This window comes from Kibdelosporangium persicum (assembly GCF_013280595.1).
GTDB classification, from domain to species: Bacteria; Actinomycetota; Actinomycetes; order Mycobacteriales; family Pseudonocardiaceae; genus Kibdelosporangium; species Kibdelosporangium persicum.
Genome location: NZ_JAAATY010000046.1, coordinates 1 through 57,671 on the forward strand (window position 1 = coordinate 1; position 57,671 = coordinate 57,671).

General features: G+C 68.7%; 40 protein-coding genes. 21 read left to right on the forward strand and 19 right to left on the reverse strand.

The window, feature by feature from the left end; translation table 11 throughout:
• Positions 1–162: 162 nt before the first annotated feature.
• Genes GC106_RS43240 through GC106_RS43260 form a run of 5 tightly spaced genes read right to left on the reverse strand, consistent with a single transcriptional unit; the run spans position 163 to position 7,331 of the window.
• Entirely contained in the window at positions 163–1,215 is a 1,053-nt protein-coding gene (locus tag GC106_RS43240) for an acyl-CoA dehydrogenase family protein (protein WP_173142015.1), read from the reverse strand.
• Positions 1,206–2,372, reverse strand: a complete 1,167-nt coding sequence (locus GC106_RS43245) for an acyl-CoA dehydrogenase family protein (RefSeq protein WP_173142016.1) — start codon at positions 2,370–2,372, stop codon at positions 1,206–1,208. Before GC106_RS43245 ends, GC106_RS43240 begins: the two co-directional genes overlap by 10 nt.
• Positions 2,372–5,671: a non-ribosomal peptide synthetase gene (locus GC106_RS43250; protein WP_173142017.1), complete on the reverse strand. Its 3,300-nt coding sequence runs from the start codon at positions 5,669–5,671 to the stop codon at positions 2,372–2,374. Before GC106_RS43250 ends, GC106_RS43245 begins: the two co-directional genes overlap by 1 nt.
• A complete protein-coding gene (locus GC106_RS43255; RefSeq protein WP_173142018.1) occupies positions 5,668–6,714 on the reverse strand; it encodes a BtrH N-terminal domain-containing protein in 1,047 nt (348 codons plus the stop codon). The genes GC106_RS43250 and GC106_RS43255 overlap by 4 nt, the downstream gene beginning before the upstream one ends.
• Positions 6,711–7,331, reverse strand: coding sequence for a beta-sandwich domain-containing protein (locus GC106_RS43260; protein WP_173142019.1), 621 nt, complete (start codon positions 7,329–7,331; stop codon positions 6,711–6,713). Before GC106_RS43260 ends, GC106_RS43255 begins: the two co-directional genes overlap by 4 nt.
• Positions 7,332–7,399: 68 nt before the next feature.
• On the opposite strand from GC106_RS43260, the gene GC106_RS43265 reads away from it, so the two are divergent.
• Entirely contained in the window at positions 7,400–8,716 is a 1,317-nt protein-coding gene (locus tag GC106_RS43265) for an acyl-CoA thioesterase/bile acid-CoA:amino acid N-acyltransferase family protein (protein WP_173142020.1), read from the forward strand.
• 6 nt (positions 8,717–8,722) lie between these two features.
• Here GC106_RS43265 and GC106_RS43270 read toward each other — a convergent pair whose 3' ends face one another.
• A complete protein-coding gene (locus GC106_RS43270) occupies positions 8,723–14,380 on the reverse strand; it encodes a non-ribosomal peptide synthetase (RefSeq protein ID WP_173142021.1) in 5,658 nt (1,885 codons plus the stop codon).
• Between the two features lie 182 nt (positions 14,381–14,562).
• Between GC106_RS43270 and GC106_RS43275 the strand changes: the two genes are divergently transcribed.
• From GC106_RS43275 to GC106_RS43305, 7 genes are read left to right on the forward strand one after another with little or no spacing between them, the layout of a single operon-like run.
• Positions 14,563–16,083, forward strand: coding sequence for an aldehyde dehydrogenase family protein (locus GC106_RS43275; protein ID WP_173142022.1), 1,521 nt, complete (start codon positions 14,563–14,565; stop codon positions 16,081–16,083).
• A gap of 45 nt (positions 16,084–16,128) precedes the next feature.
• Positions 16,129–17,457, forward strand: a complete 1,329-nt coding sequence (locus GC106_RS43280; RefSeq protein WP_312873358.1) for a cation:proton antiporter — start codon at positions 16,129–16,131, stop codon at positions 17,455–17,457.
• 34 nt (positions 17,458–17,491) lie between these two features.
• Positions 17,492–19,087, forward strand: a complete 1,596-nt coding sequence (locus GC106_RS43285) for a tryptophan halogenase family protein (RefSeq protein WP_173142023.1) — start codon at positions 17,492–17,494, stop codon at positions 19,085–19,087.
• Positions 19,084–19,656, forward strand: coding sequence for a flavin reductase family protein (locus GC106_RS43290; RefSeq protein WP_217281677.1), 573 nt, complete (start codon positions 19,084–19,086; stop codon positions 19,654–19,656). Before GC106_RS43285 ends, GC106_RS43290 begins: the two co-directional genes overlap by 4 nt.
• Before the next feature lie 13 nt (positions 19,657–19,669).
• Complete coding sequence (locus GC106_RS43295) at positions 19,670–20,977, forward strand: aminotransferase-like domain-containing protein (protein ID WP_246368153.1); 1,308 nt, start codon at positions 19,670–19,672, stop codon at positions 20,975–20,977.
• Entirely contained in the window at positions 20,974–21,978 is a 1,005-nt protein-coding gene (locus tag GC106_RS43300) for an aldo/keto reductase (RefSeq protein WP_312873359.1), read from the forward strand. The genes GC106_RS43295 and GC106_RS43300 overlap by 4 nt, the downstream gene beginning before the upstream one ends.
• A 26-nt stretch (positions 21,979–22,004) precedes the next feature.
• Positions 22,005–23,195, forward strand: a complete 1,191-nt coding sequence (locus GC106_RS43305; RefSeq protein WP_173142024.1) for a DUF711 family protein — start codon at positions 22,005–22,007, stop codon at positions 23,193–23,195.
• A gap of 87 nt (positions 23,196–23,282) precedes the next feature.
• On the opposite strand, the gene GC106_RS43310 is transcribed toward GC106_RS43305, so the two are convergent.
• Together GC106_RS43310 and GC106_RS47255 are read right to left on the reverse strand one after the other, a co-directional pair.
• Complete coding sequence (locus tag GC106_RS43310) at positions 23,283–24,497, reverse strand: FAD-dependent monooxygenase (protein ID WP_173142025.1); 1,215 nt, start codon at positions 24,495–24,497, stop codon at positions 23,283–23,285.
• 65 nt (positions 24,498–24,562) lie between these two features.
• The gene (locus tag GC106_RS47255) at positions 24,563–25,522 is read right to left on the reverse strand and encodes a quinone oxidoreductase family protein (protein ID WP_217281678.1); all 960 of its coding nucleotides are present in this window, start codon (positions 25,520–25,522) and stop codon (positions 24,563–24,565) included.
• A 64-nt stretch (positions 25,523–25,586) separates the two neighbouring features.
• On the opposite strand from GC106_RS47255, the gene GC106_RS43325 reads away from it, so the two are divergent.
• Positions 25,587–26,225, forward strand: coding sequence for a TetR/AcrR family transcriptional regulator C-terminal domain-containing protein (locus GC106_RS43325; RefSeq protein WP_173142027.1), 639 nt, complete (start codon positions 25,587–25,589; stop codon positions 26,223–26,225).
• Positions 26,226–26,339: 114 nt separating this feature from the next.
• On the opposite strand, the gene GC106_RS43330 is transcribed toward GC106_RS43325, so the two are convergent.
• The 4 genes from GC106_RS43330 to GC106_RS43345 are packed head-to-tail and all read right to left on the reverse strand — an operon-like array spanning position 26,340 to position 32,185.
• Complete coding sequence (locus GC106_RS43330) at positions 26,340–28,679, reverse strand: penicillin acylase family protein (protein WP_173142028.1); 2,340 nt, start codon at positions 28,677–28,679, stop codon at positions 26,340–26,342.
• The gene (gene rfbA / locus GC106_RS43335) at positions 28,676–29,551 is read right to left on the reverse strand and encodes a glucose-1-phosphate thymidylyltransferase RfbA (RefSeq protein ID WP_173142029.1); all 876 of its coding nucleotides are present in this window, start codon (positions 29,549–29,551) and stop codon (positions 28,676–28,678) included. The genes GC106_RS43330 and rfbA overlap by 4 nt, the downstream gene beginning before the upstream one ends.
• Positions 29,548–30,996 carry an NDP-hexose 2,3-dehydratase family protein gene (locus GC106_RS43340; RefSeq protein WP_173142030.1) on the reverse strand — a complete coding sequence of 483 codons (1,449 nt, stop codon included), beginning with the start codon at positions 30,994–30,996 and terminating at the stop codon, positions 29,548–29,550. Before GC106_RS43340 ends, rfbA begins: the two co-directional genes overlap by 4 nt.
• Positions 30,997–31,012: 16 nt before the next feature.
• Positions 31,013–32,185 (reverse strand): DegT/DnrJ/EryC1/StrS family aminotransferase, encoded by a 1,173-nt coding sequence (locus tag GC106_RS43345; RefSeq protein ID WP_173142031.1) that lies wholly within the window; start codon positions 32,183–32,185, stop codon positions 31,013–31,015.
• Positions 32,186–32,377: 192 nt separating this feature from the next.
• Between GC106_RS43345 and GC106_RS43350 the strand changes: the two genes are divergently transcribed.
• Entirely contained in the window at positions 32,378–33,277 is a 900-nt protein-coding gene (locus GC106_RS43350) for an aldo/keto reductase (protein ID WP_173142032.1), read from the forward strand.
• 31 nt (positions 33,278–33,308) lie between these two features.
• Here GC106_RS43350 and GC106_RS43355 read toward each other — a convergent pair whose 3' ends face one another.
• The gene (locus tag GC106_RS43355; RefSeq protein WP_173142033.1) at positions 33,309–34,571 is read right to left on the reverse strand and encodes an activator-dependent family glycosyltransferase; all 1,263 of its coding nucleotides are present in this window, start codon (positions 34,569–34,571) and stop codon (positions 33,309–33,311) included.
• 262 nt (positions 34,572–34,833) lie between these two features.
• Here GC106_RS43355 and GC106_RS43360 point away from each other — a divergent pair, with 262 nt between their 5' ends.
• Genes GC106_RS43360 through GC106_RS43370 form a run of 3 tightly spaced genes read left to right on the forward strand, consistent with a single transcriptional unit; the run spans position 34,834 to position 39,433 of the window.
• Positions 34,834–35,874: a methyltransferase gene (locus tag GC106_RS43360; RefSeq protein WP_312873361.1), complete on the forward strand. Its 1,041-nt coding sequence runs from the start codon at positions 34,834–34,836 to the stop codon at positions 35,872–35,874.
• Entirely contained in the window at positions 35,871–36,395 is a 525-nt protein-coding gene (locus tag GC106_RS43365) for a pyridoxamine 5'-phosphate oxidase family protein (RefSeq protein ID WP_173142034.1), read from the forward strand. Before GC106_RS43360 ends, GC106_RS43365 begins: the two co-directional genes overlap by 4 nt.
• Positions 36,392–39,433, forward strand: coding sequence for an amino acid adenylation domain-containing protein (locus GC106_RS43370; protein ID WP_217281680.1), 3,042 nt, complete (start codon positions 36,392–36,394; stop codon positions 39,431–39,433). The genes GC106_RS43365 and GC106_RS43370 overlap by 4 nt, the downstream gene beginning before the upstream one ends.
• 48 nt (positions 39,434–39,481) lie before the next feature.
• Here GC106_RS43370 and GC106_RS43375 read toward each other — a convergent pair whose 3' ends face one another.
• The 3 genes from GC106_RS43375 to GC106_RS49600 are packed head-to-tail and all read right to left on the reverse strand — an operon-like array spanning position 39,482 to position 42,526.
• Positions 39,482–40,312, reverse strand: coding sequence for an ABC transporter permease (locus GC106_RS43375; protein WP_173142035.1), 831 nt, complete (start codon positions 40,310–40,312; stop codon positions 39,482–39,484).
• Positions 40,309–41,328, reverse strand: coding sequence for an ATP-binding cassette domain-containing protein (locus GC106_RS43380; protein ID WP_173142036.1), 1,020 nt, complete (start codon positions 41,326–41,328; stop codon positions 40,309–40,311). The genes GC106_RS43375 and GC106_RS43380 overlap by 4 nt, the downstream gene beginning before the upstream one ends.
• 40 nt (positions 41,329–41,368) lie before the next feature.
• Positions 41,369–42,526 (reverse strand): DUF418 domain-containing protein, encoded by a 1,158-nt coding sequence (locus GC106_RS49600; RefSeq protein WP_173142037.1) that lies wholly within the window; start codon positions 42,524–42,526, stop codon positions 41,369–41,371.
• 83 nt (positions 42,527–42,609) lie between these two features.
• On the opposite strand from GC106_RS49600, the gene GC106_RS43390 reads away from it, so the two are divergent.
• Positions 42,610–43,227, forward strand: a complete 618-nt coding sequence (locus GC106_RS43390; protein ID WP_173142038.1) for a TetR/AcrR family transcriptional regulator — start codon at positions 42,610–42,612, stop codon at positions 43,225–43,227.
• A 169-nt stretch (positions 43,228–43,396) separates the two neighbouring features.
• Here GC106_RS43390 and GC106_RS43395 read toward each other — a convergent pair whose 3' ends face one another.
• Positions 43,397–44,245 carry an AfsR/SARP family transcriptional regulator gene (locus GC106_RS43395; protein ID WP_173142039.1) on the reverse strand — a complete coding sequence of 283 codons (849 nt, stop codon included), beginning with the start codon at positions 44,243–44,245 and terminating at the stop codon, positions 43,397–43,399.
• A gap of 508 nt (positions 44,246–44,753) precedes the next feature.
• Here GC106_RS43395 and GC106_RS43400 point away from each other — a divergent pair.
• Genes GC106_RS43400 through GC106_RS43415 form a run of 4 tightly spaced genes read left to right on the forward strand, consistent with a single transcriptional unit; the run spans position 44,754 to position 49,581 of the window.
• On the forward strand, positions 44,754–45,767 hold the full coding sequence (locus tag GC106_RS43400) for a Gfo/Idh/MocA family protein (protein WP_173142040.1): 1,014 nt from the start codon (positions 44,754–44,756) through the stop codon (positions 45,765–45,767).
• Positions 45,764–47,080, forward strand: coding sequence for a lipopolysaccharide biosynthesis protein RfbH (gene rfbH, locus GC106_RS43405; RefSeq protein WP_173142041.1), 1,317 nt, complete (start codon positions 45,764–45,766; stop codon positions 47,078–47,080). The genes GC106_RS43400 and rfbH overlap by 4 nt, the downstream gene beginning before the upstream one ends.
• A gap of 1 nt (position 47,081) precedes the next feature.
• Positions 47,082–48,290, forward strand: a complete 1,209-nt coding sequence (locus GC106_RS43410) for a DegT/DnrJ/EryC1/StrS family aminotransferase (protein ID WP_173142042.1) — start codon at positions 47,082–47,084, stop codon at positions 48,288–48,290.
• Between the two features lie 19 nt (positions 48,291–48,309).
• Positions 48,310–49,581 carry an activator-dependent family glycosyltransferase gene (locus tag GC106_RS43415; protein WP_173142043.1) on the forward strand — a complete coding sequence of 424 codons (1,272 nt, stop codon included), beginning with the start codon at positions 48,310–48,312 and terminating at the stop codon, positions 49,579–49,581.
• Here the strand turns inward: GC106_RS43415 and GC106_RS43420 are convergent.
• A complete protein-coding gene (locus tag GC106_RS43420; RefSeq protein ID WP_173142044.1) occupies positions 49,574–50,773 on the reverse strand; it encodes a cytochrome P450 family protein in 1,200 nt (399 codons plus the stop codon). The two genes, GC106_RS43415 and GC106_RS43420, sit on opposite strands and share 8 nt — an antisense overlap.
• Positions 50,774–50,897: 124 nt before the next feature.
• Between GC106_RS43420 and GC106_RS43425 the strand changes: the two genes are divergently transcribed.
• The 3 genes from GC106_RS43425 to GC106_RS43435 are packed head-to-tail and all read left to right on the forward strand — an operon-like array spanning position 50,898 to position 55,517.
• The gene (locus GC106_RS43425; RefSeq protein WP_173142045.1) at positions 50,898–53,276 is read left to right on the forward strand and encodes a helix-turn-helix transcriptional regulator; all 2,379 of its coding nucleotides are present in this window, start codon (positions 50,898–50,900) and stop codon (positions 53,274–53,276) included.
• Between the two features lie 32 nt (positions 53,277–53,308).
• The gene (locus tag GC106_RS43430) at positions 53,309–54,562 is read left to right on the forward strand and encodes an activator-dependent family glycosyltransferase (RefSeq protein ID WP_173142046.1); all 1,254 of its coding nucleotides are present in this window, start codon (positions 53,309–53,311) and stop codon (positions 54,560–54,562) included.
• A gap of 46 nt (positions 54,563–54,608) precedes the next feature.
• A complete protein-coding gene (locus GC106_RS43435) occupies positions 54,609–55,517 on the forward strand; it encodes a COX15/CtaA family protein (protein ID WP_173142047.1) in 909 nt (302 codons plus the stop codon).
• An 84-nt stretch (positions 55,518–55,601) separates the two neighbouring features.
• On the opposite strand, the gene GC106_RS43440 is transcribed toward GC106_RS43435, so the two are convergent.
• Positions 55,602–57,530 (reverse strand): rhamnogalacturonan lyase family protein, encoded by a 1,929-nt coding sequence (locus GC106_RS43440; RefSeq protein WP_173142048.1) that lies wholly within the window; start codon positions 57,528–57,530, stop codon positions 55,602–55,604.
• Positions 57,531–57,671 lie beyond the last annotated feature (141 nt).

Here is a 57,671-nt window from a genome sequence, read left to right on the forward strand (position 1 = left end):
AGGTCGTGTTTCGAATGTCCCGGTCGATGAGAGTCGGGATCGGGGCGGTTCCTGGCGTCGCCGCGGGATCGCCGCGAATACTGGTTGTCTTTGGGCGGTCCCGCGGTGGCGTCAGGGGCCGCATCCGGCCCGGCTATCGCGATCGGGCATTTGAAACACGACCTAGGTCGTGGTGAGACGTCGGGCCCCTGCTTCGCACCACAACCGGGCCGGGGACGCCCAGCTGGTCGTGTGCCGCCGGGCTGCCAGGTAGTAGCGGTGCATCGCGGACGTGCGGGTCAGCCCGGCCGCGCCGTGGATCTGGGTGGCCGCCCTGATCACCGTCATCGCGGTCTCCGCGCTGAACGCCAGTGCCTGAACGGCGGCCAGCGGATCAGGTGCGCCGGTGTCGGCGAGCCACGCCGCCCGTTCGATCGACAGGTGCACCGCGCGCAGGTCGATGGCCGACCGGGCCAGGGTGAACCCGATGCTCTGGAACTCGATCACCGGGCGGCCGAACTGGCGGCGCCCGCTCGCGTGCCCGACCGCCAGCGCCTGCGCGCCGGCCGCCAGTCCGAGCAGGTACGCGGCCTGCCTGATGCGGGCCCTGCTCAGGATGCCGTCCGGATCCGACAGGGGGACACCGGTCCCGAGTGAGCCGACGATCTCGTCGTCGCCGATGGTCACCCCGTCCAGCTGGACCATCGGCAAGCCGGTCGGGCCGGTGGAGACCACGGGGGCGAGTGCTTCCGGCGTGAGCATCACCAGCAGGACCGAGTCGTCCGCGGCGACCGGGAAACAGCACCCGGCCATGGCGGGGACGGTCGAGTCCACCGGCACCTTGCCGGCCAGTTCGTAACCACCGGCGACGGGCCGGGCGGTGAGTCGTGGCGTGGGTAAGGCGTCCATGCCCGCGAGGACCACGGGGCACTTGCCGCCGACCAGTGAGGCGGCCATCCCCCGGGGGTCGCCGGACGAACTGATCGCGTCCACGGCCATGGCGGTGCCGGTGTACAGGTCGGGCAACGCCCGGCAACCCAGTTCGCGGCTGACCACCACGCCGGTGGTCACTCCCAGCCCGTAGCCGCCCGCCGAGGAGGGCGCCTCGAAGGCCAGTGCCTCGTAGTCCAGCAACACCGGCCAGAGCTGTTCGGGGTCGTCGTCCGCGACGGGCGTCAAGCCGCTGACGAGCACCCGCCGGAGTCGTTCGGCCAGCGGGTCGGCGGTCAGGTCCATGGCCAGGCCTCCTGACTGGATCCAGCGGCCGCGATCGAACCGCTGACGATCTCGAGCATGATCTGCGACGTGCCCGCGGCGAGCGTGACGCCCGCCGCCTCTCGGTAGCCCGCCTCGAGCACCGCGGCGTCATCGGGCGACAGCGAGCGCAGGCCGTATCCGAACCCGTGCACCTCGGTGGCCCATACGGCGACCTGTTGTGCCGTCTCGCTGGTGATGTACTTGGCCATCGCGGCCATCACCTCGTCGGTGACCTGCCGGTCCATCCGGCTGAGCACCGCGGAGGTCATCAGCGACGCCGCGTCGACGTGGGCGCCGCACCTGCCGACGCCGGCCAGCAGCGCGCTGTCGGTCTCATCCGGGTCGAGGCCGGCCAGCGCGGTCTCGTACCAGCGACGGGCTCGCAGCGAGTAGTCCAGGCCGGTGCGCTCCAGGGCGAGACACTGGACCAGCAACGGCCAGCCGTCGCCCTCCGCGCCGACGATCGCGCCGGGCCCGACCCGGACCCGGTCCAGCTCCACCCGGTCGAACTGCTCGTCGGCCATGGTGGGCAGGTTCGACCGGGTGACACCGTCGGCCGTCAGGTCGATCAGGAACAGCGTGATGCCGTCGTACCTGCTCGTCCCGGTGCCGGTGCGGACGGCACACAGCGCGAGGTCCGACATCCGGCTCTTGAGCCCGTAGACCTTCACGCCGGACAGCAGGAAGTCCTCCCCGTCACGTTCGGCCGTCGCCTCGATCGACGCCAGGTCCGACCCGACGCCGGGTTCGGTGTAGAGCACGGTCGCGAACCGTTCCCCCGCGGCCATCGCGGGCAGGAAGCGCTGCTTCTGCTCGTCTGATCCCGCGGCGAGCAGGAACGCGCCCACGATCTGGACGCTCAGTACCTGCTGCATGTCCGGGACGCCCGCGGCGACGAGCTCGGTGATGACCGTGGCCGCCTCGGTGTGTGACGCGCCGAGCCCGCCGTACTCGACCGGCCAGTGCGACGCGAGCAACCGGTGACGGCCCAGTTCCCTGTACAGGGCACGGACATCCGGTTCCGGCCGCGGGTCGGCCAGCACCGCGGCGAGCGCGTCGCGGACTCGCGGGTCGACGAGTGCGTCGGCCACCAGCGTGCGGAGTTTCTCGTCCCGTTCCGTCCTGCCGAAGTCCATCAGCCTGCCTCCTCCATGTGCTCGACCCGCATGATCCGGTCGGCCTCGTCGTCCGACATGCCCTCGAGGAACTCGAGCAGGCTCTCGTCGTCCAGCTGGGCGGCGCGCTGCCGGTCGACCACCGCGGCGAGACCGGCGACCGTGGGGTCGCGGAAGAAGTGGGCGACGCTCACCTCGACGTCGAACGAGCGCCGGATGCCGAAGATCACCTGGGCGGCCTGCAAGCTGCTGCCGCCGAGTTCGAAGAAGCTGGTGTGCGAGTCCACCGTCTCGACGCCCAGCGCCCGGCCGAACAGCTCGTCGGCGATGATCCGCTCGGTCTCCGACCGGTCGGCGCCGTCCGTCCGCGCGACGACCACCTCGGGTGCCGGCAGTGCCGCCCGGTCGACCTTGCCGCTGGAGGTCAGCGGCAGCTCCGAGACGATCACCACCCGGTCCGGCACCACCGGCGGGGGCAGCATCGTGATCAGGTGGGCACGCAGGTCCGGCGGGGTGGTCCTGGCGCCCGCGGCCAAGCTGACGTACGCGACGAGGTGCGGCTCGCCCTGCGGGTCGGTCCACACGTCGGCGAACACCTGCCGGACGTCCGCGTGGCCCGACAGGGCCGCCTCGATCTCGGCCGGCTCGATGCGCATGCCGCGGATCTTGAGCTGCCTGTCGATCCGGCCGAGGAACACCAACGCGCCGTCCCGGCGTCGTTTCACCAGGTCCCCGGTGCGGTACAGGCGCCCGCCCGGTGCCGTGCCGAACGGGTCGGCGATGAACTTCCGTTCGGTCAGCCCCGGCTCGTTGAGGTAGCCCTTGGCCAGCCCAAGACCACCGATCACCAGCTCACCGGGAACACCGTACGGAACCGGCTCCAGGTTCTCGTCGAGCACGTGGGCGACGTGGTTGGCGATGGGCAGGCCGATCGGCGGCGAGGAGTCCCATGTGCCCACGCACTCGTGCACGATCATCGTGACGGTGCACTCGGTCGGGCCGTAGCCGTTGAAGAACCGGCGACCGGGGTTCCACCGGTTGACCAGTTCGCCGGGGAACGCCTCGCCACCGACGAAGACGATCCGCAACCGCTCCAGCCGTTCCGGCTCCAGCATGGCCATCACCGACGGCGGCAGGTCCGTGACCGTGATCCCCTCCTGCTCGAGCAACCGTTGCAGGCGCTCGATGTCCAGGCGGTCGCTGTCCAGCGCGAGGCACAGCCGCCCGCCGGTGAGCAGGGCGCCGAACATCTCGAAGACCGACACGTCGAACGTGGTGGCGGCGTAGCCGAGCATCCGGTCGGCCGGCGTGAGGACGAACAGGTCCCGCATCGCCTCGACGAAGTTCACCACCGCCCGGTGACTGATCAGCACGCCCTTCGGCGTGCCGGTGCTGCCCGAGGTGTAGAGCACGTAGGCGAGGTCGTCGGGACCGGCATCGCCGCCACCGGGCGTGGCGCCCTCGGGGGCTTGGTCGGCCGTGGTCAGCGTGTGCCAGGCGGTGCCGGACAGCACGCCGGTCAACTCGCTCGTGGTCAGGACCACGGCCGGCGCCGCGTCGCCGAGCAGAGCCAGGAGCCTGCTGGCCGGGTGCGACGGGTCCAGCGGCAGGAATCCCGCGCCGGCCTTGAGCACCGCGAGGACCGACACGAGGTACTCGGCGCCTCGCGGCAGGCAGATCGCCACGATCCGCCCTGGCCGTGCACCGGAAGCACGCAGCACTTCGGCCAGTGCGTCGGCTTTGGCGTTCAGTTCCCGGTAGGTGAGCCGTTCGTCGCCCGCGACCACGGCGCACGCTTCTGGGGAACGGGCCGCCTGGTCAGCGAACCAGCCATGGATCGTCACGGGCGGCGAGGACCGGTAGAGCCCGTCCCATCGCCTCAGTAGCTCGTCGCGCTCGGCGGGAGCCAGCAACTCGGCCCGCGCGATCGGCGCACCGGGGTCGCCTGCCAGCGACGCCGTCAGCCTCAGGTAGCGATCGAGCAGGTCGCCGATCGTGCCGGCGTCGAACAGATCCGTGCGGTACACGGCGGCCACGTGTGGTCGCGGTCCTGCCTCGACCAGGTGGACCGCCAAGTCGAACGGGGCGATCGACGGATCGGGCAGGTCGACGCCGGTCCGTAGCCCGGCGAACTCAGGGGCCTCGACCGGGTCACGTAACGCGAACACGATCTGCACCAGTTGGGACATCAGGACTTCGCCGGCGGAGACGAGGGCACGCACCACGTCGTGGAACGACAGCCCGGCGTTGGCCTTGGCGCCGTCCACGACCAGCTGCACGCGACGGACGACGTCACGGAACGTCGGCGCCCCGGCGAGGTCGACCCGCAGTGCGAGCAGGTCGGTGAAGTTCCCGATCAGGCCGGCCAGCTCGGGGCGGTCGCGCCCGGAAATCGGCATTCCCACGATCTGGCCGTCCTGGCGGCTGTAGCGCCTCAGCAGCACGAACAGCGCCGAGAGGTAGACGGTCGACGACGGCACCGCCAGCTCCGCCGCCAGTTCGTGCACCTGTCCGACCAACTCGTGGTCGACAGGCAGGCGGGTGCTCGCGCCGGTGACCGTGGATCCGGTCGGCCGTGGCCGGTCCGTGGGCAGGTCGACCACCGGCGGGCTCTGCAGTTGCTGACGCCAGTACTCCATCAGCCGGGCCTGTTTGTTCCCGGCCGTCGCGCCGTGCTGCCAGTGCGTGTAGTCGATGTAGCCGATCGGGAGCGCGGGCAGTTCCGGCGCTGTGCCGGCCACTTCGGCCCGGTACAGCTCGGCGAGATCGTTCAGCAGCACCTGGACCGAGGCGTCGTCGAAGATCAGCCGGGACGCGGCGAACACGAGCAGGTGACCGCCGGGCCCGCCGGTCACCAGACAGGCCCGCCACAACGGCCCGGTGGCCAGGTCGAAGGGTTTCGCCGCAACGGTTCTGGCGGTGGCGACGACGTGGCCGGGCTCGGCCGTGATCACCGGAAGTTCGGCCGCCGATCCCGTGACGACTCGCTGGACCGGGCCAGAGCCGTTGTCCGGCAACGATATCCGCAGAGCGTCATGCCGTGCCGCGAGCGCGCCCAGAGCGCGCCGGAGCGCCTCGGGTTCGACGTCGCCGTCCACAGTGAACAGAATCGTGACGTTGTCCGCGCTGAGCACGGCGGGCCGCTCGTCAAGCGACCACAACGTGTTCTGCGGGTGGGCCAACGGGGCACTGTCCGCCCCGGAACGGCGGATCGGCGCCGCGGGCGGCCGGTCGCCGTCGGCACACTGCAACAGCGCGAGAAACCTGTCCCGCCGGTCCTGGGCAAGCAGGTCAAGCCGGTCTCGCAGCACGCTCGTCATCCGATCTCACCGCTCCCGTCGTTCAGCGTCGCCATGGCTTGTTCGATCGCCGCCAATGCCTCTTCATGGGCCCGCCGCAGCCGGGCGGTCCGGTGCGCGAGGTCACCGGCCCACGCGCGTGGATCGGCTCGTCCGTACGCGGCGCAGACGCGCACCGGCGTCCAGGCGTGCGCCACCTGTTCGACCCGCCGCCCGGCCTCCGCCAGCACCGGGTTACGCCACTGGACGCCGCGGTCGCGCAACAGTTCCCCGTGCAGCGCGGCCTGCGCCTGCATGCCCCAGCCGAACGGGTAGGCCTCCTCGACCGTCGCCCGGTCCCCGTTCCGGGCCGCGGCCACCAGTTCCGTGCCGAACTCGGCCAGTCCGCGCAGGCCCGCCCGGTCCGGCCCGTCGCTGTCGAACCGGGCCAGGTTCGCCGCCATGGCCTCGCCGAGCCGGGCCGGGGTCAGTGGCGGGAACGGCGTGCCGAGGGTGACGTCGAGCCACCGCCCGTCGATGTGCACGCCGCTGAAGAACGCCTCCTGCTCGCGGGGATTCACCGATGTCCAGCTGCGCAACAGGTCCGCGATGGCCAGCGGGCCGTGGTAGGCGGGCGGCATCGCGTCGCTGACCAGTACCTCACCGGCCACCCGGTCGATGCCGTACACGATGATCAGGTGCGCTGAGTGCACGTCCTGATAGGCAGGACGGAACGGCAGGTGGTAGTTGTCCACGGCCACGATCGGCAGCCGGTTGCCGGCCAGTGCAGTCTCCAGCGCCACGAGCGGGTCGGTGTCCGGAGCGGTGCGCCACACCGAGCCGGCCCGGTGATACGGCAGCAGGCTGCCGACCAGGTCACCGTCACGCGCGCACGGCCAGTAGAACTCCTCCGGCCGGACGTCGCCGGGCAGGTGCCGGAACTCCCAGCTCAGCCCAAGCGCGCCGAGCGGGTCCTCTCCCTCCCGGATGAGCAGCGAGGCCAGCGTCGACTGCAGGCAGCTGACATGGTCGCGATACCAGTGCTGGATCACCCGGTCCGTCGGGGCCTGTTGTACGCCGGTCACCGGTGGTGTCCCTTCCGCAGAACGAATGTCGCGGCGAAGATGTGCACGGCGGGGTTCCGGGGCAGCCGCATGGCCGCGAGCGCGGCGCCCCGCACGAGCGGAACCCGCTGGCACCAGACCATCGCGGAGACGTTCGCCTGCACGTGGTACGGGTAGTGCATGGTCAGCGTGGTGAAGGCGGACGTCTCGCCGAACACCGCGGGTGCGGCCCAGAAGTCCGACACCCGCAGCGGTTCGAAGTCGACCGCGCCGTCCGCGTAGTGGAAGGCGATCTCGTCCTCGACCCGCCGCTCGGCCGCGGTGAGCAGGTACAGCCAGTCGTACTGGCCGGGCTCCACGGTGATGTGCTGGCCCGCGCACCGGACGTTGTCCGGCCTGCCCCCGCCGGTGGCCGGGAAGGTGAACGGCACGTCCTCCACCTGGATGGCCCGGCCGGACGGGAGCTCTTCGGCGGGCAGCGAGTTCCCCCAGACGTTGAACGCGCCGTAGCCGGTCGCCGAGGACGACGTCACCCCCACGTTGTCGCGATGGAGGTCCAGATCGACCAGGTGAAAGCGCGAACCGTGATCGTCCCGCACCGCCGTGGCACGGGGCGCCGGGGACACGTGGTTTACCATGGACACTCCACAACTTGACTGTTGTAAACAAGCCGATATTACTGAAGTCATCGGAACGGAAGCAAGAGATGCCGGACGATCACGCCCCTCACTCCCCCACACCGGCGCGCATCCTGGTCGAGCCGGCGGACCCGCTCGTCGACACCCCGCTGGACATCCGGCTGGCCGGCTTCGCCCCCGCCGACGAGGTGGTCGTGCGCTGCCAGATGATCGATCCGCGTGGCCGGCGCTGGGAGTCGGCCGTGACCGTCCACACCGGCGAGGACGGCGGGCTGGACCTTGCCGCGGCCACGCCGGCCGCGGGTACCTACGACGAACCGGACGCCATGGGCCTGGTGTGGTCGATGAAGGCCAAAGGCAAGCCGGACAAGTCGTTGCGCGACCGCCGGATCCTTCCCCCGGCACAAATCAGCCTGACGGCCGAAAAGGACGGGCAACTGCTGGCCAGGGCAACGGTCGACCGGCTGCGCCTGCCGGTTGACGTCCAGCGCGTCCCCGTGCGCAGCGACGGCTTGGTCGGAACCCTGTTCTGGCCAAGGGAAGGCGGACCGTACCCCGGTGTGCTGCTGCTCGGTGGCTCCGAAGGCGGCCTGCACGAACTGGACGCCGCGCTGCTGGCGGCACGCGGGTACGCGGTGCTCGCCCTCGCCTACTTCGGGATGCGTGGCGTGCCGTCGGATCTGGTGAGCATTCCGCTCGAATACTTCGGGAAAGCCATGTCGTTCCTGCGTGGCAGGCGCAAGGTCCAGGGCGACCGGCTCGGCGTGATCGGCGGATCGCGGGGCGGGGAGGCGGCCTTGCTGCTCGCCGCCACCTACCCCGACATCGCGGTCGCGGTCAGCCTGGTCGGCGCGGGCGTGATCACCCAGGGCATCAGCCGCAAGCGCCGGCTGTTGGACACGCTGCACGAGCAAGTGCCTGCCTGGACGTATCGCGGCAAGGCGTTGCCGTTCCTGCCCAACCAGGTCCCGGCGGAGCTGACCGAGCAGGTCGCGGCGAAGGTGCCGGTCGAACTCGGGCTGGCCTTCACACCCAGCCTGGCCGACCGGGACGCGGTGACCGCCGCCGCGATCCCCGTCGAACAGATCCGCGGCGCGGTGCTGGCGATCACCGCGGGCGACGACCGCATGTGGCCGTGCACCGAACTGAGCGAGCTCGCCATCCAACGGTTGGCCGCCGCGGGCCATAACGCCGCCAAGCACGTCCACTACCCCGACGCGGGGCACCTGATCGCGGCGCCGCCGTACGGGCCGACCACCGAGATCCTCACCCCCGGTCCGGGTGTGCGGTTCCGCACCGGGGGTTCGGCGAAGGCCAATGCCGCGGCCCGTGTCGGGGCCTGGCACGCGCTGACGGAGTTCCTCGAAGAGCACCTGGCGTCCTGAGCAGGTTCAGGCCTCGGCCGGGGCGGCCGCCGCGAGACTGCGTTCCAGCTCGGCGGCGACGTCGGCGACGGTGGGCAGGTCGAAGATCTTGCGCAGCGAGATCCGGATGCCCAGCCGCTCGCTGAGCCGCCGTGCCACCAGCGCACCGGCCATCGAGTTGCCGCCGAGAGCCAGGAACGTGTCGGTACGGGTCACGTTGTCGACGTCGAGCACGGCCTGCCACATCTCGACGACCAAGAGCTCCATCTCAGTGAGCTCCGCGCGCGTGTCGGCCACCACAGGCTCGGGAACGGCAGCCGGCCGCTCGGCAAGCGCCTTGCGGTCGACCTTTCCGTTGGGCGACAACGGGAACGTCTCATGCACGAGCACCGACGAAGGCACCATTGGAGCCGGCAGCAGCCCGGCGACGTGGGCGAGCAGTCGATCGGTGTCGGCCTCCTCGCCCGGCTTGGCGCGGATATGGGCGACGAGATGACGGCCTGCCTCCCGGCCCACCGCCACCACGACGGCCTCACGGACACCGGGATACGTCCGCAGCGCGGCCTCGACCTCACCGAGCTCGATCCGGTGGCCGCGGATCTTGACCTGGAAGTCGGTCCGGCCCAGGATCTCGATCGAGCCGTCCGGCAGGTACCGGCCGAGGTCGCCGGTGGCGTAGGCCCGCTCGCCCGTGGCGGGCAACCGAACGAACGCCTGCTCGGTGCGCTCGGGGTCGTTCAGGTATCCCTTGGCCAGCGCCACCTCGCTGGCGTCGTAGATCTCCCCGGGCACCCACTGTGGACACTCCCGGCCCATGCCGTTGAGCACGTAGTGCCGGTGGTTGGGCAGTGGCTTGCCGTACGGGATGCTCGTCCACTTCGGATCGACGGCGCCGATCGGGTTCTGCACCGACCAGACCACGGTCTCGGTCGGCCCGCCCGAACCGATCACCTTCAGCCCGGGCGAAAGCGCACGCAACCGGTCGGGCAGCGTGACCGGGATCCAGTCGCCGGACATCACCACGGTCCGTACGCCGCGCAACGCCGTGCTGCCGAGTTGCTCCGCGCGGTCGGTGAGCATCTGCATGACCGCCGGCACCGGACCGAGGAACGTGACCCGCTCCGCCTCGATCAGGCGCAGCCACTCGTCCGTGTCCGGGCCGCCGGGGTCCGGCAGCACCGCGGCACCGCCGGCGGCCAGCACCGCGAACACATCGGCGACCGACAGGTCGAAACTCAACGCCGCCAAGGCAAGTACCCGGTCGTCCGGACCGACGCCGAACTGGCCGGCCACGGTGTCGGCGAAGTTCACCACGGCCCGGTGATCGACCATCACGCCCTTGGGCTCGCCGGTGGAACCCGAGGTGAACAGGACGTACGCCAGGTCGTCCGGCCTGCCCACCGGCTCGATCGGCTCCGTGTCACCGGTTCCGTCCACGACAAGTGGCGTGACCCCGTCCGGCCAGGGCACTGTGTCCTGCAGCCACGGCTGGGTGAGCGCGATGCCGACACCTGCCTTGGTCAGCAGCATCCGCAGCCGGTGTGCCGGCAGTTCCGGATCGATCGGCAGGTACGCGCCGCCGGCGGCCAGTATTCCGTACACGGCGGCGTACTGCTCCCAGCCGCGTTCCATCGCGACAGCCACGAGCTGTCCCGGCCGCATTCCGTTCCGGCGTACCAGCGCGGCGACTTGACCGGCCTCTGTGGACAGTTCGGCGAAACTCAGCCGCCGCCGGGAACTGATCACCGCGGGTGCGTCCGGACGCTCGCGTGCCTGCTCGGCCAGCAGTTCGTGCGCCATGATGTCGCGGACCGGCGCCGAGGTGTCGTTGACCTGCGACCGCACCTGTTGCTGCGCTGCCGGGACGAGGTCGAAAGCGGCGCGGTCCCAGGCCGTCGGGTCGTCGCTCAACTCGTGCAGCACGGCACAGAACGCGCCGAACATGTCCTGCACCAGTCCATCCGGGAACAACGCGGGCAGGAAGTCCCAGTTGAACTGCAACTCCCCGGCGATCTCGAAGATCTGGAAGTCGATCGACACCTGGGGCGTCTGCGAGATCGTGTAGATGGCGTCGCCGAAGGACGTCGCGTAACGACGTGGAGGATGGCCCAGCAGGCTGGTCATCACGATCGGCATGGCCGCGGCGACCGTGCCACGTGCCCTGGCGAGCTCGCGCAGCACGCGGACTCCGCTGTAGTGACGGTGTTCGAGGTCCGACCACAGCTGCCGTTGCACGGCCACGGCCCGCTCGGCGAACGTCCCGTCCGCCTTCTCGACCGCGAGCAGCAGCGTCGTCGTGGTGTCGCCGATGATCTGGTTGACCTCCTCGTGCAACGGAAGCCGGTTGAACAACGGGAAGTTGATGGTGAACGCCTCCTGGCCGCTCCACTCCCGCAGCACCTCGGCGAAAACACTGGCCAGGACACAGGAAGGTGTCAGACCGAGCTCGTTCGCCTTGGCCTTCAGGCGATCCCACACCGGGGGCGGCAGCCGGTGGGCCACCCGGTCGAAGCGCATCGGCACGGTGGGCTGCCACGCGGGCCGGTTCGGCAGCACGGGCGCCGGCGGCAATGTGGCCAACCGGTCCAGCCAGTACCGCTCCGAACGGGCGTAGAGCTCGCTGGCCTCCAGCACCCGCTCGAGGCCGACGACGTAGTCCCGGAAGGTGAAGCTCAGCGGCGGCAACCGCAACGCCGGGTTCTCGTACAGCAGCACCAGGTCGGGAACCAGCACCTGGAAGTAGCTCCAGGCGTCGGCGACCAGCATGTCCAGGCTGAGGTGGATGCGCACCCGCCGCTCCGCCCGGCCGCGGGCGGGCAGCCGGGTCAGCCGGATGTCGAACAGGGGCCACTCGTCGTCCGGCATCACCTGGTGCGAGAGCTCCGCGCGGAGCGCTTCCAGTTGCTCCGCGACGACTTCCGGTTGGTCGTGACGCAGGTCGAGCACGGGAATCCGGTAGTCGGGCGGATCGGCGAGCACCTGCTGGTAGCCGTTGGCGCGGATGGCCATCCGCAATGCGTCGTGCCGGTCGACCAGCCGGCGCCACGCGTTGGTGAACCGGTCGATGTCGAGATCGTCGCTCTCCCACTCGAAGTACCCGTGGCAGCCGATGTTGCCCAGTTCGACCGAGTCGCCACGGCCGATCCACAGCGCCTGCTGGCTGTCGTTGAGCGGGAACGGGTCGAACCGGTTCGCCGGATCCGGTTCGACCCTGGGCAGATCGGTGACGCCCTCCTCGGCCGGTGCCTGAGCGACCAGCTCGGCCAGCCCGGCGACGGTCGGTCGCAGCAGGATGTCCGAGGGCCGCACGGCCTGGCCGAACTCGTGCCGGATGCCCGCGATGATCTCGAACGCCAGCAGCGAATGGCCGCCCAGCTCGAAGAAGTCGTCGTGCACGCCGACCTGGTCGATGCCGAACACCGACTCCCAGATCGCCGCGATCCTGGCCTCCCGCTCGTCCCGCGGCCCGGCGTACGGGCTGCCGAGCCCGGTGCGGGCGCCCGCTTCGACGGCGGGCAGGCCGAGCCGGTCGACCTTGCCGCTGGGCAGCCGGGGCAAGGCGTCGAGCACGCCGATCGTGGTCGGCACCATGTAGTGCGGCAGCCTTTCGCCCAGTGCCCGCCGGATTTCGCCGGCGGACGGGGCGTTGGCGGCCGTGGCCACGTAACCGACCAGACGCGTGTCTCCCGCGGCCGCCTGCTGGGTGACCACGATCGCCTCGGTCACCCCCGCCAGGTCACGCAGTGCCGCCTCGACTTCGCCGACCTCCACGCGGAAACCCCGGATCTTGACCTGGCCGTCGGACCGGCCGAGCACCTCGATCGCCCCGTCAGCGCGGTACCTGGCCAGATCGCCGGTGTCGAACAGGGTCGGCGAGGGCTCCTCCGCCACCGTGCCTGCGACGAACCTGGCCGCGGTCAGCTCGGGCCGGGCGTGGTAGCCGGCCGCCAATCCGGCTCCCGCCACGAAGAGCCGGCCGATCACACCGGGTGGTACCGCCCGGCCGGCATCGTCCAGGATGTACACGCGGACGTTGGCGATGGGCCGCCCGGCGGGCACGGGCCGCAGCCTGCGCACATGCTCGGGGGTGGCCTGGGCGGTGAGGTCCGATCCGGCCCCGATGTCCAGGCAGCTCAACACATTCGTGGTCTCCGTGGAGCCGTAGGTCATCACGACCCGGAACGGCGTGTGCACCGGCGGCCAGCTCGGCAGGCGCTCGGCCGTGGTCACCATGACCCGCAGCCGCGCGTGCTCCGGCCAGTCCAGCCGGGAGACACGGTCGGCGAGCGCGGCCACCAGCATGGTGTGCGTAATGCCCTCGCTGGTCAGCCAGTCACGAATCCGCTCGGGTGTGTCCACCGCTTCGGCGTCGCCGACGCAGACCGTCACGCCGAGGCCCAGGTACGGCATCCACTCCATGATCTGCACGGCGAACCCGGGCGCCGACAGCCATGAGGCCCGGTCACCAGGCCGTACGTCGTAGGCACGGCCGGTCCACCGCACGAGGTTGGCCAGCGCTCCGTGACGCTCCAGCACTGCCTTGGGCGTCCCGGTCGAGCCGGAGGTGTAGACCAGGTGGCTGATCGTGTCCGGGCCGATGACAACGGCCGGTGCGTCGTCGGACTCGTCCGCGAAGGCCGCGTCGTCAACGCGCAACACGGGAACGCCATCGGCGAGCCGGGCGACTTGGTCATCCGTGGTGAGCACGACGAACGGCCGGGCGTCGGCGATCATGGCGCGGATCCGGTCGTCCGGGTTGTTCGGGTCGAGCAGCACGGCCGCCGCACCGGACTTGAGGATGCCGAAGACGGTGACGATGAACTGGGCGGACCGCGGGCACAGCAACCCGATCCGCTCGCCGGGCCCGGCGCCCATGGCGATCAGCCGGTTGGCGATCCGGTTGGCGGCCACGTCGAGTTCGCGGTAGCTGAGCGACCGGCCGTCCTGGGTCACGGCGATCGCGTCGGGACGCGCACGGACCTGCGCCGCGAACAGTTCGAGGTAGCCCATGACGGGCCAGTCGGTGGCCGTGTCGTTCCACGCCACCAGGATCTGGTGCTGTTCCTCCGGGGTAAGCAGATCGAGCTCACCGACGCTCAGCCGTGGGTCGGCGGCCGCCGCGGCGGCCAGAGTGCCGACGTGCCGGGCCATCCGGGCGACGCTGTCCTCGTCCCACAAATCAGTGGTGGCAACGAACTGCACCCCGCCCGGGGACACCAGCAAGCCAAGGTCGGCCGACGGCATCACCTGCTCGTCGTCACCGGAGCACGCGATGGCCACACTCACAGCGGTCTGTGCCTGCTCGGCGGCTGTGAGCATGGGCGTGCGGATCGCCGTCGCCGTGGCGGCGAGGATGTCCTCGACCGTGTCGGCCGCTCCGACGGTGACCTCACAGACCTGGACCTCGGCGCCCTCGCTGTCCTTGGCGACCAGGCCGAACGCTGTTTCACCGGTGTAGCGGTGCAGGAACATCACGAGCACCGCGGTCCACCAGTCGGTCACGCCGTCCGGGCCCGCCCCGTTCACCGGGGCGCGGTGGTACCGGCGCGATGGCGTCGCCGGCCGGGGATGATCCACCGGCAGCTTGACCAGATATGACCTGCCGGCCATCGGACCGGGCCGGGTGCCTGCCGGTTCGCACCGCAGCGGCACGGGAATGGGCGCAACGCCTGAATGCTGAGTCATGGGGATGCCGTCTCCGCTGATCGGGGGCCATCGCATTTGCCCGCGACGTTATGGACGGTCCGGTTATCCCTGAGTGACGAGGCCGCCGGGGTGCTCGTCACTGGCTGATAACCGAGAACCGGACACGATCGGCACGCCATTTACGGCAGTGTGTTGACTGGTGTGAATATCGGAGGATCCGGATGACCGAAACGTTGGTGCCGCGAACTCTCCCCGGCACAGTGCGGTCCCACGCCACCCATTGGATCGACGGCCGCTGGCGGTTCAACTGCTCGACCGACACCGTCGAAGTGACCGACCCGGCGACCGGATCCCCGCTCGCCACCGTCCCGGCCGGCACCCCGGCCGACGCCGAAGCCGCGGTGGACGCTGCCAAACTGGCCTTCCCATCCTGGTCGGCCCTGCCGCTGGACGAGCGGCTCCGTTACCTCGAACGGCTTTCCGAGCTGCTGGAGCAGCACGCCGACACGATGGCCGACCTGGTGACCGCCGAGACGGGTATGCCGCGCATGCTCACGCGGCACGTCCAATACCCGTACGCCGCCGAATCGCTGCGGTCGTACATCGAGCTTGCCCGGTCCCACCAATGGGAAGAGCGGATCGGGCACTCGGTGGTCCGGCGGGAGGCGGCAGGGGTGGTCGCCTGCCTCACCCCGTGGAACGCACCACTGGCGCTGATCATGCAGAAGGTCCCGGCCGCACTGGCCGCGGGCTGCGCCGTGGTGCTCAAGCCGAGCGAACTCGCCCCGCTCAACGCGTACCTGCTCGCCGAGCTGACGGCCGAAGCCGGGTTCCCACCCGGCGTCTTCAACCTCGTGTGCGGCACGGGACCAGTCGTCGGCGAGGCGCTCGCCGCGCATCCGGACGTCGCGGTCGTGTCGTTGACCGGATCACTGCGGGCCGGGCAGCGGGTCAGCGAACTGGCCGCCAGGCGCGCCGCGAAAGTAGGGCTGGAGCTGGGTGGCAAGAGTGCCTCAATCGTGCTGTCCGACGCCGACCTCGACCACGCCGTCACGAGCACGGTCGACCAGGCCATGTTCAACTCCGGCCAGGTGTGCTTCGCCTGGAGCCGCCTGCTGGTACCAGCCGCGCGGTACGACGAGGCGGTCACGCTCGCTGCCCGGACCGCGTCGGCGTTGCCCGTGGGCACCCCGTGGAACCCCGCGACCCGGGTCGGCCCGGTGATCCACAGCCAGGCGCGCGACCGGATCATCGGAATGATCGACGAAGCCACCCGGCAAGGCGCCAAGGTCGTCTGCGGTGGCACTGCGCCGGACGAGCCGGGCGAAGGCAGCTTCGTGTCCCCGACCGTGCTCGCGGACGTACGACCGGACATGCGCGTGGCCACTGAGGAAGTGTTCGGCCCGGTGCTCGCCGTCCTGTCCTATGAGGACGAGGATGACGCCGTACGGATCGCTGACGCCACCGACTACGGGTTGTCCGGCGCGGTCTGGTCCACCGACATCGATCACGCCACCGCGGTCGCGGGCCGGTTGCGTACCGGACGGGTGGACATCAACGGCGCTCCGTTCAACATGCGGGCTCCGTTCGGTGGCTACAAGTCCTCGGGCAACGGCCGCGAGCTCGGGACGTGGGGCCTGGACGCGTTCTGCGAGACGAAGGCCATCCAGTACCCGCCGGCCGCCGGTCCTGAGCCGGGCATCCGAATCCGGTCGGGAACCGGGGCACAGCACGAGTCCTGATCCGAGTCGCCGGTCCGTCACCCAAGTCTCCTGGAGGTTCGTCTCGTGCTCGCCGCTGCCCCGGTACCGCCGATGAGTGCCCACTCGCTCATGCTCTTCCTGCTCCAGCTGGGGCTACTGCTGCTGCTCGCGCTCGTCCTGGGCAAGCTGGCCGGTCTGTGCAAGATGCCCGCGGTGGTCGGGGAGCTGTGCGCGGGCGTCATCCTGGGGCCGTCGCTGCTCACGCAGATCGCCCCCGGGTTCTCCCACTGGCTGCTGCCCGCCGACTCCGAGCAGTTCCACCTGCTCGACGGGGTCGGTCAGCTCGGCGTCCTGCTGCTGGTCGGCGTCACCGGAGCGCACCTGGATCTCGCGCTGGTGCGCAAGCGCGTCGGGACCGTCACCAAAATCAGTGCCTTCGGGCTGGTCATCCCGCTCGGCTTCGGCGTCGCCGCCGGCCTGCTGCTGCCGGCGATGCTGGTCGGGGAGAACAACAACAGGACCGTCTTCGCCCTGTTCCTCGGCGTGGCCATGTGCGTCAGCGCCATCCCGGTCATCGCCAAGACGCTGTTCGACATGAACCTGTTGCACCGCAACGTCGGTCAGCTCACGCTGGCGGCCGGGATGGTCGACGACGTGTTCGGCTGGTTCATGCTCTCGGTGGTGTCGGCGATGGCGACCACCGGGCTGCGGACCTCGAACGTGCTCCTGTCGATCGCCTGCATCGCCGGCGTCGTGCTGGTGGCCGCGCTCAGCAGACCGTTGGTGCGCAGGATCTTCAAGCTCGCCGGGCGCACCGCCGCCCCCGGCCCGACGATCGCCACGTTCGTCGTGCTGATCCTGCTGGCCGCCGCCGGCACCCACGCGTTGGCGCTCGAGGCCGTCTTCGGCGCGTTCGTGTGCGGCATCCTGATCAACCGCTACGGCAAACCCGACCCGGCGAAACTGGCGCCGTTGCGCACCTTCGTGCTCGGCGTGCTCGCCCCGATCTTCTTCGCCACGGCCGGCCTGAGGATGGATCTCACCGCGCTGGCCGAACCGCCTGTTCTGCTCGCGGGGCTGGCCGTTCTCGCCATCGCGGTGCTCGGCAAGTTCGCCGGTGCCTACCTCGGCGCCAGGACCAGCAGGCTGACCAGGTGGGAGGCACTGGCCCTGGGGGCGGGCATGAACGCCCGCGGGGTGATCGAGGTGATCGTGGCGATGGTCGGCCTGCGGCTCGGCGTGCTGAACACCGAGATGTACACGATCATCGTCCTGGTCGCCGTGGTCACCTCGTTGATGGCGCCGCCGATCCTGCGGGTGGCGATGAAACGGGTCGAGTACACCGCTGAGGAAGAAATCCGCAGGAACGCGAACCTGCCCCCGGCTCTGGACGGGCGAGTCCGTGACAACTGACCACTGCCTCCACAACGAAAGTCAGAGAACAACCATGGATCAGCGCATCAAGAACGTGGTCATCCTCGGCGGCGGCACCGCGGGCTGGATGGCAGCCTCGTACCTGGGCAAAGCACTCCAGGGCACGGCCGCCATCACGGTCCTCGAGGCGCCTTCCGTGCCCCGGATCGGGGTCGGCGAGGCCACCGTGCCGAACTTGCAACGCGTGTTCTTCGACTACCTCGGCATCGCCGAGGACGAATGGATGCGGGAGTGCAACGCCAGTTTCAAGATCGCCGTGAAGTTCGTCAACTGGCGCACACCCGGGCCAGGCGTCCCGGCAGCGCGGTCGTGGCAGGGCAGGCCGGACCACTTCTTCCACCCGTTCGGCCTGCTGCCCGAGCAGGACGGAATTCCCCTGTCGCACTTCTGGACGCACAAGACCCGCACGGGTGCCACGACGGAACCCTTCGACTACGCCTGTTTCCGCGAACCGGCGATCATGGACGCCAACCGCGCACCGCGGTGGCGTGACGGGCGCCCGGCCACCCGGTACGCCTGGCATTTCAACGCCCAGCTGCTCGCGGATTTCCTGCAGCGGTTCGCCACCCGCAAACAGGGTGCGGTGCACGTCCTCGACCAGATGACCGAGGTGCTGCGCGACGAACGGGGCCACATCACGGCGTTGCGGACCAAGAGCGGCAGGCTGATCGAGGGTGACCTGTTCATCGACTGCTCCGGATTCCGCGGGCTGCTGATCAACCAGGCGCTCGAGGAACCGTTCATCGACATGAACGACCACCTGTTGTGCGACCGGGCGGTGGCCACGTCCATTCCGCATGACGATGTCGCTCACGGCGTGGAGCCGTACACGTCGGCGATCGCGATGCGGTCCGGGTGGTCATGGAAGATCCCGATCCTCGGCCGGTTCGGCAGCGGCTACGTCTACTCCAGCCAGTTCGCCGGCCAGGACGAGGCCACCGAGGAGTTCTGCGCGCTGTGGGGCCTCGACCCCGAGGTGACCGAGCTCAACCACATCCGGTTCCGGGTCGGCCGCAACCGGCGGGCGTGGGTGAAGAACTGCGTCAGCATCGGGCTGGCGTCCTGTTTCCTCGAGCCGCTCGAGTCCACCGGGATCTACTTCACGTACGCCGCGCTCTACCAGCTGGCCAAGCACTTCCCGGACCGCGGCTTCGACCCGGTGCTGATCGACCGGTTCAACCACGAGATCGAGTCGATGTTCGACGACACCCGGGATTTCGTCCAGAGCCACTTCTACTACTCGCCACGGGTGGACACGCCGTTCTGGGAAGCCAACAAACACCTCCGGCTCACCGACAACATCCTGGACAAGGTCGCCGCGTACCGGGCAGGCCTGCCGGTCAACCAGCCCTACACGGACGAGAACAACTACTACGGCAACTTCGACGCGGAGTTCCGGAATTTCTGGACCAACGGCAGTTACTACTGCATCCTCACCGGCATGGGGGTGGTGCCGGACCGGACGTTGCCCGCGTTGACGCACAAACCCGAGTCGATCCAGGCCGCCGAGTCCTTGTTCGACACCGTCAAACGGCAGCAGCGAAAACTCGTGTCCGCCCTGCCGGGCAACTACGAGTACCTGTGTGAGCTGCACGGGAAAAAGCCGTGAGCTCTCCGCTGCCACGAGTGGGACACAGTGGACTCGACGGCGATCCCGACGGGGCCGGGCACGTCTCCGCCGACGAGTACCGGCGGCTGATGAGCTGCTACCCCACCGGTGTCGCGATCGTGACGGCGATCGACCACAGCGGCGCACCGTGCGGGATGACGTGCTCCTCGCTCACCAGCGTGAGCGTGGAGCCGCCCACCTTGCTCGTGAGCCTGCGTTCGGCCAGCCGCACCCTCGACGCCGTGCGCCGCGGCGGCCGGTTCGCGGTCAACCTGCTGCACTCCGGCGGCCGCCGGGCCGCGTGGGTGTTCTCCCGGCGGGTGCCCGACCGGTTCAGCCAGACGATGTGGCGGCCCTCGCCCGGTTTCGGCGCGCCATGGCTGGTCGACGACGCGTTCGCGGTGGCGGAATGCCTGGTCACGAGGGAAATCGTGGTGGCCGATCACACGATCGTGCTCGCCGAGGTGGTGGGCGTCCGGCAGACCGAGGCGACCCCACTGGTTTACGGAATGCGGAGGTTCTCGGCGTGGCTCAGCGACGTTTTCACCGACGCCCCGGTTCTGGGCTGACGGCGGGGCGACCATGACGACGACCACGGCGGGCCGCGTGCCGATGAGCACGGCGGACCTGCACGCGGCGGTAGCCGATCCCGTGCTGTCCTCGATGAACTTCCTCAACGAGGTGATGGACCGCTACCCGGACGCCATCTCGATGGCGCCGGGCGCACCGCACGAGAGCTTCTTCGCCGACATGGACATCGGGCGCTACGTCGGCGCCTTCAGCCGTCATCTGGAAAGCCGGGGACTCGGCGAGGCGGCCATCCGGCGGGTGCTCTACCAGTACGGTCCCAGCCGGGGACAGATCAACGACATCATCGCCGAGGCACTGCGCCGCGACGAAGGCCTCGACGTGCGGCCGGAATCGCTCGTGATCACGGTCGGCGCGCAGGAGGCCATCTTCCTCACCTTGCGCGTTCTGCACCGCGAACCCGGGGACGCGATCGCGGTCGTCGACCCCTGCTATCCCGGGGTGCTCGGCGCGGCGCGACTGCTCGATATTCCCGTCGTTCCCGTTGCCGGGACAGCGGACGGGTTCGATCTCGACCAGCTCAGGCAGGTAGGTGTGGCGTACCGCCAACGTGGCCGCAGAGTGCGCACGCTCTATGTCGCGCCCGACTTCGCCAACCCGGGCGGGGCGCGTATTCCGTTGCCTGCCAGGCGAATGCTGCTCGACGAGGCGGACCGGCTCGACCTGACGATCATCGAGGACAACACCTACGGCTTCACCGCCGCCGCGGACGACCGGTTGCCTTCGTTGAAGTCGTTGGACGAACGCGGCCGGGTCGTGCACGTCGGCACGTTCGCCAAGATCTGCCTGCCGGGCGCCAGAGTCGGCTATCTCATCGCCGACCAGCAGGTGCACGGCACCACCACCGCGCACCTGCTGGCCGACGACATCACGTCGGCCAAAAGCATGATCACGGTCAACACGTCCCCGATCAGCCAGGCGCTCATCGCGGGCATGCTGCTGGAGCACGGCGGTTCCCTGTTGTCCGTCGCGTCGGCGAAAGCCCGGCTGTACCGCCGGAATCTCACTGTGCTGCTGGAAAGCATGGACCGGCACATCGACCGGTCCACCGGGATCTCCTGGAACGAGCCGGACGGCGGGTTCTTTGTCAGGCTGCGGCTGCCGGTGCCGGTCGACGACGCGTTGCTCGAACGCTGTGCACGCGGTTACGGCGTGATCTGGACGCCCATGCGGCATTTTCACCTCGGCACAGGTGGTGACAATCAACTGCGGTTGTCCTGCAGCAGTCTGAGCGAGGCTCAGATAGAGGAAGGCGTGCTCCGCCTGGCCGGGTTCCTGCGAGATGTCACGGAGGAGCGGTGATCGAATCCACCAGCACCATGCGCTACCGGCGATTCGGCCGGCTCGGCTGGCAGGTGAGCGAGGTCGGCTACGGCATGTGGGGCATCGCGGGCGGTACGGGCGGGTGGACCGGTGCGGACGACGTCACCGGTATGCAGGCCCTGCACCGAGCGGTCGACCTGGGCTGTACTTTCTACGACACGGCATGGATTTACGGGCGCGGCCACAGCGAGCACATGCTCGGCGAGGTGCTGCGGGCCCACCCCGGCCGGCGGCTCTACGCGGCGACGAAGATCCCGCCGAAGGACCGTGCCTGGCCGTCGACCCGCGATTCCCGGCTGCGGGACGTCTTTCCAGCCGACCACATCGTCGAGTACACCCACAAAAGTCTTGCGGGGCTTGGTGTCGATCGGATCGACCTGCTGCAGTTCCATGTCTGGGAGGACTCCTGGGCACAGGACGAGAGCTGGCAGCGCGCGGTCACTGACCTGAAGGACCAGGGACTGGTCGAGGGCGTCGGGATCAGCGTGAACCGGTGGGAGCCGTGGAACGTGCTCACCACCCTCGAAACCGGCCTGATCGACGCGGTCCAGGTGATCTACAACATCTTCGACCAGGCTCCCGAGGACGAACTGCTGCCGCGGTGCGCGGAGCTGGACATCGCGGTGATCGCCAGGGTCCCGTTCGACGAGGGGACGCTCACCGGCACGCTGACCGCCGAGTCGGCCTGGCCGCCGGACGACTGGCGCAGCAGTTATTTCGTACCGGAGAACCTGATCCCGGCGGTCGCCCGCGCGGACCGGCTGCGCGAGATCGTCCCCGCGGACATGACCATGCCGGAGCTGGCCTTGCGGTTCATCCTCGCCAACCCGCACATCACCACGGTGATTCCCGGCATGCGGTCGGTGCGGCACGTCGAGGCCAACACCGCGGTGTCCGGCCGGGCGGCGCTGCCGCCTGAGCTGATGGACCGGCTGCGGGAGCACCGATGGGACAGGAAGCCGACGGCGTGGTCCCAATAGGACACGAACACCTGGGGAGAACGACCATGGATCTCGGGACGAACGACCCGGTGAGTCCGCCGAGGCGACCGCCCATCCGAACCCTGACCTTCGGCATCGCGGACGTCCATCCCATCGCACCTGAGGTCTTCGACCAGACGGCACAGCTGGCGAAGCGGATGGAACAGTCCTGTCAGGATGCCGGGTACGAAGTGCAGACCCTGCGCCTGTCCACCCGTCCGATCTTCGAGGATCTGACCGGGGACATCGTCGCGTACGCTCGTGCACTGTCCACTCTGCTCACTGACCTCGGGCTTCCGCTCTGTTCCGTCGGACCGGCTCCGGCCGCGGACCCGCGGTTCCCGCTCGAGCGTCTGGACGTGCTCGGCGACATGCTGATCGAAGCGAACGTGTTGACCAGCGGTGTCCAACTCGCCACGGCGGAGCACGGCATCCGGGTCGACGCGGCCCTGCCCGCGGCCCGGATCATGCGGCGGCTGGCCATGGAGACCAAGGAAGGCCTTGGCAACTTCCGCTTCGCCGCGCTCGCCTGCGTCGAGCCAGGCGGCCCGTTCTTCCCGGCGAGCTACCACACCGGCCCCGCGGCCGTCACGATCGGCCTGCAGGGAGCCGGAATCGTGGCCGAGGCCCTGGCTGACGTGCGGGCGGTCGACCCGCCGTCGATCACGCGGCATGTCCGTGCGGCCCTGATCGAGCACGCCACCCCGATCGTCGGGCTGGCCCAGCGCCTGGCCGGCGAACTGGGCGTGCGTTTCGGCGGGATCGACCTGTCCCCCGCTCCCGCCGGGGACGACAGCATCGCGGCGGCCGTGGAACAGTGCGGCCACGGCCCGATCGGCTCGCCGGGCAGCCTGTCGATAGCCGCGGCGTTGACCGAAGCCTTACGCACCACCGGTTTGCCGACCACCGGCTACACGGGACTGATGCTGCCCGTCTGCGAGGACAAGGTTCTGGCCGACCGCTGGGCCGACGGCCATCTCAGCGTTCACCAACTGCTTTGTCTGTCCGCGGTGTGCGGGACGGGATTGGACACCGTGCCGTTGCCCGGTGACACCTCGCCCGAACAGATCGCGCACATTCTCCTCGACGTGGCATCACTCGCCTATCGTCTGCGCAAACCGTTGTCGGCCCGCCTGTTCCCCGTTCCCGGCGCGCGGCCAGGCGACAGAACCAGCTTCAGCTCGCCGTATTTGGTCAACACCACCGTCAGACCGTAGATCACGTCGGCACGAGCCCGGCGGCCACGATGATGCCCGCGGCACCCCACACCGCGACCTCACGCCTCGTCATCATGGCGATCGTCGTCACCGCCTTGTGCCGGACAAGGCCGGAGCCGGAGGCGCGGCGGCCTCCGTCGCCACCTGGCGGCGACGGACCTTGCGGAGCACGTCGAGGGCGACCGAGCGCAGCACCGCGGCCCTACGGCTGGACGGGACGAACATCTGCTGCTTGAGCCGCGCGGCGCGCTGATGCTTGGTGATGAAGGGACGCAGCCCGGTTTCCCAAGCGTCCAGAGCGGCGTCGAGGTCGTCGGGATGCTCCCGCAGCGCCGTGCCCAGTGCGGCGCCGCCGCGCAGCGCGGACGTGGCGCCCATGCCCGAGTAGAGGTTCATGCACCACGCCGCATCCCCCACCAGCACGACCCGCCGCGTGCTCCACCGCGGCATCTTCACCTGGTGCACCGAGTCGAACAGAAGCTCAGGAGCCTGCTCCAGGGAGTCCAGCACATAGCGCGTCACGGGGCTGTCCATCCCGGAGAAGACCGAGCGCAGCCGCTCGACCGGTGACCCGGCGAACTGTTCCTGGATGTCCTTGGTGCGGTAGGTCAGCAGCGCTGTGGGGGCGTGATCAGCGAACCCGAACACCCACACCGCACGCTTGGAGCGCGTTTCGATGATGCTGTCGCTCGCCTCGTAGGACGGCACCTGCTCCGGCAGCTGGAAGGCGCAGATCATCGCGTTCCATTTCGTCAGGTAGTCCTCGTGCGGACCGAACACGATCCGGCGCACACTCGAGCGCATCCCGTCCGCACCGACGACCAGGTCGAAGTTCTCGCGGTACCGCGCGCCGGTGCCGGCGTTCTCCAGCAGCACTCGCACCTCGGCAGCACCTTCGGTGATCGCGACCGGAGTGGTGGCGAACCGCACTTCGATACCGTCGTCGACGCCATCACCGGCCATGCCCTGCCACAGCGCGGACTCGATGTCGCCGCGCAGCACCGCCGCCGGCCTGCCGGGCTGGTCCAGGAATCCCAGAGCCGGCTTGCGGGCGCCCCGGCGATTCAGCGACCAGGTGTTCCCGCCCGGTTCCGACTCCGGGTTACGGGTGTGCAGGTGGCCGGCGATGCCCAGGTCGGCCGTGGCCTGCCGGCCCTGCGGGAACAGCCCGACGAAGTAGCCACCCGCGCGGCGCCCTGCCGCCCGCTCGATGATCACCGGCGTCCATCCCGCCTGACGCAGCCCGATCGCCGCGGACATCCCCGCGATCCCGAGCCCGACCACCAACGCCCTCTTCCGCATGATTTTCCGCCTTTCCAAGCACGACGAACCGACGAGAAACGACAACCACCCGACTGATCCGCGGGTCAGTCCGGCACGACGACGGCCCGGCTGCGCCCGGTGTGCGCCCACGCCTCATCGACCCGGCTCAGGGGGTACGCGGTGTAGGGCACGTGCAGGGAACCGTCGGCGAACCGGGTCATGACCTCGGGCGCCTCGGCGAGCATCTGTTCGGCCGACACCGAGCCGATGCCGCTCCCGCTCAACCGAATCCGCCTACTGCGCAGCAGCTCCGCGGGCAGCGACGCCTCCAGACCCGCGAGTGAGCCGATCTGCACGTAGGCTGTGTCGGCCTCGGTGTCCTCGCCGCCCCGGCCCAGGACCGCGAAGGCGGCCTCGGCGACCGGCCCCCACAGGTAGTCCAGTACGAGGCTGGGCGACGTCTCGGCGACAGCGCCGGCCAGAGCCTGCTCCAGGGCGTCCGGCCCGTTCTGGACCAGCGACACGGTCGTCGTTCCCCTACCGCGCAGCCGCTCCAGCGCCTCCGGATCACGCCCGGCGGCGATGACGCGTTCCGCCCCGAGCGCCAGCGCCCCCTGCACCGCCAGGCTGCCCGACATCCCGGTCGCCCCCAGCACCAGCACGGTGCCCAGCGCGCCCACTTCCTTGCGCCGCGAGGTGAGAACCATCCAGCCCGACAGGCCGGGGTTCATGCCCGCGGCGATCGCGAGCGGATCGGCCCCCGCCGGCACCTCCGCCTGGAACGGCGCGATCAGCCGCTCGGCCATCGTCCCGAACGGCGGACGCGCATAACCGGTATAGACGAGGCGCCCGTCACCGGTGCGGGCGACCGCATCGATCCCCGGCACCAGCGGATACCGCATCCGGCCGCCGCTGTAGTGCTGGCTGGAGGCCAGCCCACGCACGATGTTGTGCAGACCAGCTCCGATCAGGTGCAGCGGCTCGCGACCGGGCGGGACGGCCGGTTCGGGGACGTCACCACAGACGGGTGGCGTATTGGCGGCGGTGATGACTGCGGCACGCATTCCAACTCCTTAACAAAGTTAAATCCTGTGGCCAGTGTGCCTGAACGGCGTTAAGGTGTCAATCATGACCAAGGGCATTACCCGGGAACGGATCGTGACGGCAGCGCTCGAGCTGCTCGACGAGAAGGGCATGGACGCCTTGACCGTCCGCGCGCTCGCCGCCCGGCTCGACGTCCGCGCTCCCGCCCTGTACTGGCACGTGCGCAACAAGCAGGAGCTGCTCGACGAGATCGCCACCGAGGTCATGCGCCGGGTCGCCACCACCCTCGCGGCGATCCCGCCCGGCGCCGACTGGCGCGACGACCTCGCCGCCTACGCCCACGTCCTGCGCTCGGAGTACCTGCTCCACCGCGACGGGGCCCGGATCTTCAGCGGCACGCGGATCACCGACCCCGCCGTGGTCCACATGAAGGAGCCGTGGTTCGAACGTTGGCTCGCCTTCGGCTGGAAGCCCGCCGACGCCGATGACGCCGTGGACGTGGTCACCGCGTTTGTCGTCGGCTTCGTGATCGAAGAACAAGAACGACGTCAGGCCGCGGAGACCGATCCGACGCGGTTCTCGGTCGCCGAGCGCGAGGCCTGGCTGGGGGAAGGCGCGTCACTCGTCAAGGAGGCCGCGCACGTATACGACGAGGGCGACCAGCGGTTCGAACGGCATCTCGGCATCGTTCTGGACGGGCTCGCGGCCCGGCTGGGCCGGTGAGACGCCCGGGCCAGTGCTGGCGTCCCCGCCCGCACTGGCCCGGAAAACCCGGACCGGCTCCGCGGGTTCGTCCCGGCTCGCGATCGCCGCTGCCACAACGAACCCACGGCCACCTCACAACGGTCTCAGGACAACCTTCTCGGACGCGCTGGCCGTGACCGCAGACCTGCTGTACGCCAACGGGAAATACGAACCCGACTGCCACTTCGCCGCGAGGTCACGGTAGTGCGGGCTGGCCGGATCACCGGACTGGCCGGGCGCGTTGACCGCCTGCGACGCGTCCCAGTCGCCGACGTCCATCATCAGCCGGACGCTCGCCCCGCCCGCGGACTCGAAGGTCAGCGGGTGGAAGAACGACAGGTTGACGGTGTTCCAGGAGCCGCCCCGCCGCAACGGCCCGACATCGGTGCCCGGCACCAGGCCCGAGGCAGGATGGGCGAACGTGGCCGAGTGCAAGTCGCCCCACTGCCACTTCGCCGGGTCCGGTCCGAGCATGCCCACGACGTCGTCATAGGCCTGCGCCAGGGTACGAAGCAGCAGCTCGTCCCGTTGGCCCGATCTGAACCACCTGTCCGGGTTCTCCAGCGCTTCCAGCATCACGGTGTAGTCCGGCACACCGAACGGGATCGCCTCGGCCGCTTCCGGGGGCAGGACGGCGTACACGAACCCGACCCCGAGGTACCGGGTGAACCACGTCTCGAACAGCGCGGCCTGCGCCGAACCCGCGTGTTCGTCCGCGTTCCATCCCCGCAGCAGCCGTAACGCCTTGGCGGCGCTGGGATTCTCACTGGACAACGGTTCGAGCAGACCGACGATCCGCCTTGCGGTCAACGAGACCTGATCGTTCTGCAAAGCCGTCGACTGCGCCGGTGAGGTGCGGGGCCGACTGGCCAGCACCTCGGTGATCCGTTCGAACCGGGCCGGACCGGCCCACTCGAAGCCCAGATTGGCCTGGTGGCCGGCGGGCACGTTGTACTGGTTCGCGCTGGCGAAGAACCCGGCTTCGGGGTTACGAACCCGTGGCATCTCGGCCGGTGTGTGGAAACCGTCCCATTCGTACCGCCCGTCCCCGGGCACCGGGAGCAGACCGTCATGCGCGGGCCGTCGTGGCGCCAACCCCACCATGGTCCAGCCGATGTCGCCGTTGACGTCGGCGTACACCTGGTTCAACGCGGGCGAGCCCCAGCCGTTCAGTGCCGTGTCGAAGTCTTTGACTGTCTTGCTGCGCAGGTGTTTCATACTGCCGAAGTACGGGGATGTGCCCGGGTCCGTCCACACTGTACGCACGGCGTACGCACGGTTTCCGTCCACCTTGATCACGGGTCCGTGCCGGGTGTACCGAAGCTCGACGGTACGCGACTGCCCGTCGCGCACCGGGACCTGTTCGGTCGTGACCGTCATCCGTTCCCATCCCGAGCCGTACCTGTACCGGTCCGGATCGGCGGGGTCCAGCTCGTAGACGTATAAGTCCTCCTGGTCCACCCCGGCGATCGTCAACCCGAAGGCCACCGAGCCGTTGTGTCCCAACGACACACCCGGCGCGGAAGGTTCACCCGCGCCGATCACGTCGACGCCGGGCGCGGACAGGTGGACGAGGTAGCGCAACGATGGTGCCGTCAGCTCCCGGTGCGGGTCATTGGCCACCATCGGCCTGCCGGTGGTGGTCCGGGACCCGCCGATCGCCCAGTTGTTGCTGCCCTGCGGAGCCCGGGACCGCGGCTCGAAGACGGGTTGCCCACCAGGGAACGACACACCTCCTACGGCGAGGTCGTAGACGTTCAGCACATCGTCACCCAACGAACAGGGATCGAAGCCGTCGGGGACGTCCGGTTTCCGGTCCGGTGACAGCCTCGCCCTGACCTTGTCGTGCTCCACATCGGACACACAGGCCATCACGGACCGGGCCACTTCACTGTGGACGTTCCGGGTCGGCCCGTGGCTACGAATCCGGACCACGTCCTCGGCCGTCCATCGGGCCGGGCGGTGGCCCAGACGTTGGAACTCCACCGGTAACGCGGCGGGATTCAGGTTCAGATAGGTGATGTACGCGTTGACGCCCTGAGCGAACCGCGTCGCGGCCTCCTTTGCCTCCGGGCCGTAGGAGTTCCATTCCACGTCCATGTCACCGCGGTAGAGGAACAACCTCGCCGCCCTGTCCTGCTCCACGAAGGACGGCCCGAACGCCTCACTGAGTCTACCGAGTCCCCGCCGTAACCACAGGTCCATCTGGAACATCCGGTCCCGGGCGGCGTTGAACCCCTGGGCCAGGAAGAGATCGCTGGTGTTGCTCGCGTAGATGTGCGGCACGCCCCACTTGTCGACCACGAGCTCCACCGGCCCGGACAGACCCGCCAGGCCGAAGGACGCGGTCCGCGGCGCCGCGGACACCGGAGCGGTCAGCGAACCCGATAACACCAACACCACAACTGCCGCGACGCTACGCCGGAACTTCATGACCGAAACTCCCGAGCCGTGGCCATGACGTACCTGCCGTACGGGGATTTCGACAGCCTGTCACCCAGCCGGTAGCACTGCTCGGCGTCGATGAATCCCATCCGCAGGGCGACTTCCTCCAGGCACGCGACCCGCACACCTTGCCGCTGCTCGATGGTCTGCATGTAGTGCCCGGCCTGCAGCAGCGAATCCGGCGTGCCCGCGTCCAGCCAGGCGAAGCCACGGCCGAGCTGGACCAGCCGTGCGGCCTGCCGCTCCAGGTAGACCTGGTTGACGTCGGTGATCTCCAGTTCGCCGCGGGCGGAGGGCCGCAGGTTCTTGGCGATGTCCACCACGTCGCTGTCGTACAGGTACAGGCCGGTGATCGCGGTGTTGGACCGTGGCCGTGCCGGTTTCTCGGTGATCGAGATCAGCCGCCCGGCCTCGTCGGTCTCACCGATGCCGTACCGCTCCGGATCACTCACCGGGTAGCCGAACAGCACGCAGCCGTCGAGACATTCGACGGCGTCCCGCAGGACGGCGTGGAAGGCGTTGCCGTGAAAGAGGTTGTCGCCGAGGATCAAGGCCACGTCGTCGGAGGCGATGTGGTCGGCCCCGATCACGAACGCCTCGGCGATACCGTTCGGCTCGGGCTGTTCGGCGTAGTCGATCCGCACGCCGAACTGGCTGCCGTCACCGAGCAGCCGCCGGAACGCCGGAACGTCCACCGGCGCGCAGATGACCAGGATGTCCCGGATGCCCGCGAGCATCAGCACGGACAACGGGTAGTAGATCATCGGCTTGTCGCCCACCGGAAGCAGGTGTTTGGACACCGCCAGCGTGATCGGATGCAGCCGGGTACCAGAGCCTCCCGCCAGAATGATCCCCTTCATGCATGTCCTTCCCCCAGCAAACTGTGCAGGCACGCGATCAGGCTGCGGGCCTGCACGTTCACGTAGTAACTGTGCCGCAACAACTCCACCAGCTGCCCCACCGACAGCCAGCGGTACTCCTCGGACTCCGTGACGGTCCCGGCATCGACCTCCACCACGATGTACCTGTTCCGCGCGTGGTAGAATCGTCCGCCCTCCTCGGAAAGCACTGTGTCGAACCGGACTTGGCCGGCGGGGGCGGTCAGGATCCGGTCCAGGTACTCCGGTTTCGCTTCCGCCGGCAGGTACTCGTAGTTCTCCGGGGTGCACTGCACGGTCGGCGCCAGTTCGACCACGTCCACGTATCCCGGCTCGATATGGGCGTGCATCAAGGCGTGCACCACGCCGTCGATCCGGGTCACCAGCAGACCGATCACCCCGATGCCCACCGGGCGGATCATCGGCTGCGCCCAGTGCGTCACCTCCCGTCTCCCGGCGCGCACCTCGACACCGATGACGTGGAAGAAGTATCCGCTCTCGTGGAAGATCCGCCCGTCGGCCCGCACCCATCCATCGAGATCCCGCAGCGGCACGCTTGTCAGCCGAGCGCTCGTGCGCGCCCGGCGATCGGTGATCCAGTGCAGGATGTCACTCATGGAGTGCACGCCGGCGCCCGGAGCGGCCGAGCGGATCAGCCCGGTACGGAAGTCATCGGCCGGCCCGGTGAACACCGCGGTCAGGTCGACGCCCGCGAAAGGCAAGCACGACAACACAGTCCGCGTGTCCATGTTGACCACGTCCGTCATCGCCAGCAGCCGGTGCACCTGCCCGAGCGTGACCCACCGGAAGCCTTCGAGGACCTCGACATCATCCGTGACCTCGACGACCATGTTGCGGTTGCGTTTCTGGTAGAACCACGCGCCCTGCTCTGACTGCCGGACGTCGGTCAGGACACGATGCCGTCGCGCGTCGAGGAAGAAGTCCAGGTAGGGCACTGCGGAGCCGCCGTGCACCCGGGTATAGTTGCTCCTGGTGGCCTGCACGGTCGGCGAGATCTGCACCCCGTTGCGGTTGCCCGGTTCCGCCTTGGCCTGCACGAGGAAGTGCGGTACGCCGTCGAACTGTTTGGCCAGCAGCCCGAGGACACCGACCTCGGGCTGCTTGATGATCGGCTGTGTCCAGCGCGGGATCACCCTGCCCGGCAGGTCGACCGCGATGCCTTCGAGCCCGAAGAACCCGCCGGACTCGTGGGCGATGTTGCCGGTGGCCTGGTCGATCCGCCACTTCGCCATGTGCTCGAGCGGGATCTGCCTGGCGGTGGCGTGGTTCCGTTCGCCGCTGGCGGACAACCAGTCGAAAAGGTCGCGCAGTTCGGCGACCCCGCCGTCACCCGCGAGCACCGACAGGGCGATCCGCTCGGCGTCGGACACCTCGGCACTGGCCGGCCAGTCGGAGACTTCGGTCATGTCGGTCTCCCGGAGCTCATCGCCGCAGCGCGGTGGCGACCTTGCGCACGGCCTCGGCCACGTCGGCGACGTCGTCATCCTGTTCGGTCGCGGGCAACGCCACCGTGAGCAGCCTGCTGGACAGCGATTCGGCCACCGGGCACGCGGCGAGCCTGCCGCTCGACAGCACCGGCTGCTTGTGCAGCGCGACCGGGTAGCGCGGAGCCGCGGGCACCCCTTCCGCGGCCAGCGCACGCATGAACCCCCGCACGTCCACAGTGAACTGCTCTGGATCGACTGCGATGACGAACTTCCAGAACACGTGCCGGGCACCCGGACGCACGACGGGCGGAGTGATCCCCGCGATCCCGTCAAGTGCCTCGATCAGTTTCCTGGCATTGCGCCTGCGGACCGCGAGCATCTCCGGCAACCGGGACAGCTGCGAACGTCCCATCGCGGACTGCGGCCCGGTGAGCCGGTAGTTGTAGCCCAGCACCGGGTGGTGGAAGTCCCGCGAGCCCGGGATCTGCCGCAGTCCATGGGAACGCAGGAGGTTCGCGGCCTCGGCGATGGCGGGATCGGCGGTCAGCAGCGCTCCGCCCTCGCCACCGGTGGTCATCAGCTTGTCCTGCCAGAAGCTGAACGCCGCCGCGGCACCCAACGCCGCGACCGGGACACCGCCGAGCGCGGCGCCATGCGCCTGGCAGGCGTCGCTCACCACGGGAATGCCGGACGGAAGCCGGTCCACGGGCGCGGGATGGCCGTTGATGTGCACGGCCACGATCGCCTTGGTCCGGCGCGTGACCTCGGCCGCCGCCGCGGCCGGGTCGATGCAGTACGTCGAGTCGTCCACGTCGACGACGACCGGCTTGGCTCCCACCATCAGAACCGGTGTGGCACTGGCGATGAAGGTGTGTGCGGGAACGATCACCTCGTCGCCGGGCCCGACACCGAGCCCGGCCAGGATGGCGTGGATCGCCGCGGTTCCCGAGTTCACCGCGACGGCGTGCGGGACTTCGCCGAACGCCGCCAGTTCCGCCTCGAATCGGTGTGTCTCAGGGTGCTCGGGCCCGCCGAGCCGGCCCGACCGCAACACCGCCGCGGCGGCGGCGACGTCCGCCGCGGTCGGCGGCACCGTGGTCACGATGGGATGGTCACGGACCGGTGCGCCGCCGTCGATGGCCAGCCGGTTCCGCTCAACGGTCGTCACAGATTCCCCCAAAGCGAATTTCGTCCTGCGCACGTATGCCACGGCGCAGCCGGACGCGAATAATCGTACTGAGCGAATTCCCGCCGGCAACCCCCTGTTTTTACCCCCTGAACGACATCCCGTGTAGGGGGTTCACGCATTCCGGCGAGGATTTCACGACGCGGATCATCAGCCGGACAGTAGCGTTGCCCTATGAAGTATTCGACCGTCAACGGCATCTCGACCCCACTGTCGAGGTGCGTACTCGGCACATCCGGAATCCGGACAGCGGACAAACACAGGCTGCTCGATGTGTTCTTCGAGGCGGGCGGCAACTGCATCGACACGGCACGGGCGTACGGCGGTGGCGCCGCCGAGGTGTCGGTCGGCGAGTGGATCCGCCGCAACCAGCCGGAGAACCTTGTGGTGGTGGTGAAAGGTGCCCATCCACCGAACTGCGGACCGGCCGCCGTCAGCACTGAGCTGACCCAGTCGCTCGACGCCCTCGGCATCGAGCGAGCCGATCTCTACATGCTGCACCGCGACAACACCGACGTCCCGGTCGGCGAATTCGTCGACGCGTTGGAAACGGAGGTCGCGGCGGGCAGGATCACCGCGTACGGCGGTTCGAACTGGGGCATGTCCAGGCTCGCCGAAGCACAGCGATACGCCGCGGACAATGGCCGCGCCGGAATGGCGGCGATCAGCAACCATTTCTCGCTGGCCGAGCCCGTCGAACCGCTCTACCCGGGCTGTGAATCGGTACCGCCGGAGCTCGCCGGATATCTCGCCGACCATGGCATCGCATTGTTCCCGTGGTCGTCACAGGCCCGTGGATTCTTCTCCGACGCGCCGTGGGACGGGCTCGATCCCAACGTGTGGCGTTGCTGGGACACCGACGACAACCACATCCGCCGGGAGCGGGCCGCGAAGCTGGCCACGAGCCTCGGCGTCCGGCCGATCAACATCGCCCTGGGTTACGTGCTCGGCCAGCCGTTCGGCACGTTCCCGATCATCGGCCCGCAGACCGAGGAGCAGCTGCGGCTGGCCCTCGACGGCGCCGACCTGGTCCTCGAACCCGCGCAGCTGACGTGGCTGGCGACCGGGATGTGACGGACGGCGAGCGGGAAGTGAGCCCCCGGGCTCACTTCCCGCTCGTCCTGATGTGCCGCGCGGTCAGTTCGACCAACGACGGCACGATCTCGGCGGGGCCTGGTGCGGCCAGGGCATCCCGCCGAATCCGGTCCGCGTTCTGCCGGAAGGACGGTTCGCTGAGCAGCCTGCGGACACCGTCGCGAACGTCGTCGACCGTCACGACGTCGACGTCCACCGCCAAACCCGCGCCCCGGTCCGCCACGTCGTACGCCACGGCCGCTTTGTCCCAGACCTTCGTGTAGACGACCAGCTGTGGCACACCAGCGAGAACCGCGGTGCCGCACGTGGTGGCGCCGCCGTGGTGCACGACGGCCGAACACGTGGGCAACAACGCCTGCAACGGCACGAAATCGATCAGACGCACGTTGTCGGGAACGGGGACCGACTCCAGCTGACGGCGGTCGAGCGTGGCGATCACCTCGACGTCCAGATCCGCCAGCGCCGTCAGCATGTCCGCGATCTCCACCCCGTCACCGCCGAACAACTCGCGTCCGGACAGGCCCAGCGTGAAGCAGACCCGCGGTCGTCCATCGCTCTTGTACACCCACTCCGGCAACGTGGCGGGCCCGTTGAACGGCACGTACCGCACGGGAACATACGTGAGGTCCTCGGGCAGTCGCAGCCGCGACGGCATCGGGTCGATGGTCCACTGACCGGTGACGATCTCCTCGTCGAAGCCGCGGCCGTACCGTTCCAGGACGCCGGAAAGCCACTCAGCCAACGGGTCCGAGCGTTCGCCGTCCGGCCTTGCCTGGTACAGCTCCAGGAAGATCCGGCGCATCCGCACGCCGAAGTCCAGCCCGAAGAGCATCCGGGCGTGCGCGGCCCCCGTCACCCGCGCCGCGACCGGGCCGGAGAAGTTGAGCGGATCCCAGATCACCAGGTCCGGCCGCCACGAGCGGGCGAACCCGACCAGGTCGTCCATGGTCGCGTCGTCCGTGATGGTGTGGAACAGCGCCGAGGTGTACCACTCCCACACCCCGTGCACGTACTCCCAGGTCAGTTTCTCCGGACGTGCCTCGGCGATGTCGTGCCTGATCCCCGCCAGCACCTCGGGTGTCCGCATGAGCGCGGCGATGTCGAGTTCCCTGCCGACCGGCACGGCGGTCAGCCCCGCCGACGTCACCCACTCCACCTCGTCGGGATGACACGACACCCGGACGTCGTGCCCGGCGGACCGCAGTGCCCAGGCCACCGAGACCAGGTTGTAGACATGGGATCGCGCCGAATAGGGCGTGAACAGCACACGCATCGAAGGGCTCGCTTCCTCCTGGCTGCGACGGGTTCTCGCAACGGTAGCCGCCCCGGAGCGGAGTAAACCTTGACTGTTCCTGGACTCCGCAGGTCACCACACCCGACCGGCCGAGGTCTACCCGCCGTGCAGGCTCGTTCGAGACTTAATCAAGCGGTGCTGGCTAGGTTTCACCCTTGCCGTGGCTTGCCCGTCCGATGTCGGTGCCCATTCGACATCCGCGCCCAGGCCCTGCTTTCCCGACAACCGAAGGAGTGCCACTGTGACGTCCATCGAAACACCGGCGGACATGGACGGCCTGTCGCGGATCTTGTTCGGACACGCCGCCTTCCAGTACCTCAACGCCGCGTGCGAGCTGGAGCTGTTCGAACTCGTGCGCGCCAAACCAGGCATCCACAAGGCCGAGATCGGCGCGGCACTGGGCCTCGCCGACCGCGCCAACGACATCCTGCTGCTCGGGTGCACCTCGCTCGGCCTGCTGGTCAAGAACGGCGGATACCGGGTCGCGCCCGTGCTCGACGAGCTGATGGGCACGGACGACTGGCAACGGTTCCGAGACACCGTCGCCTTCGAACAGTACATTGTGTACGAGGGCCAGCTGGACTTCACCGAGTCCCTGCGCACCAACGCCAACGCGGGCCTGCACCGGGTTCCCGGCGAAGGCCCGGACCTCTACCGGCGGCTGAGCCAGAACCCGCACCTGGAATCGGTGTTCTACCGGTACATGCGGTCATGGTCCGAGCTCGCCAACCGGCATCTGGTCGAGGCGCTCGACCTGTCGGGCAGCAGGAAGCTGCTGGACTGCGGCGGCGGGGACGCGGTGAACGCGATCGCGCTGGCGCAGGCGAACCCCGACCTCCAGGTGACCATCCTGGAGATTCCGGACACGGTCCGGATCGCCGAGAAGAAGATCGCCGAGGCCGGGCTGAGCGAGCGGGTCACGGTGGCGGGCGGCGACATGTTCGCCGACAGCTTCCCCACCGGCGCGGACACCGTGATGTTCGCGCACCAGATGGTGATCTGGACGCCGGAAGAGTGCACGGCGTTGCTGCGTAAGGCTTACGACGCGCTGCCGGAGAACGGCCGAGTCGTCATCTTCAACTCGATGTCGCACGACGACGGCGACGGCCCGGTGGTCGCCGCGCTCGACAGCGTGTACTTCGCCTCCCTGCCTGCGGAAGGCGGCATGATCTATCCGTGGTCGCAGCATGAGGCCAACCTGCGCGCGGCGGGCTTCACGAGGTCGGAACGCGTCGCCTGTCCTGGTTGGACGCCGCACGGGATCCTGATCGGGTACAAGTGACCGCCACACCGCTCGCCCGCACCCGGCAGATCTTGGACAAGGCACGGTGGGCCACACTGGCGACCGTGTCGGCGTCGGGCGAGCCGTGGTCGTCGGTGGTGCACTACGTCTGGCTGCCAGATCCGCTGCGATTGCTGTTCACATCGGCCGACGACGCCCGGCACAGCAAGGACATCGCGGGGAACGCGCAGGTCGGCGGATCGCTGTGCTGCACGGGCGTCGACACCGGGATCGCGATCGGCGATGTGGACGGCGCCCAGTTCACCGGTCACTGCGCCGAGGTCGCGGCCGAAGAACTCGTCCAGTACCACGCCCTCTTCTTCGGCACGCTGTTCCCTGATCCGTCGGTGCGAGCGCAGTGGGCACTGCCGCCGGAGTCGTTTCGCGCCCCGGAGTCACACAGGTTGTACCTGATCACTGTCGGCGAATGGTGGATCATCGATTTCAGCCGGTGGGCCGCGGACAAGATCGACAGGAGGATGCGGGTGGCGCCCGAAGTGCTGGCACGACTGGGGCCGTGACCAACGAGGAGGAGCTGGACATGGGGGAAGCCGGCAGACCGTCACCGGCATGGAACGACACCGCCACCGACTATCCACGAGACCGCTGCCTGCACGAGATTTTCGACGAGCAGGCGGCTGCCCGGCCGTCTGCCGTCGCGGCGGTGTCCGGGGATCACACGATCACCTACGGCGAGCTGAAGTCCTCTTCGGACGGTCTGGCCGCGCGGCTCGTCGCAGCGGGCGTCCAGCCGGGCGACCGGGTTGGTATCTGCGGCAACCGGTCACTGGAGGCGCTGGTCACCATCCTCGCGGTGCTGCGGACCGGCGCCGGGTACGTCCCGCTGGAGGACACCTATCCGCCCGCCCGCCTGAAAGCCATGGCGGACGAGGCGGAGCTGCGGTACGCGGTGGTCCTTCCGGGCGGCAGTTGCCCGATCCGCCGGATCTCCGTGCGAATCGACTACGACACCGGACATCCCGGTACCGACGCACCGGCAGTGACTGTGCGGCCACAGGACTGTGCCTACGTGATGTTCACGTCGGGCTCCAGTGGGCAGCCCAAACCCGTCGCCATCCCGCACCGAGGGATCGTCCGGCTCGCCGTGTCCGACCGGGCACTGCGCCCGCCGACACCCGACGACCGGGTGATGCACGCGTTGAGCCTGTCCTCCGACGGCTCGACGCACGAGATCTGGTCGGCGCTGCTCAACGGCGCATGCCTGATCCTCGTCGAACGAGAGGTCCTGCTCTCCCCCGCCTCGCTGGCCGAACGGCTGCGGACACAGCGGATCACGTTCGCCCACTTCACCACGAGCGTGTTCCACCACATGGCCCGCACGATGCCCGAAGCCTTGTCCGGGATGCGGTTCGCGTCCGCGGGCGGCGAGGCGCTGGACGCCGGGCTGACACGGGCCGTGTTGCGTGCGTGTCCCGGCACGGTGGTCGTCAACTTCTACGGCCCGACCGAGAACTCCGTCGTTTCGACCGCGTACGTGGTCACCGACCTGCCGGACGACGCCGTCAGCGTCCCGATCGGACGCCCGCTGGCCAATTCGACGGCATACGTGATGCGCGCGGATCAGTCGCTCGCCGACATCGGTGAGGAGGGTGAACTCCTGGTCGGCGGCGACGGCCTCGCGCTCGGATACCTGGGCGACGAGGAACTCACCGCGGAACGGTTCGTGGTCAACCCGTTCGCTCCCGCCACACGCCTCTACCGAACCGGTGACAGGGCAGCATGGCGCCCTGACGGCACACTGGAGTACCGCGGTCGCGGCGACCGCCAGGTCAAGGTACGGGGACAACGCATCGAGCTGGACGAAGTGGAAGCCCGGCTTCGCGTGCACTCCGCGATCGGTGAGGCCGCGGTGGAACTGGTGGACGACCACCTGGTCGCGTTCGTCACCCCGGCCACTAAAGGCACGGCGATCCCGCTGGAGGACGTCCGTGCCGAGCTGACCGCCTGGCTGCCCGCGCAAGCCGTGCCGTCACGGATCGTGCCGATGGCCGTCTTGCCGGTTACGGCGAGCGGTAAGATCGCACGTGCACACCTTGTGGCACACCACGAACGAGACGTGCCACCAGTGGCACCAGCACCCGATGGCCTGCTCGGCGCGGTGAGCGAAATCTGGCAACGAACACTACGGCTGCGCCCGGCACCGACGGACAACTTCTTCGACGTCGGTGGCGATTCGATGCTCGCCGCCGAGGTCGTCACGAGGACACTCGCCACGCTCGGCATCGATCCGGGCAAAGGCAGCACCCTCGTCGCCAGCCTGTTGCGCAGTCCGTCGCTTCGGGACTACACATCCGCCGTTGCCGCCGTTGCCTCGTCAACGCAAGCTGTCACCCAGGACACTGGTGACTTCGAGGCCGACGCGGCACTCGGCATGGATCTGTCCGAGCCGTCGGGTCCACCGCCCCGGTGGAGCGACCCGTCCCGCGTGCTGCTCACCGGGGCGACCGGCTTCATCGGTGCCCATCTGCTCGTCCAGTTGCTGCGTACGACCCAAGCCACGATCGTGTGCCCGGTCAGGGCGCGGGACGCGGCGCACGCGCGCCGGCGCGTCCTGGCGAATCTCGCTCGGTACGACCTGCCCACGGATTCGGCCGACCGGCTCGAATGCGTCCCCGGTGACATCGCGGAACCCGGTCTCGGCCTGACGCCAGGCCGGTTCACCGGCCTGTCCGGCTCGCTGGACCTGATCATCCACTCCGCAGCACAGGTGAACTTCCTCTACCCGTACACATCGCTGAAAAGGTCCAATGTAGACGCCACGCGCGAGGTCATCCGGCTCGCGGCGGCACGCCGGATCCCCGTGCATTTCCTGTCCACCATCGGTGTGGTGGCCGGATTCGGCACCGCGGGCGTACGGCACGTGCCAGAGGATCTGGAACTGGCCCACGCCGACCGGCTGACCATGGGGTACGCCGAGTCGAAGTGGGTCGCGGAACGCATGCTGGGCGAGGCGTCCCGCCAGGGTCTGCCGGTCACGATCCACCGGCCGTACGAGGTCACCGGCGAGCAGCAGGACGGGGTGTGCAACACCGACACGGCCATCTGCTCGTTGTTCAAGGTCTTCGCCGAGATGGGGATGGCACCGGATTCGCCGCTGCCGCTGGACTTCGTGCCGGTGGACTTCCTGGCCAGTGCCGTGGTGTACCTGGCCACCCATCGGCAGGCCACCGGGAAGGTCTACCACCTCACCAACCCGCGGCCCGCCGATCTGTCCGACATGGTCGCCCGGATGCACGCCAAAGGGTGCGACATACGGATCGGCAGCTACGCCGAGTGGGTCGACGAACTGGTCCGGTACATCGGCGCGAACCCGGCACACCCGGCCGCGCCTTTTGTGTCGCTGTGCGTGGACCGCGCCAACCACACGGGGATCTCGGTCAAGGAGATGTACTTCACCGGTACGTTCCCGCGGCTGGGACGGCAGAACGTCGAAGAGGACCTCGCGGACAGCGGCCTGAAGTGCCCGCCGGTGGACACCTTGCTGGATCTGTACCTCGAATACCTCTTCAGCAGCGGGTACCTTCGCAGGCCCGGCTGACCCGAGGTGTCCCGGAGGAGGGGGGACGCCTCCGGGACACCGGGAGGGTCAGCGGCTCATGGTCTGGAACCGCCGGACCGAAAGCGGGAAGAAGACCAGGATCAGCACGACCGGCCACACGATCGCCATCAGCATCGGATGGTGGGCGGCCCAGGTCTCGCCGCCGATGCCGGGATTGCCGAACAGCTCCCGCGTGGCCGCCACGGTCGCCGACATCGGGTTCCACTCGGAGGCGTACCCCAGCCAGGTCGGCATCAGCCCGGGCGCCACGAACGTGTTGGCGATCATGGCGAACGGCAGGATCAACGGGAACAGCGCGGTCGCGCTCTCCGGCGTGCGCAGCAGCAGCCCGACGTAGATACCGACCCAGATCAACGCGAACCGCAGCAGCAACAACAACCCGATCGCGGCCATGGTGGCACCGAAGCTCCCATGTGGACTCCAGCCCACCGCGAGCCCGCACACGATCAGCGCGGCGAGATCGAGGGCCGCGCGCGCCATGTCGGCGATGCTCCGCCCGGCGACCACGGCCGAACTGGCCATCGGCATCGACCGGAACCGGTCGGTGACACCGCGGGAGGTGTCCGTGACGACCGCGCTCGCGGTGATCACCAGCCCGAAGACCATGGTCATCCCGAACAGCCCGGGCAGCAGGAACTCCCGGTAGTCACCGCCGCCGGGCACCACCATCGCGCTGCCGAACACGTACCCGAACAGCAGCACCGACAGGACCGGGAACATCAGGCCACCGAAGATCTCCTCCGGCGACCGGATCCAGTGCGTCAGGTCCCGCCGGGTGACGGTCAGTCCATCGTGGACGGCCCAGCGCAGCCGGGCGGCAGGGGTACGTGGGATCGGTACCGTCGTCATCGTCGTCATGCCCGTCCCTCCAACGGCGCGGTGGATTCGGCCGGTCGGCCGGTCAGCCGGACGAACACCTCGTCCAAAGTGGGCTGACGGATGCCGATGTCGCTGACCACGATCCGCTCGGCGTCGAAGAGCCGGACCGCTTCGGTCAACGTCGCCGCCCGGTTCACCGCGGGCACGCTGACGCGGGGCACTTCCTCGTGTGTCGTCGGTTGTGCCCGGGTGATCTCCGCCAGGATGGCGGCCGCGCGGGCCACGTCCCCGGGGTTGGTCAGCACGACGTCGAGCTGGTCACTGCCGATTCTGGATTTGAGTTCGGCGGGCGTCCCCTCGGCGATCACCCTGCCGTGGTCGATGACCGAGATGTTGTCCGCCAGCTGGTCCGCCTCGTCCAGGTAGTGCGTGGTGAGCAGGACCGTGGTGCCCTGGCCGACCAGTCGCCGGACGCCGTGCCAGACTTCCATGCGGTGCCGGGGATCCATTCCGGTGGTCGGTTCGTCCAGGAACAGCACTGGCGGCGACATGATGAAGCTGATCGCCAGGTCCAGTCGCCTGCGCATACCGCCCGAGTAGTTCTTCGGCTGCTTGTTCGCGGCTTCGGTGAGGCCGAACTGCTCCAGCAGCTCGTCGGCCCGGCGCCGGGCCTGCCTGGCGCTGAGGTGGTAGAGCTTGCCGAACATCTCCAGGTTGCCCCGGCCGGTGAGCACGTCGTCCACGGCCGCGTTCTGCCCGGTCAGCCCGATGCGGTAGCGGACTTCCAACGGCTGGCGCACCACGTCGAACCCCGCGACCTCCGCACGCCCGGCCGTGGGCCGCAGCAACGAGGACAGGATTCGCACGGCGGTGGATTTGCCCGCACCGTTGGGGCCCAGCAGCCCGCAGACGGTGCCTGGCCGCACGGCGAGATCGAAGCCGTCCAGCGCGCGGGTGTCGCCGTACACCTTGACCAGGCCTTCAGCGAGGATCGCGAATCCGGTGGCGCCGGCTGTCGAGGCCGGCGGGGACGCGGGCGCGGTTGATGTGTCCATTCCGTTCCTCCCTCCGCCGCAAGTATACACATGAGTCTACTTATCGGGATGTACTCACCCCCGAATGCCACGGTTGCCTGCGCCAGTACGTCACCGACCGCAGGACCCACTCGGCCGGACCGAAGGCGTGCCGGCGCGTCCACCACCCGCTGAACACGACCTGAGCCGCGTAGACCACCATCGCGATGGCCAGTGCGCCGGCAAGACCGGTCTCGCCCGCCAGCGCCACGCCGTAGCCGGTGAACAGCAACGCGCAGATCAGGGACTGGGCCAGATAGTTGGTCAGCGCCAGACGGCCGACCGGCGCGAGCATCGCGTGCACACGCGATCCCGCCGCCGTGCGACCGAACAGCAGGATCGCCGCCGCGTAAGCCATGGTGAGAGCGGGCGCGGTGAAGTATCCGACGCCCTGCATGGCGATACCCCACGAGCCGGAGCCGTCGGTGGCGAACGCGAACAGCGCGGCCGGCGGCAGACCGACGGCAAGCCCCACGACCAACGCTTTCCACAGTCTCGTGCTGGGAATCACCCGGCCGTGCAGCAGCTTGGACTTGCCCGCGGCCAGGCCGAGCAGGAAGTAGGCGAGAATGATCGGGATGAGCGCCCACCAGGTGAGCATGATCTCCCGCAGGTCCTCGATCCGTTGCGTGACGACGTCCCCCGCGTCACCGCGATAGTTCGCCAGCACCGATTCCGCCTTGCCCGGTGCCGGTTCACCGATCGGCGCCGAGCCCGACAGAACCGCGATCATCAGCAGGATCGCGAACAGCGCGAGGATCGAGACGCCCAGCACGGCGGCCCGCTTCGCGGAAATGCCCCGCAGCAGGAACAGCAGCACCCCGGCGATGGCGTAGATCATCAGGATGTCACCGGCGAACAGCAGCACGGCGTGCGCGGCGCCGATGACGAACAGCACTGCCAGACGCCGCGCCATCCGCACACCGGACAGGGATCGTCCCAACTGGACGGCCAGGCCGTAGCCGAAGAGAAATCCGAACAACACGTAGAACTTCGACTCGACGAGGAACGCGACCAGGTCGGCCGCGACCGCGTCGGCGCCGACAAGCGGCGCCGCCCGGTGGAGATAGCCCGGATCGGCGAACGCCTCGATGTTGGCCAGGAGGATGCCGAACACCGCGAATCCCCGCAGCACATCCAGTCCCGGCTCACGATCCCGCGCGACAACAGGTGCGGACACGCGAATCAGCCACCTTTGTATACTCTCGGATATACTTAGCTGTGAGTATACTTCAGGCGAACCGAGCGTGGGGAGCCGTCATCATGTCGCCGAATCCGGAGATCGCCGAGACGCGTCCGCGCCGGCTACGCCGTCAGGAACGCCGCGAGCAGATCCTCGCCGCCGCCACCCGCGCCTTCGCCAAGGCGGGCGGCTTCACCCTGACCAGCCTCGACGATGTCGCGGCCGAGTCCGGCGTGACCCGGATGATCCTGTACCGGCACTTCGACTCGAAAACCGACCTCTACCAGGCGGTTCTCGAACGCGCGGCAGTGCAGCTGCGCGAGGCGGCGACCAGCGGCGGCGAACTGGGCGAGCAGAGTGTGCCGGGCATGCTGAGGTGGGCTTCGGAAGACCCGGACGGCTTCCGGCTGCTGTTCCACCACGCGGCGCGGGAGGCCGACTTCCGTGACGAGGTCGACGGCGTCCGCGAAGGCATGGTCGCCGCGTTGCTCCCGCACATGGAACAGGCGGCCGTCAGCAAGGAATGGGCCGTCTGGGCAGCGAACCTCGCCACCACGACCGTGATCGAGGCGATCATGGCGTGGCTCGACGCGGGCCGCCCGGACGAGGACGAAGCCGCCGACCGCATCCTGCAAGCAGTCGACGGTATCTATCGGGCAGTCACCCCCGACACGGGCCGGACCAGCCCCACAGCCTGACCTGCCCCACAGCGACCGCCGCCGCCGTCAGCCGCCGCCGTCAGCCGTTGCCGGCTGCGGCGGCGTGCTTGCGTAGGTAACACGAGAGTATATATCCTGTGCTCTACTCTCACGTGCATACTGTCGAGTGGGCTGATCTGGAATGACATATCTGGGGCAAGCGCGTCGTTCAGCCGCACCGGATCGAACCGGCGCCGGCCGGAGTGCGCAGGATGTCGCCGAGCGGCCGGTCGATCAGGACATCCGGCCGGGTCTCGATGTCGGCGTTGAGCACAGCCTGGTGCACCCGCTGCACCGGCATCCCGGGCTCAAGACCGAGTTCGGAGACGAGGTTGCGGCGCAACCTCTGGAACACCTCGAGCGCGTCGGCGCGCCGTCCGCACACGTGCAACGCGTGCATGTACTGACCGTGCAGACCTTCGTGCAACGGATGCTCGACGGTGAGCGACGCGAGGTCGCTGAGCAGTTCCCGGTACATGCCCCGGCGGAGTTTGGCGTCAATCAGGTACTCGGTCACCACCAACCGCGACTCCTCGTACTCCACTCGTTTCGACTCCAGCACCCGGCCGACCGGCACGTCGACGAACGCCGGGCCTCGCCACACCCGCAGCGCCTGGTCGAACACGGCGATACCGGTCTCGTCGTCGCCGCGTGACAACGCGACGCCGCCGGTGGCGACCAGCTTCCGGTATTCCTGAATATCCAGTTCCGCGCCGGAGAGGTCGAGAAGATAGCCGTTCGATCGCGTGATCAACACTCTTCTCGCGACCTCCGCCGAGGGAATGCCCGCGACCATGGCGAGCAGCTTTCGCAATTTCAGAATATAAGTCTGCAGCGTCGTCGCCCCGCTGACCGGAACATCATCTCCCCAGAGCTCCGACATCAGCGCGGACGTTTGCACGGTGGTGGACTCGTGCACCGCGAGTATCGCGAGCACAGCCCGGAGTTTTGGCGCGTTCGGCGCACCCATGATGTCGCCGCCGCCGAGATACAACGGACCAAGAAACCCCAGTCTCATCTTCGCTCCCCCTAACAGACGCGCCGACCGTCGACAATCCGGTACCGCATCGGACAGCGTCAGGTACAACGATTCCAATGCCCAACCATACCATCAAACTCCGGGCGGACCCACCACACTTTTGAGTCGGCCGACAAACCGGCCGGCGGCCAGGAACTGACCGTCAGCCACGAACTGAAAGCGAATTCACAGACTGTCGCCACAACCGATTGCATCGCCCTTCCGCACCACGCCTACCAGCCAGTACACCGCCGCGGACCGTCCACATAGACGGTGCGAAGAGCACGGTTCTCCACTACTCTGCGTCAACTAGCCGCCGCCGAAAAAGCCTTCATGACGGTTTTTGACATGCCCAGAAAATGGTCACAAAATCGCGGAAGAGTCGACGAAAAAATAGCCATAAAGGACTGACTCGCACGCCGATCTAGCCGTAGTACAGGTTCCGTCGAGTAGCAGTGAATAACATCGTGAGCACGTCACGGACTCCTTGATCGAGAGGCACTGCACGGTGGAGAACGACACTGGATGCGCGCCGCTCCGGTTCGGGGTTCTCGGCGCGGCTAGCGTAGCGTGGCGACGCACGCTCCCGGCGATGAAACGGTGTCATACCGCCATGATCGCTGCGGTGGCGAGCCGCGACCTGGCGAAGGCCGAGCGGTTCACACGATTGTTCGGTGGCCACCCGGTGACCGGATATCAGGCACTGCTCGACCGGCATGACGTGGACGCGGTTTACATTCCATTGCCAACTGGCGCGCACGCCGAATGGGCACACCGCGCACTTGAGGCGGGCAAACACGTCCTCGTGGAAAAACCACTCGCGGGCACCGAAAAGGAAGTGGTCGAACTGGCGGGCAGGGCGCGTGATCTGGGTCTGCGGTTACACGAGAACCGCATGTTCCAGCATCACTCGCAGCATCGGGCGGTCGGCGAACTGGTCACCGGCGGCGAGATCGGCGGACTGCGCGTGCTGAGCAGTTCGATGGCGATCCCGCCGCTGCGTCCCGAGGACGTGCGGTACCAGCCGAAGCTTGGCGGGGGTGCGCTGCTGGATGTCGGGTACTACCCCATCCACGCCGCGCTGATGTACCTCTCCGGCCCGGTCGAACTGCTCGGCGCACGGCTCGTCGTGCTCCGGACGTCCGAAGTGGATGTTCGCGGGCACGTGCTCCTCGGTGCCGCGGACGGGGTGACGGCCCAGCTCACCTTCGGCTTCGACCACGCTTACCGGTCCAGTTACGAGCTGTGGGGTGACCACGGGCGGATCGAGTTGGACCGCGCGTTCACGCCGCCTCCGGAGCACACGCCGTGCGTGCGGATTCACCAGCAGGACCGGGAGCTCCGGCTCACCCTGCCCGCCGACGACCAGTTCCGCAACAGCATCAACGACTTCGTCAGCGCGGTACGTCGGGACGCGCCGGACACGGAGCACATCCACCCCGCGATACAGGCTGCCGCACTGATGGATGCCATCCGTCATCGCGCGGACGTCTCATGGATCGGCGAGCAGGAGATCAGATGACGGAGTCGACGGCCGAACTGAAGGCCCAGATCCTCACGGCCACCCGTGACTACCACAAGCATGTCACCCAGGACACCACGTTCCGGCCGGGCATCACGCCCATCCTGCCGTCCGGCGCGGCGCTCGACGCCAGCGACCGCGCGGCGCTCGTGGAAGCCGCACTGGACATGCGGATCGCAGCCGGGCACGCGTCCCGTGAGTTCGAGCGGTCCTTCGCCCGTACGCTCGGGCTCCGCAAGGCGCACATGACCAACTCGGGGTCCTCGGCCAATCTGCTCGCGTTGAGCGCACTCACCTCACCGCAGCTCGGTGACGCCCGGCTGCGCCCGGGCGACGAGGTGATCACCGTCGCCAGCGGGTTCCCCACCACGGTCAACCCGATCCTCCAATGTGGCATGACGCCAGTCTTCGTCGACATCGAGCTCGGCACGTACAACACGACCGCCGAGCGGGTCGCCGACGCGATCGGCCCGCGCACCAGGGCGATCATGATCGCGCACGCGCTGGGCAATCCCTTCGAGGCGGCGCCGATCGCGGCGCTGGCCGACGAACACGGGATGCTGTTCGTCGAGGACAACTGCGACGCTGTGGGCAGTACGTACCAGGGCAGGCTGACCGGTGGCTTCGGCGATCTGAGCACGGTGAGCTTCTACCCCGCGCACCACATCACCAGCGGTGAGGGTGGCTGTGTGCTGACCGACAACCTCGTGCTGGCACGGATCGTCGAGTCGATGCGGGACTGGGGCCGGGACTGCTGGTGTGAGCCGGGCGAGAGCGACACCTGCCGTAAGCGGTTCGCCTACCAGCTCGGCAGCCTGCCCGAAGGCTACGACCACAAATACATCTTCTCGCACGTCGGCTTCAACCTGAAGGCGACCGATCTGCAGGCCAAGCTGGCACTCAACCAGCTCGGCAGGCTCGCCGAGTTCGGTGAGGCGCGGCGGCGCAACTGGACCCGGCTGCGGGAAGGGCTCGACGACGTCCCCTGGTTGCTGCTGCCGTCGGCCACCCGCGACAGCGATCCGAGCTGGTTCGGCTTCGTGATCACGATCAGGCCCGACGCGCCCTTCCAGCGCGCGGATCTGGTGCGGTTCCTGGAGTCCCGCAAGATCGGGACGCGGCTTTTGTTCGCGGGCAACCTGACGCGCCATCCGGCGTACCTCGACCGCCGGTACCGGATCGCGGGCACGCTGGCCAACAGTGACATCGTCACCGAACGCACCTTCTGGATCGGGGTGTACCCGGGCATCACCACCGAGATGACCGACTACATGGTCGAGTCGATCCGTGCCTTCGTCGCCGGGCGGTCGTGACATGGCGGCCGATCTGGCGGTACTGGGCGGTGATCCGGCCTTCCGGCAGCCGTTGCACGTGGGCAGGCCGAACATCCCGGAACCGGGCAAGGTGTTGCGGCGCATCGAAGCGGCGATGGACCGCCGCTGGCTGACACATTTCGGCCCGTTGTCGCGGCAGTTCGAGGAGAAGATCGCCGAGGCGGCCGGCGTGCGGTACTGCGTCGCGATGTGCAACGCGAGCATCGGGCTGCAGATCCTGGCGAGGGCGGCGGGCCTGCGCGGTGAGGTCGTGGTCCCGTCGTTCACCTTCATCGCGTCCGCGCACACGTTGCTGTGGGAGGGGATCACGCCGGTCTTCTGCGACATCGACGAATCCACCGGCAACATCGACCCGGACCATGCCAGGCACGTGATCACCGACCGGACCACGGGCATCCTCGCGGTGCACCTGTGGGGGCATCCCGCGCCCACCGAGCGGCTGGACGACCTCGCCGCCGAGCATGGGCTCGCGTTGTTCTACGACAGCGCGCACGCCATCGGCAGCAAACACCACGGCCGGCCGGTCGGCGGTTTCGGTGGTGCCGAGGTACTCAGCTTCCACGCGACGAAGTTCATCAACTCCTTCGAGGGCGGCGCCCTGGTCACCGACGACGAAGGACTGGCCGAGCAGGTCCGGCTGATGCACAACTACGGCCGCGGCACCGGAGCGGAAGTGCGGTCGGTGGGCACCAACGCGAAGATGACCGAGGTCGCCGCGGCGATGGGGCTCACATCGTTGGAGAACATGCCGTATCTCATCTCGGTCAACAGCGGGCACTACCGGACCTACCGCGCCGGGCTGGCCGGCGTCCCGGGAATTTCCCTGCGCGCACCGGATCCGGCCGACGAGGTCAACCACCAGTACATCGTGATCGAGGTCGACCAGGAGGCGGCCGGGATCGACCGCGACTCGGTCGTCGCCGCGTTGGCGGCAGAGAACGTGTTGACGCGTACGCACTTCCACCCAGGTTGTCACCGGACCGAGCCGTACGTACGCGATCCGGCGCGGCACGCTCCCCTGCCGTTGCCGCGTTCGGAAGCGCTCGGCGACCGGGTGATCTCGCTGCCGACCGGCATGGAGGTCACCACCGCGGACGTCACGACCGTGTGCCGGCTGATCGGCCGGATCGTCGAGCTGGCACCCAAAATCCCGCGAGCGGCGCTGTCCCGGCCGACCGGGGTCATCTGAAAGGACAGGGAGACCTTCCATGCGCGTTCTGTTCACCAGCTTCGGGGCGAGGTCACACGTCTACAACCAGGTTCCGCTGGCCTGGGCGCTGCACACCGCGGGACACCAGGTATGCCTGGTCAGCCAGGCGGACATGGCCGAGGTGCTCGCCGGCACCGGCCTGCACCACGTCGTCGCCGGACCGCGGTCGGACGGGGAGCTGGACGCGGCCGGCGCCGGGGCCTTCTTCGAGAACCTGGAGTTCGACTTCACCCTCCACCGCACAGCGGACATGACGCTCGAGCACCTGCAGGGTGTGTTCGCCGTGTTCGGTGGTCTGGTCTTCCCGTACTCGGCCAGTGACGCCGTGCTCGACGACGTGGTCCGGTTCGCCCGGCACTGGCGTCCCGACCTGGTCGTCTGGGATCCGTACACGTTCTTCGGGCCGATCGCCGCGGCTGCCTGCGGCGCGGCGCACGCCCGGCTGCTGATCGGCCTGGACTTCATCGCCCGGATGCGGTCGGTGTTCCTCGGCCTGACCGCCCAGCAGCCCGCCGAGTTGCGTGACGACCCGATGGAGGAGTGGCTGACGTGGGCGTTGGGCCGGTTCGGCGGCACGTTCGACGAACAGCTGGTCACGGGACAGTGGACCATTGACGCGATGCCCGAGTCGATGCGGTTGCCTGTGGACGTGGACTACCACTCGATGCGTTACGTCCCGTACAACGGGTCGTCCGCTATCCCGGACTGGGTGCACGAGCCACCGAAGCGGCCGCGTGTCTGTGTCACTTTCGGAGTGTCCAACCGGGACTCAGGCGTGGACATTCCGGATCTGCTGTCCGCCAGCCTTGACGCCGTCGCCGCGTTGGATGTCGACGTGGTCGCCACCCTGAACGCCGACCAGCTGACGAACGTGCGGTCCATTCCGGACAACGTGCGAGTCGCCGAGTACGTGCCGCTGCACGCGCTGCTGCCGTCCTGCTCGGCCGTTGTGCACCATGGCGGGATCGGCACCTTCAGCGCGGCGCGGGTCTACGGCGTCCCGCAGCTCATTGTGGACTCACGGCCTGGCAACTTCCCCGACCCGGGCTTCATGGGCAGCTACGTGTCCGATGCCGGTGCAGGGTTCGGCCTGTCCCAAGCCGAGGTCTCACCGGAATCGCTGCGGGACAGGATCCAGCTCCTGGTGGACGACCAGCGGTATGCGACCGGAGCGGCCTACCTCCGTGCGGAGGCGTTGGCCACCCCGAGTCCCAACGAGATCGTGCCGGCGCTGGAACGGCTGACCGCCCAGCACCGCACCGTCACCTGATCATCGGGCAGCGCAGAATTCCACGCACCACCGGTGACCTGCGCCGCCGGAGGACCGGCCCGGCGGCGCGCAGTCCCGGTGCCTTGGCCGTGATGGCCCGTAGCGCCGCCTTCGCCACCGTGCGCGCGAAACCGGCCGAGAACGTGCCGTACCTGCCTTCGCTCAGCGAAAGATTCTCGCCGTCGCGGGACAGGTCGAAGTCGTCGGGGGCGTCGAACACCTCCGGGTCACGGTTCGCCGCGCCGACGACCACGACGACTTCGTCACCGGCCACGATGGTCTCACCCGCGACCTCTATCTCGTCCCGCGCGATCCGTGGCTCGATCCGGATCGGCGGGGCGTACCGGAGCGTTTCCTGGACCGCACGCCCGGCCAGGTCAGGCTCTTCGGCCACCGCCTGCCACTGTTCGGGTTTCTCCAGCAAGGCGAGCACGCTGGCGCAAACCAGGGCCGTGGTGATCTCGACGCCCACGACGCTGATCACCATGCTCGCGGTCACCAGATCCGGGTGCCGCCCATGCTCGGCGAACAGGCCGTGTAACCGCACGATGGCCGCAGTCAGCCGTCTGGCGTCGTCGTACTTCGGTGGGCAGAGCACCGCGTCCAAGGCGATCGACACGTCCGCGCACAACTGGCCGAATGCTTCCCCGTCCGGGACGCCAACGACCTGACGAGCCAGTTCGACCGCGACCGGCCGGGCGAAGTCGGTCATCAGGTCGAACCGGACGCCGATCCGGTCCACCGTGGACTCGCACACTGCCGCCGCGGACGCGGGCGGCACCGTGAACCGGTCGACCGGCAGTCGCTCGTACTCCTTTCTGGTCAAGCACATCCCAGCCCGATCCAACGACAGGATGTGGCTCAGCAACGGTTCTTCCAACGAAAGCGCACGCTGGTTTCCGTGCTCGGGGTCGGCGTACCACGTCTCCATGGCCGGGTTCGCCAGGATCTCGGCACTCGTCGCGTAGGTCCCGGTCACCCAGGCCTGCGCCGTGCTGCGGTACAGCGGGCCACGTTCGCGCACCTGCCGTTCGAAGTCGACCGGCGAATCGGCATGCGCACGCAACAACATCCCGTACGGATCACCCCACGACGGTGAACTCGCGATCCACTGCAAGCCACGGACCACCAGCAGATGCAGTCCCAGTTCGGTGTCCACCGGCACGGCCGGGACCGTCTTCTTGACTGTCATGACACGCCATCATTATGACCCGCGCTACACGGAGGGTGGAGGGAGGCTAACTCGCCGCGGCAGTCGAGCCGGAGACTAGCTTTCGTCCAGCGGCAACCAAGAGAGCCGAATTACCGTCGCCCTCATGGCATTGACGGAACGCGACCGCGCCGCGGCCACCCTACGAGGTGTGGTCGACGATCGCCCCTGCGGCCGGGCAGTGCTGCTGACCGGAGCCATCGGCACCGGGAAGACCGCGCTGCTGCACGACTTCGTCGGCCACGCGAAGCGCTCCGGCATGACAGTGCTGACCGCGACCGCGTCCCGTGCCGAGACGTCGCTGCCCGCCGGAGTGTTGGGCCAGCTCGCCTTCGGCACGGAACTCCCCGTGCACCAGGGGTTCTGTCAGGCTCTGCTGGCCATGGGACCGGCGGTCGTCGCGGTCGACGACATCCAGTTCGCCGACCAGGAATCGCTCACCGCGCTGTTGTTCCTGGCCCGCAGGCTCGCCTCGGCCCAGGTGTCCCTGGTGCTCACCGAATGGATCTACCCGTGGCGGCACGGGCCATGGTTTCGTGCCGAGATCAGCAGCCATCCCACGTTCCAGCGACTGCACCTGCCACTGCTCTCCCCTGTCGGTGTGGACAAGGTGCTCCAGCAGCGCGCCCCCGATCGCGCCAACGCCGGGCGATCCCACGGGGTCACCGGCGGCAATCCACTGTTGACAGTGGCTCTGGCTGAAGGGAACCTGACCGGCGGTGGCATGGCGACATGCCTTCAGCGTCTGGATCCGCCGCTGGCTCGGCTGGCACATGCCCTTGCTGTCCTTCATGACTCCACACACGGTCACGCCGCCGAAGTGGCGGGCGTCGAACCGAGGACGGCCACGGACAGCATGGAATTGCTTGCGGCCACAGGCCTTGTCGACTCAGGGCGGCTGCGCGCACCCGACGCGGTACTCGCCGCCATGAGCCCGGACGATCTTTCGGCAACGCACGCGCGGGTCGCCGAAGTGCTGTACCGGTCAGGCGCCACGGCAACGGATGTGGCCCGTCATCTGGTCGCCGCGCACCACGTCCGGACGGACTGGGCGATCGACGTCCTGCGTGAGGCCGCTGACCATGCGCTTGCTCGGGACGACGTCGCGACGGCGACCGGTTTCCTCGACAAGGCCCTGCTGCTGGCGCGGGATACCGGACAGACCGCCGTGATCCAGTCCGAGTCGGCCACCGCGGAATGGCGGGTCAATCCGCTGGCCGCGTTGCGCCGGCTCGGTGACCAGCCGGACCAAGCCGCCAGATACCTGCTGTGGCAAGGAAAAATCGGCCTTGCCACGCGGCTGCGCACGACTCCGGACCCGGACCTCCGGCGAACGGCACTGTGGTTGTACGGTCCAGGACGAGCCGACGAGCTGTGCCCGGATGGTGACGTCTCCAACGACTTCCGGCACGCGCACCACGTCCTGCGGACCGAGCAGCTCGACGACTCGACATTCACCACCTTGGGTCATGCCATCGCCGTGCTGCTGGACGCCGATCAGCAACATCTCGCACTGCCCCGCTGTGACGAGCTGATCAGCGAGGCCAAACGCCGCAAGGCACCGACCTGGGAAGCGGCCTTTCGCAGTCACCGCGCCGACATCGCACTACGCCTTGGTGATCTGCCAACGGCACGTTCCCAGGCGCACGCGGTCTTGAGGATGTGCGACGAACTGCACCACCACACTCTTCTCGGCTCCGCGCTGGCAGTGGCCGTACGGGCCGCCACCGCATGCGGCAGCCTCGACGAGGCCGCTGAGCTGCTGGCCCGCAGTCTGCCCAACGAAGTCACGAACACCATTGGCTGGCTTTGTTTCCTGCATGCCCGTGGCCACTATCACCTTGCCGCAGGCGACGCCGCGCGTGCGATCGACGACTTCACCACATGCGGCAGGCTGGCACGCGCCTGGCAGCTCGACGACACCGCCCGGGTTCCCTGGCGCGCCGATCTGGCCGAGGCCCACCACCAGCTTGGCGAGCCGCTGAGGGCAAGGCATTGGGCCGTCCGCCAATTGGCGCGGACCAGCGACTCGACTCCCCGGGTCATGGGCATCTCCTTGCGGGCGTACGCCGCTGTCTGTGAACGGCACGAACGGGTCCGGGTCCTGGGCAACGCGACCGGTCTGTTGCGGTCCGCGGGTGACCGGCTCGAGTTGTCCCGTGCGCTGACCGACCTCAGCCGGGCGTGTTACGACGTCGGTGACCACAGCCGCGCCAGGCGATTGGCGAGCATGGCCACGACGGAAGCCCAGGCGGCGGGAGCACCGGCACTCCTGCCCGGCCACGCCGCCACGGACGTTCCCCGCACGTTGACGACCGCCGAGCGGCGGGTCGCGGCTTTGGCCGCGCTCGGCAGCACCAACCAGCAGATCGCGGAACGCCTGAAGGTGACGGCCAGCACGGTCGAACAGCACCTCACCAAGATCTACCGGAAGCTGAACGTCTCCCGGCGCACCGAACTGCCGTCGGTCCTGCGGACCGGCTGACCGCCGAGCACGAAACCCTTGGGGAGAGCCAGATGCGTGTCCTGCTCACGCCGTTTTCCACCGCGCCGCACGTCTACAACGTGGTGCCGCTGGCCTGGGCGCTGCATGTCGCCGGCCACGAGGTCCGGATCGCCGGGCACCCCGACGTCACCGAGAAGATCACCGGCGCCGGGCTGACCGCCGTGGCGGTCGGCGATCCGCTGAACATCCAGGACGCGATCGACGAATGGCCGGGTGACGAGTTCATGGCCGGGCTGACCGACGCGGTCGGCCTTGGCCTGCCCGAGCCGACCAGAACCGGGCAGTGGCTGCGGATGCTGGTGCTCGGCACGATCTCGATGTACTTCTGCGACGACTTCCCCACCGGCGGGCACCAGCGCATGGTGTCCGAGCTCGTGGACTTCGCCAGGGAATGGCGGCCGGACCTGGTGCTGTGGGATCCGGTGAACCTGGCGGGCGCGGTGGCCGCGAAGGCCAGCGGCGCGGCGCACGCCCGCCTGTTGTTCGGGCACGACCTGGTCGGCGCCATGCGGCTGGCGTTCAGCGCGGGACCTCGTGAGGACGACCTGATCAGGGAATGGCTGACGACCACGCTGAAGCGCTACGACCTCACGTTCGACGAGGAGGTCATCCTCGGCCAGTTGACGGTCGACCCGATGCCGTCGTGGATGCGGATTCCGCTGGACCTGCGGTCCGTACCCATGCGCAACCTCCCGTACAACGGAACGGCTGAGGTGCCGGAGTGGCTGCGCGTGCCGGCTTCCCGGCCGCGGGTGTGCCTGACCTTGGGTGTGTCACAACGGGAGCACTGGGGCGACAACACGCTGATCTCCGACCTGGTCGCCGCGGTCGCCGAGCATGACGTCGAGGTCGTCGCCACCTTGAACGCCGACCAGCAGGCCACCATCGGAACCGTGCCGCCGAATGTGCGAATGGTCGATTACGTGCCGCTGCACGCGTTGCTGCCGACGTGCTCGGCGATCATCCACCACGGTGGCACCGGAACGTACGCGAACGCCGCCGTGCACGGTGTGCCGCAACTGATCATCCCGGTGCAGCTCTGGGACGAGCAGCGCATCGCCGACGCCGTGGTCAAACGTGGTGCGGGACTACGGATCGATGCCGAGGAGCTGACCCTGCCGTCGATCAAGCTCGCCCTCACCAGACTGTTGACGACGCCGTCGTTCCGCCTTGGCGCGGCGGGAATCCAGGATTCGTTGGCGGCGACCCCGGCACCGAGCGACATCGTGCCCGCGTTGGAACGGCTTGCCGCCGGGCGCCGTTAAGTATACCGTGACGTATATCTGTTCAGATATACAAAAGGACTCGTCGATGACAACCGAATCCGCGACGGACACGCGGCGCCCGCTCGCGATCCGCATCGCTGTCGCCAGCCTGATCGCCAATGTGGTGATCGTGCTGACCGGTTCGCTCGTCCGGCTGACCGGCTCCGGGCTCGGCTGTCCGACCTGGCCCCAGTGCACCGACGACTCGTTCGTGGCGACCGCGGAGCAGGGCGTCCACGGCGTGATCGAGAACGGCAACCGGCTGCTCGGCGTGCTCGTCGGCCTGATCGCGATCGCCGCGGTGATCGCGGTGGTCCGGATGACCGGATGGCGGTCGGTTCCGTTCGCACTGTCCGTCGCGATCCTGGTCGCGGTCGGTGTCCAAGGTGTGGTCGGCGGCCTGAGCGTGCGGATGGACCTCGCGCCGGGGATCGTCGCCGCGCATTTCCTGATCAGCATGGGAATCGTCGCCGCTGCGACTGTCCTGATCGAACTCCTGCGCGCACGACCCGGCCCCGGCGTCACGGTGCCTCGCGGATTGCGCTGGAGTATCGTCAGTTTGGCGCCCGCACTGGCGTTGGTGCACGGTTTCGGCGCCGTGGTGACCGGTGCCGGACCGCACGGCGGCGACAACAAAGCAGAACGGTTCGACCTGGATCCACTGCTGATGACGATCGTTCACGGCTTGGCCGTGGTGCTCTTCCTCGGCCTGCAGTTAGTGATCCTCGTGGGCTTCCGGATGGCCGCGATCAACGGGAAACCCGCTCACTCAGCCACCCTGCTGCTCGGGCTGTCACTCACTCAGGGAGTGCTGGGATACGTGCAATACCTGCTCGCGATCCCCGCGATCCTTGTCGCCATCCATGTCGTCGGCGCCGCGTTGATCACGTGGGCGACCACGCTGACCATCGTGCACAGCCTGGCATGGCGATCCTCCTCAGTGGACACTCGTTGACCTCGTGTCGCGCGGCAGGGTCCAGTCCGATCCTGTCCACGCGAAGCGCTCGGCCGGGACATCCCGGCCGAGCGCGTCCGCTGTTCACCGGATGGCGAAGCTGGGGTGCGGAGGCTGGTTGTAGGCGGTGTTCTGCCAGGCTATGGCCACCCGGTACATCGTGTCGTGCATCAGCGTGGTGATGCGCCGGTCGGTGGGGAACGGGGTGGAGTAGATCCGCAGCGCCCGGTTGTCGGTGGTGGGCCAGATGACCTCCTCGCGCCAGTCGCCGAGAATGTCACCGGACAGGGACGGGTTGGCTTTGGTGCCGTTGTTGGAGTGCACGCCCGAGCCGGTGAGCAGGCGGGTGTCGCCACCGGTGCCGTACTTGTCGATGCGGGTCTGGTCCAGCAACTCGCGGGTCGGGTCGCCGTCCCACCAGATCAAGAAGTTGGCCGAGGACGGCTTGCGGCCGACAGCCTGGCCCCTGGTGTCCCGCAGGCTGCCGTCGGCATTGGACCAGGACTCCGCACCGGGGCTGCCCGCGTGGATGTCGCCGGACACGCCACGGCCGTTGTCGCTGCCCGAGGCGGTCTGCCACAAGACCTGGCCGGTGCGGGCGTCGGCGAACCACGACCCGGGCTGGTTGCTGCTCTCGGAAACCTTGAAGTACTCCAGGCCCGGCCGGGACGGGTCGAGGTCACCCAGATGGGCGGCGTCACCGTGGCCGAGGCGGGTGGTCCACAGGCCGCGGCCGTTGTCGTCGATGGTGGCCGCGCCGTAGACGATCTCGTCCCGGCCGTCCTGGTCGACGTCGCCGATGGTCAGCGAGTGGTTGCCCTGGCCGGCGTACCCGGCCTGGTTGTTGCTGTCGAAGGTCCAGCGCTTGACCAGTTGCCCGTTGCGGAAGTCCCACGCCGCGATCACCGCACGCGTGTAGTAACCCCGCGCCATGATCAGCGATGGCCGTGCGCCGTCCAGGTAGGCGGTGCCCGCCAGGAACCGGTCCACGCGGTTGCCGTAACAGTCACCCCACGAGCAGACGTCACCACGGGGCGGGTCGTAGTTCACCGTCGACATCGCGGCACCGGTCAGGCCGTTGAACATCGTCAGGAACTCCGGCCCGGACAGGATGTAGCCACTGGAGTTGCGGTGGTCGGCGTTGGCGTTGCCGATCACGGTGCCCCGGCCGTCACGGGTGCCGTCGGCGGTCTTCACCGCCACCTCGGCGCGGCCGTCACCGTCGTAGTCGTACACCTGGAACTGCGTGTAGTGCGCACCCGCCCGGATGTTGCGCCCCAGGTCGATCCGCCACAACCGTGTGCCGTCGAGCCGGTAGGCGTCGATGAACACGTTGCCGGTCACACCAGCTTGCGAGTTGTCGCGAGCGTTGTTCGGGTCCCACTTGAGCACGATCTCGTACTGGCCGTCACCGTCGAGGTCGCCAACGCTGGCGTCGTTCCCGCTGTAGATGCTCCCCGGCGGTTGGATCGGCACGTCGAGGTGCCCACCTCCGGTGAACCGCAGCGACGCCTCCGACGGTGCCTGCTCCACCCCGTCCACCACCGCACGCACGGTGTAGGAAGCATCCCCGGCCGCCCCGTTGTCGAGGTAGTTCGTCGACGCCGTTATCGGGCTGCCGTTGAGCTTGGTCCCACCACGGTAGACGTTGAACGCCACTCCGGCCGGGTCACCGGCCAGCAGCCGCCAGCTGACCAGGTTGCCGTTACCCGAGCGCACGCTGGTCAGGCCGCGGTTGAGTTGTTCGACCTGGCGGCCGGGCTCAGGGTTGCCCCCGCCCACGCGCACCAGCTGCCACTGCTGGTTGGCGCCGTCCACGTCGGTGTACTGGGAGATCCGGCCGCCGTCGGCGGTCGAGCGCTCCCACACGTCCAACGCCTTGCCGCTGTTGCGGTTGACCAAGACGTACGAGGCGTTGGTGTCGACCACGGCCGCCGACGCGGGCTGCGTCCCGATGGCCGTGCCTCCCAACACCATCGCGGTGGCCGCGACAGCCACCCTGAGCCTTCTCATTCGAGCCTCCACGTTGAGGGGAAAACTGGTAACCCGGATGCTCGGCACCCGGTGGGCGCCGTCGGCGCGGATGCCCGCCGACGTCCCGCACGACGTGTCCCTTCCGAACCGGAAGACCGCGCCGGCGCGTTGGTGGTCAGA

What these genes read in the sequence shown, in the direction of transcription:
- GC106_RS43410 (WP_173142042.1), top strand. Translation starts at nt 47,082, where the DNA reads ATGGCGGCCGATCTGGCGGTACTGGGCGGTGATCCGGCCTTCCGGCAG.
- GC106_RS43265 (WP_173142020.1), top strand. Translation starts at nt 7,400, where the DNA reads ATGCCGGACGATCACGCCCCTCACTCCCCCACACCGGCGCGCATCCTG.
- GC106_RS43440 (WP_173142048.1), bottom strand. Translation starts at nt 57,530, where the DNA reads ATGAGAAGGCTCAGGGTGGCTGTCGCGGCCACCGCGATGGTGTTGGGA.
- GC106_RS43285 (WP_173142023.1), top strand. Translation starts at nt 17,492, where the DNA reads ATGGATCAGCGCATCAAGAACGTGGTCATCCTCGGCGGCGGCACCGCG.
- GC106_RS43240 (WP_173142015.1), bottom strand. Translation starts at nt 1,215, where the DNA reads ATGGACCTGACCGCCGACCCGCTGGCCGAACGACTCCGGCGGGTGCTC.
- GC106_RS43275 (WP_173142022.1), top strand. Translation starts at nt 14,563, where the DNA reads ATGACCGAAACGTTGGTGCCGCGAACTCTCCCCGGCACAGTGCGGTCC.
- GC106_RS43340 (WP_173142030.1), bottom strand. Translation starts at nt 30,996, where the DNA reads ATGACCGAAGTCTCCGACTGGCCGGCCAGTGCCGAGGTGTCCGACGCC.
- GC106_RS43245 (WP_173142016.1), bottom strand. Translation starts at nt 2,372, where the DNA reads ATGGACTTCGGCAGGACGGAACGGGACGAGAAACTCCGCACGCTGGTG.
- GC106_RS43380 (WP_173142036.1), bottom strand. Translation starts at nt 41,328, where the DNA reads ATGGACACATCAACCGCGCCCGCGTCCCCGCCGGCCTCGACAGCCGGC.
- GC106_RS43295 (WP_246368153.1), top strand. Translation starts at nt 19,670, where the DNA reads ATGACGACGACCACGGCGGGCCGCGTGCCGATGAGCACGGCGGACCTG.
- GC106_RS43350 (WP_173142032.1), top strand. Translation starts at nt 32,378, where the DNA reads ATGAAGTATTCGACCGTCAACGGCATCTCGACCCCACTGTCGAGGTGC.
- GC106_RS43375 (WP_173142035.1), bottom strand. Translation starts at nt 40,312, where the DNA reads ATGACGACGATGACGACGGTACCGATCCCACGTACCCCTGCCGCCCGG.
- GC106_RS43390 (WP_173142038.1), top strand. Translation starts at nt 42,610, where the DNA reads ATGTCGCCGAATCCGGAGATCGCCGAGACGCGTCCGCGCCGGCTACGC.
- GC106_RS43425 (WP_173142045.1), top strand. Translation starts at nt 50,898, where the DNA reads ATGGCATTGACGGAACGCGACCGCGCCGCGGCCACCCTACGAGGTGTG.
- GC106_RS43270 (WP_173142021.1), bottom strand. Translation starts at nt 14,380, where the DNA reads ATGACTCAGCATTCAGGCGTTGCGCCCATTCCCGTGCCGCTGCGGTGC.
- GC106_RS43310 (WP_173142025.1), bottom strand. Translation starts at nt 24,497, where the DNA reads ATGCGGAAGAGGGCGTTGGTGGTCGGGCTCGGGATCGCGGGGATGTCC.
- GC106_RS43395 (WP_173142039.1), bottom strand. Translation starts at nt 44,245, where the DNA reads ATGAGACTGGGGTTTCTTGGTCCGTTGTATCTCGGCGGCGGCGACATC.
- GC106_RS43250 (WP_173142017.1), bottom strand. Translation starts at nt 5,671, where the DNA reads ATGACGAGCGTGCTGCGAGACCGGCTTGACCTGCTTGCCCAGGACCGG.
- rfbA (WP_173142029.1), bottom strand. Translation starts at nt 29,551, where the DNA reads ATGAAGGGGATCATTCTGGCGGGAGGCTCTGGTACCCGGCTGCATCCG.
- rfbH (WP_173142041.1), top strand. Translation starts at nt 45,764, where the DNA reads ATGACGGAGTCGACGGCCGAACTGAAGGCCCAGATCCTCACGGCCACC.
- GC106_RS43260 (WP_173142019.1), bottom strand. Translation starts at nt 7,331, where the DNA reads ATGGTAAACCACGTGTCCCCGGCGCCCCGTGCCACGGCGGTGCGGGAC.
- GC106_RS43415 (WP_173142043.1), top strand. Translation starts at nt 48,310, where the DNA reads ATGCGCGTTCTGTTCACCAGCTTCGGGGCGAGGTCACACGTCTACAAC.
- GC106_RS43330 (WP_173142028.1), bottom strand. Translation starts at nt 28,679, where the DNA reads ATGAAGTTCCGGCGTAGCGTCGCGGCAGTTGTGGTGTTGGTGTTATCG.
- GC106_RS43420 (WP_173142044.1), bottom strand. Translation starts at nt 50,773, where the DNA reads ATGACAGTCAAGAAGACGGTCCCGGCCGTGCCGGTGGACACCGAACTG.
- GC106_RS43430 (WP_173142046.1), top strand. Translation starts at nt 53,309, where the DNA reads ATGCGTGTCCTGCTCACGCCGTTTTCCACCGCGCCGCACGTCTACAAC.
- GC106_RS43435 (WP_173142047.1), top strand. Translation starts at nt 54,609, where the DNA reads ATGACAACCGAATCCGCGACGGACACGCGGCGCCCGCTCGCGATCCGC.
- GC106_RS43305 (WP_173142024.1), top strand. Translation starts at nt 22,005, where the DNA reads ATGGATCTCGGGACGAACGACCCGGTGAGTCCGCCGAGGCGACCGCCC.
- GC106_RS43355 (WP_173142033.1), bottom strand. Translation starts at nt 34,571, where the DNA reads ATGCGTGTGCTGTTCACGCCCTATTCGGCGCGATCCCATGTCTACAAC.
- GC106_RS43325 (WP_173142027.1), top strand. Translation starts at nt 25,587, where the DNA reads ATGACCAAGGGCATTACCCGGGAACGGATCGTGACGGCAGCGCTCGAG.
- GC106_RS47255 (WP_217281678.1), bottom strand. Translation starts at nt 25,522, where the DNA reads ATGCGTGCCGCAGTCATCACCGCCGCCAATACGCCACCCGTCTGTGGT.